This is a genomic window from Streptomyces sp. A1277, assembly GCF_004795015.1.
GTDB lineage: Bacteria > Actinomycetota > Actinomycetes > Streptomycetales > Streptomycetaceae > Streptomyces.
In genome coordinates this window covers 1-55,845 of the sequence record NZ_SSBI01000006.1, presented here as the reverse complement: position 1 = coordinate 55,845, position 55,845 = coordinate 1, and the positions used below count along the sequence as shown (strand labels likewise).

Sequence of the window (55,845 nt, the reverse complement as noted above, 5' to 3'; positions counted from 1 at the left end):
GTACGACCTCGACCTGGTCGAGGTGGCGGCTACCGCCCGTCCGCCCGTGTGCAAGCTCATGGACTACGGGAAGTTCAAGTACGAGTCGGCCATGAAGGCCCGTGAGGCGCGCAAGAACCAGGCGCACACGGTCATCAAGGAGATGAAGCTCCGGCCGAAGATCGACCCGCACGACTATGACACCAAGAAGGGTCACGTCGTTCGGTTCCTCAAGCAGGGCGACAAGGTCAAGATCACGATCATGTTCCGCGGTCGCGAGCAGTCCCGCCCCGAGCTGGGCTTCCGACTGCTCCAGCGTCTCGCTTCGGACGTGGAGGAACTCGGCTTCATCGAGTCCAACCCGAAGCAGGACGGCCGGAACATGATCATGGTCCTGGGCCCGCACAAGAAGAAGACCGAAGCCATGGCCGAGGCCCGCGAGGCCCAGGCCGCCCGCAAGGCGGAGCGCCAGGGGAACAACACCCCCGACGCCGAGCCCGAGGGTCAGGCGCCCGAGGCTCCGGCCGAGGCGCCCGAGGCCGAGACACCTTCCGAGGCGTGACCTTCGGGGGTCGCCATCCAGGCGCCCCCGGGTCCCCCCGGAATCCCATGAAGATCTGACGCCCCTGCGGTCCGGTGCCCGCACCGAGAGGGGCGCCACTGACGAGGAGAGAACGGCGCGATGCCGAAGAACAAGACGCACAGCGGTGCCAGCAAGCGCTTCAAGATCACCGGCTCCGGCAAGGTGCTCCGCGAGAGGGCCGGCAAGCGCCACCTTCTCGAGCACAAGTCGTCCAAGAAGACCCGCTCGCTGACCGGCACGGTCGTCGTGGCTCCGGCCGACGCCAAGAAGATCAAGAAGCTTCTCGGCAAGTGAGGCCGTCGTCCCCGCCGATGTTGGGGACGCGCCCTCGATCCGACCGGGACCAATTCGTTTCCGGGCCGTGTGAGTACGACCACGGCCCCGCTACAAGGAGTTAACAAGTGGCACGCGTCAAGCGGGCAGTCAACGCCCACAAGAAGCGCCGGGCGATCCTCGAGCAGGCCAGCGGTTACCGCGGTCAGCGTTCGCGCCTGTACCGCAAGGCCAAGGAGCAGGTCACCCACTCCCTGGTCTACAACTACAACGACCGCAAGAAGCGCAAGGGCGACTTCCGTCAGCTGTGGATCCAGCGCATCAACGCCGCTGCCCGCCAGAACGGCATGACGTACAACCGCCTCATCCAGGGTCTGAAGGCCGCCAACATCGAGGTGGACCGCAAGATCCTGGCCGAGCTCGCGGTCAACGACGCCAACGCGTTCGCCGCCCTCGTCGAGGTCGCCCAGAAGGCCCTCCCGAGCGACGTCAACGCCCCGAAGGCCGCCTGATCCAGGCCGCACTTCTTGGCTTTTGAGCCGGACCCGCAGGCGCTCGCCGTCTGCGGGTCCGGTGCGTTGCACGCCGTGTGTCCGCGAACCGCGCGGCGCACGACCCGGACCTACGTCACGCAGAGAGGCGCGCCGCCGACATGGGCACCCCCGAACTGATCTCCCCGCGATCGCCACGGGTCGCCGCCGCCCGGCGGCTGGCCAGGCGCAACTTCCGCGGCAAGGAGCGCAGGTTCATCGCCGAGGGGCCGCAGGCCGTGCGCGAGGCCGCCGGGCACCGGGGCGGCGACGGCGAGCCCACCCTCATCGAGCTCTTCGCCACCGTCGAGGCCGCCGAGCGCTACGCGCCCATCATCGACGCCGCCCACGACGCGGGCGCCCGTGTCCACCTCGCCGACAGCGACGTCCTGGCCGACGTCTCCCAGACCGTCACCCCGCAGGGCCTGATCGGCGTCTGCCGCTTCCTCGACTCGCCCTTCGAGTCGATCCTCGCCGCCCGGCCCAAGCTCGTCGCCGTCCTGGCCCACGTCCGCGACCCCGGCAACGCCGGCACGGTGCTGCGCTGCGCCGACGCCGCGGGCGCCGACGCGGTCGTCCTGACCGACGCATCCGTGGACCTGTACAACCCCAAGTCGGTCCGCGCCTCGGTCGGTTCGCTCTTCCACCTGCCGGTCGCCGTCGGCGTACCCGTCGAACAGGCCGTACGGGGGCTGCGCGAGGCGGGCGTGCGCATCCTGGCCGCCGACGGCGCCGGCGCGGACGACCTGGACGACGAACTCGACGCCGGCACGATGGGCGGTCCCACCGCCTGGGTCTTCGGCAACGAGGCATGGGGCCTGCCCGAGGAGACCCGCGCGCTGGCCGACGCCGTCGTGCGGGTGCCGATCCACGGCAAGGCCGAGAGCCTCAACCTCGCCACCGCCGCCGCGGTCTGCCTGTACGCCTCCGCGCGCGCCCAGCGCCCGCGCCGCACCGCCGGCTGACCCCGCCGCGCACCCCAGTCCTCGGCGGAGAGTCCCCGCAGGGTGTCGCTCCGTCACCGACGACTAGTAGGGTGACGGACTCGGGGGCCCACTGCACCGGTTCGAGACGTGGGGTACGGGATATGGCTGTCGGCATGAGCGGGCCGCGCGCGACACACGCGGCCGTCGTGCGCGCCGCCGGTGAGCCGGACGGAGTGACCGTCGCGGACATCGGCCCCGGCGGACAGGCGCTGGACCCCGACGACCTCCCCGACGGGCTGGTCGTCGCGGACGAGACCGGCCGGATCATCTGCTTCAACGCCGCCGCCGTCCGCATCACCGCCGTCCCCAGGGCCGCCGCCCTCGGCCGCCCGGTGGAGCACGCGCTGCCGCTGGAAGACCTCAAGGGCCGCCGCTGGTGGGAGCTGACCGACCCCTACGGCGGCCTCGCCACCCGCGTCGGCCAGCCCGAGCGCAACCTCCTGCTGCCCGGCGGCCGCGAGGTCCTCGTCTCCGCCCGCTACGTGCGCGAGAGCCCCACCGGACCGGTCAGCCGGCTCGTGATCAGCCTGCGCGGCACCGAGGCCCGCCGCCGCTCCGAGCGCAGCAACGCCGAGCTGATCGCGACCGTCGCCCACGAACTGCGCTCGCCGCTGACCTCGGTCAAAGGTTTCACCGCGACCCTGCTGGCCAAGTGGGAGCGTTTCACGGACGCCCAGAAGCGCCTGATGCTGGAGACCGTCTACGCGGACGCCAACCGGGTCACCCGGCTCATCACCGAGCTCCTCGATATCTCCCGGATCGACTCGGGCCGCCTGGAGCTGCGGCGCCAGCCCGTGGACCTGTCCGCCGCCGTCGAGCGCCACGTCCAGGCGCACACCGCGGCCGGCCAGGACCCCGGCCGCTTCCTCGTCCGCACCTGCCAGCCGCTGCCCGCCGTGTGGGCCGACCCCGACAAGGTCGACCAGGTGCTCGGCAACCTGTTGGAAAACGCGGTGCGCCACGGCGAGGGAACTGTCACCATCGATGTGGCACCCGCACCGGCGAAGAGCGACGAGAGGGGAGCGGCCGTCACCGTGAGCGACGAAGGTCCCGGCATCCCCGAGGAGTCCATGAGCCGCGTCTTCACCCGGTTCTGGCGGGGGAGCAAGCGCGGTGGTACGGGCCTCGGCCTCTACATCGTCAAGGGCATCGTCGAGGCCCACGGCGGCGCCATCACGGTCGGCCGCGGCCCCGGAGGCGGCGCCGAGTTCCGATTTATCCTGCCCGTGAGCACGCCGGCCTACATGCAGTAACGGGCCCGAGCGGCCCACGGGCGCCCCGCACATCTCCTGACCCTTAGACTCGACCCTTGGCACCTTTGTGCCCTTCTGGCGTCGAGCGGGGCCACGGGGTTCCGGGGGTATCCCCGGTCAGCGCAGTACCAGCCAATCGGAAGTACGGGAAGAGATGTCGGCACCGAACAAGTCGTACGACCCAGTCGAGGTCGAGGCACTGAAACCGGAAGAGATCGAGCGCATGCGGGACGAGGCGTTCGCCGCCTTCGCCGCCGCCGGCGACCTCGACGCGCTCGCCCAGGCGAAGACCGCGCACACCGGTGGCACCTCGCCCCTCTCGCTCGCCAACCGCGAGATCGGCGCGCTGCCCCCGCAGGCCAAGGCCGAGGCCGGCAAGCGCGTCGGCCAGGCCCGCGGCGCCGTGGGCAAGGCCCTCGCGGCCCGCCAGGCGGAGCTGGAGGCCGAGCGGGACGCCCGCGTCCTGGTCGAGGAGGCGGTGGACGTCACGCTGCCCTACGACCGCACCCCGGGCGGCGCCCGCCACCCGCTGACGACCTTCATGGAGCGCGTCGCCGACGTCTTCGTGGCCATGGGCTACGAGATCGCCGAGGGCCCCGAGGCCGAGGCCGAGTGGTTCAACTTCGACGCCCTGAACTTCGTGCCCGACCACCCGGCCCGGCAGATGCAGGACACCTTCTTCGTGGAGGGCGCCGACGGCGCGAAGAACGACGAGTCCGGTGTCGTCCTGCGCACGCACACCTCGCCGGTCCAGGCCCGCACCCTGCTCGACCGCGAGCCCCCCGTCTACGTCGTCTGCCCCGGCCGCGTCTACCGCACCGACGAGCTCGACGCCACGCACACCCCGGTCTTCCACCAGATCGAGCTGCTGGCCGTCGACGAGGGCCTCACCATGGCCGACCTGAAGGGCACCCTCGACCACATGGTCCAGGCGCTCTTCGGCCCGGACATGAAGACCCGGCTGCGCCCGAACTTCTTCCCGTTCACCGAGCCGTCCGCCGAAATGGACATGGTCTGCTACGTCTGCCGCGGCGCCTCCGTCGGCAACCCGGACCGCCCCTGCCGCACCTGCGGCAGCGAGGGCTGGATCGAGCTCGGCGGCTGCGGCATGGTCAACCCCAAGGTGCTCACGGCCTGCGGCGTCGACCCCCGGAAGTACAGCGGATTCGCCTTCGGGTTCGGCATCGAGCGGATGCTGATGTTCCGCCACAACGTCGAAGACATGCGAGACATGGTCGAGGGTGACGTCCGGTTCACCCGGCCCTTCGGGATGGAGATCTGATGCGCGTCCCGCTTTCCTGGCTGCGGGAGTACGTCGACCTGCCGGCCACCGAGACCGGCCGTGACGTACAGGCCAAGCTCGTCGCCGTCGGCCTTGAGGTCGAGACGGTCGAGCAGATCGGCGCCGGCCTCACGGGCCCGCTGGTCGTCGGACAGGTGCTGACCATCGAGGAGCTGGAGGGCTTCAAGAAGCCGATCCGCTTCTGCACGGTGGACGTCGGCACCGCCAACGGGACCGGCGAGCCGCAGGAGATCGTCTGCGGAGCCCGTAACTTCGCCGTCGGCGACAAGGTCGTCGTGGTCCTGCCCGGCGCCGTGCTGCCCGGCGACTTCGCGATCGCCGCCCGCAAGACGTACGGCAAGACCTCGCACGGCATGATCTGCTCCACCGACGAGCTCGGCATGGGCGACGACGGCACCCACGGCATCATCGTCCTGCCCCCGGAGCACGAGGCCGGCACCGACGCCATCGAGCTGCTCGAACTCGTCGACGAGGTCCTGGACATCGCCGTCACGCCCGACCGCGGCTACTGCCTGTCGATGCGCGGCGTCGCCCGCGAGACCGCCATCGCCTACGGCCTGCCGCTGCGCGACCCGGCCCTCCTGGACGTGCCCGCGCCCAACGCGTACGGCTACCCGGTCAAGGTCTCCGACCCGATCGGCTGCTCCCGCTTCACCGCGCGCACCGTCGTCGGACTCCAGCCCGAGGCCCGGACCCCGATCTGGATGCAGCGCCGGCTGCAGAAGGCCGGCATGCGGCCGATCTCGCTCGCCGTCGACGTCACCAACTACGTGATGCTCGAACTCGGCCAGCCGCTGCACGCCTACGACCGGACCCGCATCGACGGGCCGATCGGGGTGCGCCGCGCCGAGCAGGGCGAGAAGCTCACCACGCTCGACGGCGCGGTCCGCGTCCTGGACGCCGGCGACCTCGTCATCACGGACAACCGCGGCCCCATCGGGCTCGCGGGCGTCATGGGCGGCGCCGACACGGAGATCGCGGACGCCGCCGAGGGCGCGCACACCGCCGAGGTCGTCATCGAGGCCGCGCACTTCGACGCGATCTCGATCGCCCGCACCGCGCGCCGCCACAAGCTGCCCTCCGAGGCGTCCAAGCGCTTCGAGCGCGGCGTCGACCCGCAGGCCGCCGCCGCTGCCGCGCAGCGCACCGTCGACCTGCTGGTGCTCCTGGCCGGCGGCACCGCCGAGGCGGGCGTCACCGAGGTGTCGGCCCCCTCCGCGCCCCGCACCATCACGATGCCGGCCGACCACCCCGACCAGGTCGCCGGTGTCACCTACGGCCGCGAGACCGTCGTGCGCCGCCTCCAGGAGGTCGGCTGCGACGTCTACGGGCAGGACGAGCTCCTCGTCACCACCCCGTCCTGGCGGCCGGACCTGAACGAGCCGAACGACCTCGCCGAAGAGGTCATCCGGCTTGAGGGCTACGAGAACCTCCCCTCCACGCTCCCGACGCCGCCCTCAGGACGCGGCCTCACCGACCGCCAGCGGCTGCACCGCCGCGTCGGCCGGGCGCTCGCGGGCGCGGGCTACGTCGAGGCCCTGAACTACCCGTTCATCGGCGAGGCGGTCCTGGACCAGCTCGGCCTGGAGGCGGACGACGCCCGCCGCCGCACCGTCAAGCTCGTCAACCCGCTCTCCGACGAGGAGCCCTCACTGCGCACCACGCTGCTGCCGGGCCTCCTCGGCGCACTGCGGCGCAACGACGGCCGCGGCAGCCACGACCTCGCGCTCTTCGAGACCGGTCTCGTCTTCCTGCCCACCGGCCAGGAGACCGAGCCCGTCCGGCTGCCCGTCGACCGGCGCCCCTCGGACGAGGAGATCGCCTCGCTCGACGCCGCGCTGCCGCGCCAGCCGCGCCGCGCCGCCGTCGTCCTCGCGGGCGCCCGCGAGCAGGCCGGCTGGTGGGGCAAGGGCCGCCCCGCCGACTGGGCGGACTCCGTCGAGGCGGCGCGCACGATCGCCCGCGAGGCCGGTGTCGAGGTCGCCGTCCGCGCCGACCGGCACGCCCCCTGGCACCCGGGCCGCTGCGCCGCGCTGTACGTGACGGTGGCCGGCGAGGAGACCCTGTTCGGGCACGCCGGTGAGCTGCACCCGCGCGTCGTCAAGGAGCTCCACCTGCCCGAGCGCACCTGCGCCATGGAGGTCGACCTCGACGTCCTGGAGCAGACCGTCGACGGCGTCCTGCGGGCCCCGCGGATCTCCACCTTCCCGGTGGCCACCCAGGACGTCGCGCTGGTCGTCGGCCAGGACGTGCCGGCCGCCGACGTGGAGCGGGCGCTGCGCGACGGCGCGGGCGAACTGCTGGAGTCGCTGCGGCTGTTCGACGTCTTCACGGGCGAGCAGATCGGTGAGGGCCGCAAGTCCCTGGCGTACGCGCTGCGGTTCCGTGCCGCCGACCGCACCCTGACGGTCGACGAGGCGAGCGCCGCCCGTGACACGGCGGTGGCGCTGGCCGCCGAGCGCACGGGAGCGGTGCTGCGCGGCGCGTAGCCGCTCCGCACGCTGAGGAGGGGCGTATCCGGGAGACCGGGTACGCCCCTCCTGTGTCTCGCAGGTCCTCTCCGCCGCGGAGTGTCGGGCAGGTCGGCGGGGGACTGTGCGGGGGGCGGTCGCCGTGCTGTACGAGGGGGAGCAGGCGACCGGTCCGCGTCCTGCGAGGTATTCACCGCGCGACGGGCGCGCTGGTGGCCGTCGCCGGGATCTGCGCCTACGACTCCGACGCGCACGGCCTCGCCCAGCGCTACTTCCACCAGGCGCTGCGCCTGGCCAAGGCGAGCGGGGACCGCGGGCTCGGCGGCTATGTGATCGCCCTGCTGGTCAACCAGTCGCTGTTCCTGGCCGAGTACCGCCAGTCCGTGGCCTTCGCCGAGGCGGCCCTGCGCGCGGCGGGGCGCGAGATCACTCCCGCCCTCGCCGCCGACCTCCACGCGATGCAGGCCAAGGCGTACGCCCGGCTCGGGGACCGGGCGGGCGCGCTGACGTGCATCGGCCGCGCAGAGTCGGAGGCCGCCCGCATCCGGCCGGGGGAGCCGGACGAGACGGGGTACGTCCAGCCGGGCCTGGTCGACGTGCAGGCGGCGGAGGCACTGCTGAGCCTCGGGGACCTCGCGGGCGCGCGGGAGCACGCGGTGGCGGCGGTGGGCGCGCCCGCGCACGACCGGGGCATGGTCCACCGGCTCGCGATGCTGACCACGATCGAGCTGCGGCAGGGCGAGGCGGACCGGGCGGCGGTCACGGCCACCGAGATGGCGGACCGGGCCAGGGGCATGGAACCGCAGCGGCTGCGGGACCGGCTGCGCACGGTGCGCGAGGAACTGGTCGCCAGCCGGAGCGCCGACGCGGAGCGGGCCGCCGAACGTGTCGAGGGGGCACTGCGCGTACCGCTGTGACCCCGAGTCTGCTGCGATACGGCCACCTACGAGCAAGAGGGCGGCAGAACCGTGCAGTGGACGAATCTGAACGAACAGACTGTGTGCGGGAACCGTTGGTTCCGGGTCAATCTGGCCGATGTCGCGCTCCCGGACGGGGGCCGTCTCGACCACTTCGTGATCCGGCTCCGCCCGGTGGCGGCGGCGACCGTCGTCAACGAGGCGAATGAGGTGCTGCTGCTGTGGCGGCACCGGTTCATCACCGACAGCTGGGGCTGGGAGCTGGCCGCGGGCGTGGTGGAGGACGGCGAGCGGCCGGCCGATGCGGCCGCCCGTGAGATGGAGGAGGAGACCGGCTGGCGCCCCGGCCACCTGCGCCCGCTGCTGACCGTGGAGCCGTCCAACGGCCTCACCGACGCCCGGCACCACTTCTACTGGGGCGAGGAGGCGGCCTGGACCGGAGAGCCCCGCGACGCCTTCGAGTCCTCGCGCCGTGAGTGGGTACCGCTCAAGCTGGTGCCCGACATGATCGCCCGCGGCGAGGTCCCGGCGGCGGGCATGGCGGCCGGGCTGATGATGCTGCACCACTTACGGCTGGGCTGAGCCGCGTCCGGTACGGGCGAGGGGCGCGCCGCCCCTCCCCCGTACCGGCCCGCCGTGTCACGCGTACGGGTAGAACCCCGACCCCGACTTCCGGCCCAGCCGCCCCGCGTCCACCATCCGCTGGAGCAGCGGGGGAGCGGCGTACAGGGGCTCCTTGTACTCGGCGTACATCGAGTCGGCGACCGAGGCCACGGTGTCCAGGCCGATCAGGTCGGCGAGCTTGAGCGGGCCCATCGGGTGGGCGCAGCCCATCTCCATGCCGTTGTCGATGTCCTCGCGGCTGGCGATGCCGGACTCGAACATCCGGATCGCGGAGAGCAGGTACGGGATCAGCAGGGCGTTGACGACGAAGCCGGAGCGGTCCTGGGCGCGGATCGGGTGCTTGCCCAGTATGTCCTGCACCACGGCCTCGGAACGCGCGATCGTCTCGTCCGAGGTGGTGAGCGCGGGGATCAGCTCGACGAGCTTCTGCACGGGCGCCGGGTTGAAGAAGTGGATGCCGATGACCTGGTCCGGGCGGGAGGTCGCGACGGCCAGCTTCACCAGCGGGATCGAGGAGGTGTTGGAGGCGAGGATCGCGTCCGGGCGGGTCACCACCTGGTCGAGCACCTGGAAGATCTCGGTCTTGACCTGCTCGTTCTCCACGACGGCCTCGATGACCAGGTCACGGTCGGCGAACTCGCCCAGATCGGTGGTGAAGCTGAGGCGGTCCAGCGTCTCGTCGCGCTCCGCCGTGGTGATCTTGCCGCGCTCTGCCGCCTTCGACAGGGAGTTGTGCAGCCGGGTGCGGCCGATCTCCAGTGCCTCGCCGGTCGTCTCGGCCACCTTCACGTCGAGGCCGCTGCGGGCGCAGACCTCCGCGATGCCGGCGCCCATCTGGCCGCAGCCCACCACTCCGACGCGTGCAATGTCGGCCATAGAGTCCGTCACCTGTGCCTCTCGATGCTCTCCGTTCGGCGGCTTCCGTCTGATTCCGGGCTCCACCACGACTCCACGACGTTACTCCGTCGCTTACCGGGGATAGCGGGCCGGGGCGGGCATGCTCGGATCTGTGCCCGGATTGCGGGGATGTGAGCGAGTGCGGAGAAGGGGCAGGTGCGACGCGATGCGAGGAATGGCCCGAAGGGGTTTTGTGACCGGTGCGGCCGGGACGGTCGCCGGGGTGGTGGGGGCGGCCACCGTGGCGGGTGACGCCGCCGTCGCGGCGCCCCGCCGGGCGGACGCCCGCCCGGGACCGGCCGGCCGGCGGGACGTGGTGCGGCGAGAGCTGCGCGGCATGTGGGTGGCGACCATCGCCAATACCGACTGGCCGTCGCGGACCGGCCTGTCCGCCGCCGCGCAGCGGGCGGAGCTGATCGCATACCTCGACGAGGCCGTCGAGCGGAAGCTGAACGCGGTGATCCTCCAGGTCCGCCCGTCCGCCGACGCGCTGTGGCCCTCCCCGTACGAGCCGTGGGCCCAGTGCCTGACCGGGGTGCAGGGCAAGGACCCCGGCTGGGACCCGCTGGGCACCGCGGTCCAGGAGGCGCACAGCCGGGGGCTGGAGCTGCACGCCTGGTTCAACCCGTACCGGGTCGCCAACCACACCGACCCCTCGAAGCTGGCCGCCGCCCACCCGGCCCGCCGCCACCCCGACTGGGTCCTGCCCTACGGCGGCAAGCTCTACTACAACCCGGGCCTGCCCGAGGTCCGCACCTTCGTGCGGGACGCGATGCTCGACGCGGTCCGCCGCTACGACATCGACGCGGTGCACTGGGACGACTACTTCTACCCGTATCCGGTGGCCGGCCAGACCTTCGCGGACGGCGCCGCCTACGAGAAGTACGGTGCCGGCTTCCCCGACAAGGCGTCCTGGCGGCGCGACAACACCGACCAGCTGGTGCGCGAGACCTCCGAACGCATCAAGGCGCTCAAGCCCGGCGTCCGCTTCGGGATCAGCCCCTTCGGCGTCTGGCGCAACACCGGCACCGACCCGGCCGGCTCACGGACCAGCGCGGGCGTGCAGACGTACGACGACCTGTACGCCGACACCCGGGGCTGGATCAAGAAGGGCTGGCTGGACTACATCTGCCCGCAGGTCTACTGGAACATCGGCTACCCGGCGGCCGACTACGCCGTTCTCGTGCCCTGGTGGTCCGACGTCGTACGCGGCACGGGCGTGGACCTCTTCATCGGTGAGGCCCTGTACAAGTGCGGCGACTCGGCCCAGGGCGCCGCCTGGCAGGACCCGGCGGAGCTGTCCCGGCACATCGACCTCGCGGCCCGGCACGACCAGGTCCGCGGCCACGCCTACTTCTCGGCGAAGAGCGTGGCCGCGGACCGGATCGGCGCGATGGACCGGGTGGTCGCCGACCACTACCGGTCACGAGCGCGGCCGCCGCGCTGACGGTCAGGTGATGTCCGCGTCCCGGCCCGACGCGCAGCCGGTGTGCTGGACGACGCTGTCGGGGCCCGGTGCGAGCAGGTGTTCGTGTCCGTCGTCGAAGCGGACGCGGTACGGGGGAGTGCCCCCGTCACCGAGCACTTCGACGATCTCCGCGACCCGGTCGTGCTGACCCACCGTCCTGCCGTGGGTCAGCAGCCGGTCGCCCGTGTGTGCCTCCATCGGGAGTGACCTCCTCACGGGTGGCGTTCCGCTTCCGCCCAGTCTATGACCGGGTGCGCCCCGCCCGCTGGGTGAGCGCGATGCAGACCAGGACCGCGACGGCGGCCACCGGCGCCGCCGCCGCGACCTCTTCGCCCAGCAGGAAGAACGACCAGAACAGGGTCAGCAGCGGCTGGGCGAGCTGGAGCTGACTGGCCCGGGCCACCCCGATCTCGGCCATGCCCCGGTACCAGACGTACAGGCCGAGGAAGGTGGAGACGGCCGACACCCAGACCAGTCCGACGACCCCGTGCACCGTCAGCCGGACCGGCTCGTACGCCAGCGCGACGGCCGCCCCCGCCAGGGTGAGCGGCAGCGTGAGGATCAGCGCCCAGCCGGTGACCTGCCACCCCGGCATCACCTTCGCCAGCCTGCCGCCCTCGGTGTACCCGGCCGCGCACACCAGCAGCGCGCCGAACAGGTAGAGGTCGCCGGCCGACAGCGCCCCGCCGCTCTGCGCCACGGTGAAGGCGATCACCACGGCCGCCCCCGCCACCGCCGCCGCCCAGAACGCGCGGGGCGGGCGCGTCCCGGTCCGCAGCGAGGAGAACACCGCCGTGGTCAGCGGCAGCAGCCCGACGACCACCGCGGCGTGCGAGGTCGTGGACGTACGCAGCGCCAGCGTCGTCAGCAGCGGGAAGCCGACCACCACGCCGCCCGCCACCACGGCCAGGCCCGCCCAGTGCTCCCGGGCCGGCACCCGCGCCCGGGCCGCGAGCAGCAGCCCGCCGGAGAGCGCCGCCGCCAGCAGGCTGCGCAGGGCAACCAGGGACCAGGGGCCGAAGCTCTCCAGGCCCCACACCGTGGACGGGAAAGTCAGCGAGAACGTCACCACGCCCAGGAGGGCGAGCAGCGTCCCCCGCCGGGAACCCGTCTCGGCGGGCTGCCCAAGGCCGCCTTCGACGGGCGGCACCGCTATCGTGACGTGTGAAGTAGCGCTACTGTCTGCTCTCATGTATGAGCGTAGCAGTGTGGCAGAGCTGGCCACAGCCCTGCGGTCGGAACTGAACCGCTACTCTCCGGGCGAGAAGCTGCCCTCCAGTCGTGCCCTGGTCGAACGGTTCCGGGCGAGCCCGGTCACCGTGTCCCGGGCCGTCGCACAGCTCGCCGCCGAAGGGCTCGTCGTCACCCGCCCCGGCTCCGGCGCCTACCGGGCCCAGCCCCTCGCGGACGCGCCGCCCCCGGCCGGCGACACCTCCTGGCAGGAGGTCTCGCTCAGCGGCGACGGCGGCCCCGAGGCGGTGCCCCGTACCGTCGACGTGTCGGGCCTCCTGGTCAGCCTCGTCGCCCCGCCCACCGGCGTCATCGAGCTGAACGGGGGCTATCTGCACGCCTCGCTCCAGCCCGAACGCGCCCTCGCCGCCGCCCTGACCCGGGCCGGCCGCCGCCCGGGCGCCTGGAGCCGCCCGCCCATCGACGGACTGACCGAACTGCGCGCCTGGTTCGCCCGGGACATCGCCCCCGCGCTCGGCGCCGCCGACGTGCTGATCACCGCGGGCGGCCAGAGCGCCCTGGCCACCGCGCTGCGGGCGCTCGCCCCGCCCGGTGCGCCGGTGCTGGTGGAGTCACCCACCTACCCCGGCATGCTGGCCGCCGCCCGGGCCGCGGGGCTGCGGCCGGTGCCCGTCCCGGTGGACCGCGACGGCGTGCGCCCCGACCTGCTCGCCGCCGCCTTCCACGCCACCGGCGCCCGCGTCTTCGTCTGCCAGCCCCTCTTCCAGAACCCGACCGGCACCGTCCTGTCCGAGGCCCGCCGCCCCGAGGTCGTACGGATCGCCCGGGAGGCGGGGGCGTTCGTCATCGAGGACGACTTCGCCCGCCTGCTCGCGCACGACGACGCGGGCGCCCTGCCCCGGCCGCTCGCCGCCGACGACCCCGACGGAGTCGTCGTCCACACCCGCTCCCTCACCAAGGCCGCCTCGCCCAGCCTGCGCGTGGGAGCAATCGCCGCCCGGGGCCCGGCCCTGGAACGGCTGCGCGGCATCCAGATCGTCGACAGCTTCTTCGTCCCCCGGCCGCTCCAGGAGGCGGCGCTCGAACTGGTCGGCTCGCCCGCCTGGGGCCGCCACCTGCGTTCCGTGGCGGCGGAACTCCGGGCCCGGCGTACGGCGATGACGGCGGCGCTGCGCGAGACGCTGCCCGGGCTCGGACTGCCGCACATCCCGGTGGGCGGCGGCTTCCTGTGGCTGCGGCTGCCCGGCTCCGAGGCCGGAACGGACGAGTCCGCCATGGTCCAGGCGGCGCTGCGCGCGGGGGTGGCCGTGGCGCCGGGGCGGCCCTACTTCAGCGCCGAGCCCCCGTCGCCGCACATCCGGCTGAGCTTCGTCTCCGTCGCCGGGCCGGCCGAGATCGCCGAGGGCGTGCGCCGGCTGCGTACCGCCTGGGAGGGCACGCCGGCGATCGGTGTCTGACCGGAGGGCCGGGGCCCTGCCGTACGAGAGCCGGGGCCCCGCCGTACGAGAGCCGGGGCCCCGCCGTACGAGACCGGGCGGCACTCTTGACCGACGCGGCGATCGGCTCCACGATCCGCCCATGAGTGTTCGAGTCTCGCTCGTCGCCGCAGCGCGCAGTTCCTCCCTGCTCGCCGAGCGCTTCGACGACGACCGGCCGCTCGACGAGTCCGGCCGGCACGCGGTGCGGTTCGCCGCCCCTGCCCTGGCGCCCCTCGGCGCCGCCGAACTGCGCTACTGCTCACCGACCCCGCGCAGCCGCGCCACGGGCGAGGCGCTCGGCTTCCACCCGCTGCTCCAGCCGGCGCTGCGCGACTGCGACATGGGCCGGTGGCGGGGGTGTACGCTCACCGAAGTCGCCGCCCGCGAGCCGGCCGCCGTGGACGCCTGGCTCGCGGACCCGCGCTCCGCGCCGCACGGCGGTGAACCGCTGCTCGCGTTCATCACGCGGATAGGCGGCTGGCTGGACACCCGCCCGGTCTGCGACGGCGCCGTCGTCGCCGTCGCAGAACCGGCGGTCGTGCGGGCCGCCCTCGTCTACGCGCTGAAGGCCCCGCCGTCCTCGTACTGGAACGTCGACGTCGGCCCGCTCTCCACCGTCACGCTCACCGGACTGCCGCACCGCTGGTCCCTGCGCCTGGAGGCGGGGGCGGGCTGAGGCACGGATTTCACCCCTCCCGGCCCGGGGCCTTCGGGTCCTCGGGGGCGGGCGGCTCCTGGGCGGCGGTCAGGAGCGAGAGCGCCTCGGCGATGCCCCGCTCGGCGGTGGCCTTGTCGATGCCGAGGCCGCTGAGCACGCCGGAGCCGTCCTCGTGCTCCAGGAGGGCGAGCAGGATGTGCTCGGTGCCGATGTAGTTGTGCCCCATCCGCAGGGCCTCGCGGAAGGTGAGCTCCAGCGCCTTGCGGGCGTCGCCGTTGTACGGGATCAGCTCGGGGAGCTCGCCGTCCGCGGCCGGCGGCAGCGCCTCGGTGGCGGCCTGCCGGACGGAGTCCAGGACCACGCCCTGCGCCCTGATGAACGCCGCCGCGAGCCCTTCCGGCTCGCTGAGCAGGCCGAGGACCAGGTGCTCGGTGCCGATCTCGGCGTTGGAGGCGGCCCGCGCCTCGTTCTGCGCGGCCATGACCACGTTCTTGGCGCGCGGGGTGAAGCGGCCGAAGCCCTGGCTCGGGTTGAGGTCGGAACCCTCGCCGGGGTCCTTGGCGACGAAGCGCTTCTGGGCCGCCTGCCGCGTCACCCCCATGCTCTTGCCGATCTCGGTCCAGGAGGCGCCGGAGCGGCGGGCCTGGTCCACGAAGTGGCCGATCAGGTGGTCGGCGACGTCACCGAGGTGGTCGGCGGCGATGACGGCGTCCTGGAGCTGGTCGAGGGCGTCGGGGTGGACCTTCTTGATGGCTGCGATGAGGTCGTCGAGACGGACGGGATGCGTCGGACCTACGGGATTCGTCATGCGTCAACCGTAAGTTGACAGTCCTGTCACTGTCAACTGTCGGTTGACAGTGCATCGGTGTCTTCGGCTCCGCTGTCCGCGAATGACGGACGCGCCGGTCGACGGGGTACGTCGTCCGGCGCGTCCGGTCAGCTGTCGGCTGGGTGTGCGGGGTCCTGAATCAGAGGATCCCGGAGTCGGCGATGGTGACCTTCGCCTTGGTGCGGCCGCTCTGCGAGCCGAGCGCCTCGATCCGCTTGACCAGGACCATGCTGTCCTCGTCGGCGACCTCGCCGAAGACGACGTGCTTGCCGTCCAGCCAGGACGTCACGATGGTCGTGATGAAGAACTGCGAACCGTTCGAGTTCGGGCCGGCGTTGGCCATGGAGAGCAGACCCGGCTTGGTGTGCGCCAGCTTGAAGTTCTCGTCCTCGAACTTGGCACCGTAGATGCTCTTGCCGCCCGTGCCGTCGCCGCGGGTGAAGTCGCCGCCCTGGAGCATGAACTCGGGGATGACGCGGTGGAAGGAGGAACCCTTGTAGCCGAAGCCGTTCTGCCCGGTCGCCAGCTGGCGGAAGTTCTCAGCGGTACGGGGAACGACGTCGTCGAACAGATTGAAGACGATCCGCCCGGCGGGCTCGTCGTTGATGGTGATGTCGAAGAAAACCTGACTCGTCATGGAACCATCCTGACATCTCTTCGGACCGGCCCGGAGCCCCGCCCCCTCACACCCCGGTGCTCCCGTCGATCCGCTCGCGCAGCAGATCGGCGTGACCGCTGTGGCGGGCGTACTCGCCGATCATGTGGTGGTAGATCCAGCGGAGCTTCACCTCGCCGCCCATGAAGGGCGCCGAGTCCTCCGGCGACCGCTCGGCGCACACCGCGCGGGACACGGCGATCTCCTCCTGCCAGGCCGCGCACGCGCCGGCGAAGGTGGCGCCCCCGGAGAGCTCGAACCCCCCGTCGTGGCCCTCGGGACCGGCCGGCCCGCCGTGCACCGGAGGGACGTCCTCACCGGTCAGGACCCGGCGGAACCAGTTCCGCTCGACCTCCGCGAGGTGCTGGACGAGCCCCATCAGCGTCAGCGACGACGGCGGTACGGAGGCGAGCCGCACCTGCTCGTCGGTCAGGCCCTCGCATTTCGCGGCCACGGTGGCCCGGTAGAAGTCGAGCCAGCTCTCCAGGCCGGTGCGTTCGTCGGCGTCCAGGGGCGGCATCGGGCGTGCGGTGTGCGTCATGGTCACCGATGCTGCCAGCAGGGTCTGACAACCGCGCCCCGGACCGCCTGGCTACGGCCGCCGGCGGGGCTTGCCGCGCCCCGCCGCCGCACCGCCCTTGGCCCCACGAGCACCCTTGGCGCCCTTGCCTCCCGCCGCACCGCCCGCGCGGCCGGCCTTCCCCGCAGCCGACTTCTGCCGCGCCCCGCCGCTCTCGGCGCGCTTCGCCTTCGGCTGGGCCGCGGGCGCCGTGCTGCGGCCCCGCGAGCTGTTCACGGTCCGGCCGCGCACGATGCCGATGAAGTCCTCCACCTGGTCGGTGGTCTTCTCCTGCGGCCACGACAGCGCGATGCGCGACTCGGGCGCGTCCGACAGCGGGCGGTACGTCAGGTCCTTGCGGTGGTGCAGCCGGGCGAGCGACTGGGGGACGACGAGGACGCCCACCCCCGCCGCCACCAGCTCGATGGCGTCCGCCGTGGTCGCCGGGCGCTCGATCGCCGGACGGCCGGGCAGCCGCTCCCAGGCCAGGGTGTCGTCCTGCGGGTGCAGCACGATCTCGTCGGCCAGCTCGGCGAGGGACAGCTCCTCGACCGCCGCGGCCACGTGGTCCTTCGGGACCACCACGACGGTCGTCTCGGTGTAGAGCGGGATCGCGCTGAGGTCCGTACCGTCGACCGGCAGCCGGACGAACCCGGCGTCGGCGCCGCCGGCGCGCAGCAGGTCCTGCGCCTCGGAGGCGGGCACCGGGACGAGGTTCAGGGGGGTGCCGGGCAGGCGCTCGTTCCAGATCCGCACCCACTTGGTGGGCGTCACTCCGGGGACGTACGCCAGCCGGAACGAAGGGGATGCTTCCGAGCGTGTCACCCCGCCAGGTTACCGGCCGTGGTCGGATCCACCGCACGCGCTGGATACCCTTGACACCATGAAGTCCCACCAGACCGCCCAGACCATGAAGCCCGCCACCGCGGCGAAGAAGCTGGGTGTGTACCTCGAGGCCACCCCCGCCGAATTCCAGGAGGGTGTCGTCTCGCGCGCCGAGCTGGCGGCCCTCCAGGCCGATCCGCCCCAGTGGCTGCGCGACCTGCGGAGCAACGGCCCGCACCCCCGCCCGGTCGTCGCGTCCAAGCTGGGCATCTCCATCTCGGGCCTCGCCCGCGGCGGGGTCACCGAGCCCCTGACCACGGAGCAGATCGACGCGCTGAAGCAGGACGACCCGGAGTGGCTGCAGAACGAGCGCACCACCCAGGCGGACGTCCGCAAGGAGAACGTCCGCATCAAGGAGCGCAACGCCGAACGCGAGGCGAAGGCGCGCGACGCGCGTTCCTGACGCCCGGAGAAGCGGGCGAGGGGCGCGTTCCGCAGTCTGCGGAACGGGCCCCTCCCGGCTCAGAGGCTGTAGAGCCCGGCCCCGTCGTCGCCGCCCAGGTTCGAGCCGAACCGGGCCTTCTTCACGGGGGCGCCCAGGTCGACCGGGTTGAACGCGAAGACGCCGGTCGTGGTCAGCCCCGAGGACGTGCCGCGCAGCGACCACACCGCACCGCCGTCCGCGACCGCCTCCAGGTTCTCGTCGGGGGCGCCGGCCGTCAGATCCGCCTTCCCGTCCCCGTTGACGTCGAGCAGCCGCACCGAACCGCCGAAGTGGTCACCCGTCTCCGCCACGCCGGGCATGCCCGCCGTGTCCTGGTGGAAGGACTTCGCGCCGGTGCCGCTCAGACCGCCGGGGCCGCCCTTCAGCAGCACCACGGCGCCCGCCGCCCTGGTCGTCCCGATGCCTTCGAACGGCACACCCACCGCGAGGTCGTCGTAGCCGTCGCCGTCGACGTCACCCGCGTTGAGCCGGGCGCCGAACTGGTCGCCCTTCTCGCTGACCCCGGGCACGCCCGCGGTGTCCTGGGTGATCGTCTTCGTCCGCGTCGTGCTGGGACCGGACGCGGAGCCGTAGTAGATCCTGACGGTGCCCGGGTCCGTGGGGAAGTCCTCCACGATGTCGCCCGGTACCACGCGGGTGGCGAGGTCGTCCTTGCCGTCCTTGTCGAAGTCACCCACCGCGAGGGACGAGGCGCCGGGGAGCGGGGTGGAGACCGGCGACAGACCTCCGGGGGTACCCAGCCACAGCTTGGCGCCCTCGGAGTGCTCCTCGTACACGTAGGTGGTGCACAGGTCGTCGATGCCGTCGCCGTTGAAGTCGCCCACGGCCGTGGTGCCCATGTAGTTGTCCGTGTCGAACATCGTCACCAGCTGCTCGCGGGCGGGTGCCCCGGACCGGTCGAACGGCCCGTACAGCACGCTGCGTTCCTCGTACTCCCCGCCGTGGTCCAGCATCAGGTCCGTGTCGCCGTCGCCGTCGAAGTCACCGGCGGTGAGGTTGGACCCCACCTCGGTGTCGGGCGGGGCGGCCAGCCGCACCGCGCCCTGTCCCGTGAGGCCGCCGGTGCGGCCCCACAGGACGATCACCGAGCCGAAGTTGTTCGGGGACGTCAGCCATTCGTTGGCGTACAGCGCCAGGTCGGTCAGGCCGTCGTGGTCGAGGTCCTCGGCGACCATCCGGGAACCGAAGCTGTTGCCGTTCTCGGGTTCGCCCGGCACACCGGCCGTGTTCTGGTCGATGACGGTCGTGTGCGCGGTGCTCAGGCCCTGTGCGGAGCCGTAGGCGACGGTGACGTACCCCGCCCACTCGTGGCCGTCGACAGCGGCGGCGGGGGCCGCGACGACGACGTCCTGGTAGCCGTCCCCGTTGAAGTCCTCCCGCACGGTGGTGGTTGCCGTTCCCCCGGCCGTACCCGCGTGCCCGCCGCCGGGCGCTGCAACGGCCGTGCCGCAGGACAGCGCCGTCGCGGCACAGACGGCCACGGTCAGCATGGTGCGAATGCCCACAGAACTCTCCTTGGTCGCGTACGCGGAGCCAATGGCGTACGAGGTGTGAGGGCTCACATGGGAGACAGCCGCGAACCGGAGAAGGTTGCCCGGCGAACGGGACGTGAACTCGGCGCGCGGGAAAAGGAGTCGGGGCCGGGTGCGGGGGCGGTCCGTGGCCGCCCCCGCACCTGCTCAGCTGCCGGCCAGCAGGGTGAGCGTGTCGATCACCCGGTTCGAGAAGCCCCACTCGTTGTCGTACCAGGCGGACACCTTGATGTGGCTGCCGTCGACCCGGGTGAGCGCCGAGTCGAAGATCGAGGAGGCCGGGTTGCCGGTGATGTCGGCCGACACGAGCGGGTCCTCCGAGTATTCGAGTACGCCCGCCAGCGGGCCCTGCGCCGCGGCCCGGTACGCCTCCAGCACCTGGTCACGGGTCACCTCCCGCGCCACCGTCGTGTTCAGCTCGACGATCGAACCGACCGGGACCGGCACGCGGATCGAGTCGCCCGACAGCTTGCCGTCCAGGCCGGGCAGCACGAGCCCGATCGCCTTGGCGGCGCCGGTCGTGGTCGGCACGATGTTGACCCCGGCGGCACGGGCGCGGCGGGCGTCGCGGTGCGGACCGTCCTGGAGGTTCTGCTCCTGCGTGTAGGCGTGCACGGTCGTCATGAAGCCGTGCTCGATGCCCGCGAGGTCGTCCAGCACCGAGGCCAGCGGGGCGAGCGCGTTGGTGGTGCAGGAGGCGTTCGACACGATCGTGTGCAGCTCGGGGTCGTACGCGTCGCTGTTGACCCCGTACGCGAGCGTCACGTCGGCCCCGTCCGACGGCGCGGCGACGAGCACCCGCCGCGCACCGGCGTCGAGGTGGGCGCGGGCGGCCTTCGCGGAGGTGAAGCGGCCGGTCGCCTCCACGGCGATCTCGACGCCGAGCTCCGCCCAGGGCAGCCGCGCCGGCTCCCGCTCGGCGAGCACCTTGATGCGGCGGCCGTCCACCACGAGGGTGTCGCCGTCCACGGTGACGGGGCGGCCCAGCCGGCCGGCCGTCGTGTCGAACGCGAGCAGCCGGGCGAGGGTGGCGGGCTCCGTGAGGTCGTTGACGGCGACCACGTCGAGGCCGCTGTCGCGTTCGAGGAGCGCGCGCAGCACGTTGCGCCCGATGCGGCCGAATCCGTTGATGGCGATGCGAGTCATGTGGGATGTCCCTTCTCTCTTCCCCACCACCATCGCGCCGCGCGGCCACCCGAGACAGCGGCGTGATCGCCACGGTCCGTAAGGATCTCGCCAGGCGCACCGAAGAGCTGTACGTCCCCTTATTCGCCCCGGGCGAAGGTGCGCCGGTACTCGCTCGGCGTGGTGCCGAGGATGCGCTGGAAGTGCAGGCGCAGATTGGCGCCGGTGCCGAGGCCGACGTCGGCGGCGATCTGCTCGACGCCCCGCTCGGAGCGTTCGAGCAGCTCGCGGGCCAGGTCGACGCGGGCGCGCATGACCCACTGCATCGGCGTGTAGCCGGTGTCCTCGGCGAAGCGCCGCGAGAAGGTCCGGGGCGACACCGCCGCGTGCCGGGCGAGCGCGTCGAGGGTCAACGGCTCGCCGAGCCGGTGCAGCGCCCACTCGCGGGTGGCGGCGAACCGCTCACCCAGCGGCTCGGGCACGCTGCGCGGCACGTACTGCGCCTGGCCGCCACTGCGGTAGGGGGCCGCGACCAGCCGCCGGGCCGCGTAGTTGGAGGCCGCCACTCCGAGGTCGCCGCGCAGCACGTGCAGGCACAGGTCGATCCCGGAGGCGGCGCCGGCCGAGGTGAGCACGCTGCCCTCGTCGACGAACAGCACGTTCTCGTCGACCCGGACCAGCGGGTACTTCGCGGCGAGCGCCCGCGTGTAGTGCCAGTGCGTCGTGGCCCGCCGGCCGTCGAGCAGCCCGGTCGCGGCCAGCGCGAACGCCCCGGTCGAGATGGCGGCCAGCCGGGCTCCCCGCGCATGGGCGGTCACCAGCGCGTCGATCACCGCCCGGGGCGGGTCGTCCCGGTCGGGCAGCCGGTACCCGGGCACGAACACGATGTCCGCCCAGCCGAGCGCGTCGAGCCCGTGCGTGACGTGGTACGCCAGCCCGTCACCCCCGGCGACGAGCCCGGGCGCCGCCCCGCACACCCGCACCTCGTACGGCATGCTCGCCCGGGTCGTGAACACCTGGGCCGGAATCCCGACGTCGAGCGGCTTCGCACCGGCGAGCACGAGGACGGCGACGCGAAGCAGACGGGGACCGGGGGCAGACGCTGACATGGGCGGCAGGCGGGGACCGGGGGCAGACGCTGACATGGGCGTGAGGGTACGCGGCCGGGTGGACGCCGCCGGTGGACGCTCCGGTACCCTTCCTCAGCCCGGCCACTGCTCCGGCTCGCCGAACCCCGGAGCCGGCGCTTCCGGCGCCCGGGGCGTCCCGCCGAGCGCCACCGGCCCCAGGCCCGGCGGCAGTTGGGCGACGGCCACGGCCACCGCCTCCTCGGCACTGGTGAATTCGCCGAGATCGCTGGTGAGGGGCCCGCGCCCCACCCGGAACACACCGTCGCCGCCCGCGACCAGGCACGGGCCGACCGCCTTCAGGGCGGGGCGGGTCGTGGCGGAGAAGCGCAGCGCCCAATGGCTGGTGAACGGGTAGAGCGCGCGGAGCGCCGGCTCGGCGTACGCCGTCTCGATCAGGGACCGGTACGCCGGGGCCCACACGTACTCCAGCTCGGCCGCCTCCCGGCGCTTGCCCTGCCACTCCGACTCCGTCAGGCGTACGGGGTCGAGGCCGGGCACCTCGAACCGGCCGGTGGGGTGCGCGAAGGGGGCCGCCTCGCGGATGTCCGCCAGGGACGCCCCGTCGTGCCAGGCCCGCGCCGCCCTCGCGACCTGTGCCAGGTCGTCCGTCTCGCCGCCGACCAGGGGCAGGGACTGGAAGGCGTCCGTTCCGCTGATACGCCACTTCCGTTCGAACCGCCAGGCGCTGATCCCCAGCGGCTCGCGGTGCGGCAGCGTCGTGCCGGCCGCCGCGTGGAGCAGCGGCTCGGAGCCGGAGGACGTGACGGGGACGGCATCGAGGCGGCCCGCCGCCACGGCCCGGAGCGTGGCGGCGAGGCTGCCGTGCGCCGCGACGTCGGGGTAGAGGGCGGCGGGGACGGGGGCGTGGTCATGGTGCCGATCCTGCCCGAGGCGGGGCGAGCGAGGAACGGGCATCAGCCGTCAGTCGAGGCAGAACTCGTTGCCCTCGACGTCCTGCATCACCAGGCACGACTCGTTCTCCTCGTCGGCGACCAGCAGCCGGACCCGCGTCGCGCCCAGCGGGAGCAGCCGCGCGCATTCCGCCTCCAGCGCGGCGACCCGCTCCTCGCCGACGAGCCCCGTGCCCACCCGCACATCGAGGTGGACCCGGTTCTTGACGACCTTGCCCTCGGGGACGCGCTGGAAGTACATCCGCGGACCCGCCCCGGTGGGGTCGGAGCACGCGAAGCCGGCGTTGCGGCGCTCGGGCGGCAGCGAGTCGTTGTAGTCGTCCCACGAGGCGAACCCCTCCGGGGGCGGCGGTGCGACGTACCCCAGCACCTCGCACCAGAAACGCGCGACACGCTCCGGGTCCGCGCAGTCGAAAGTCACCTGGACCTGCCTGATCGTAGCCATGGGGCCACCCTAGGGGGAGAGTTCTCGCACGCGTGTCCGAAAGTGCGCCGGCGGCCGGCGGCACGCGGAGCTCCCGTCGGCCGACGGGCCCGCCGCCGATCCGCTGCCCGACCCCTCGCCGAACAGGCCCGTCCCGGCTTCCTATGCTCCCGGCATGAAATTCTTCCGGTCGCGTGCCAGACGTACGAAGCCGTCCCCCGTGTCCCGGGCCAGGGCTCTGTATCAGGACGGGCGTTACGCCGAGGCGGAGGCCGAGGCGGGCGCCGCGGCCCGGTCGCGGCCGCATGACGACGCGGACCTAACGCTGGCGCTGAACATCGCCGCGCTCTCGATCGGCGCCCAGGGCCGCCATGCCGAGGCTCTCGCCGCGTACGACGCGGCCCTGCCGGTCTTCGGCAGGACCTTCGGGGCCGATCACTGGCCGACGCTGAAGTTGCGTTCCGACCGCGCCCAGCAGCTGGCCGCGCTCGGTCGGCACGCGGAGTGCGAGGCGGAGTGCGAGGCCGTTGTCCGGGCCGCGGCCTGCGGCACGGGTCCCGAGATGCGGCTCGTGGCGGCGGCCGCGAGCAACGGACGGGTCTTCGCCCTCAATGCGCAAGGGCGCCACGCGGAGGCCGAGGCGCTTGCCCGCGAAGCGCTGGCCCCGCTCGGCGAACCGGACCGGCTCTGCCTGGTGCTGCGGCTCGGCCTGGCCCGCAGCCTCAACGGACAGGCCCGCTACGAGGAGGCTCTCGCCGAGGCGGCGGGCGCCGACGCGCTGCAACACGGTCTGCCCCCGGAGCAGCGCGGCCAGGAGGCCGGCGCCGTGGAGCTTGTCGCGGCCACCGCCCTCCTGGGGCTGGGCCGTGATGCCGAGGCCCGGGTCCGGGCCGTGAGCGCTCACGATGCCTGCCTGGCCTCCTTCGGCCCGACCCATCGCCGCACCACCGAGGCCCGGGCCCTGCTCAACCGTTGCGACGGTGCCTGAGGTGACCGAGCACGGCAGTATGCGCATGCGAGGACGGCCGGCGACGCCCGCGCGGTGCGCAGAGCACGCCCGGGCGAAGCCGCCCCCTCCGCCGGCCGACGCCGACCGTGCCCCTTACCAGGGCACTACGCCCGCGTCCTCGAAGAACTGGCCGGTCGGGCCGTCGTCGGGCAGGGTCGCGAGTGTGATGGCGATCGCCGCACCCTGTTCGGGGGTGCGCACGCCGCGGAAGCCGTTGAGGTCGGTCGCGACGTAGCCGGGGCAGCCGGCGTTGATCAGGATGTTCGTACCGCTCAGCTCCCTGGCGTACTGGAGGGTGACGGCGTTCAGGAACGTCTTTGACGGCGCGTACGCCACGGCCACCGGACCCGTCGTCTGCTCAGTCCCGGTTCCCGACTGCCGGGTGAGGGAGCCGACACTGCTGGACATGTTCACGATCCGGGGTGAGGCGGAGCGGCGCAGCAGCGGCAGCATCGCGTTGGTCACGCGGATGACGCCGATCACGTTGGTCTCCACGACCGTCCGGATGACGTCGGGATCGACCCGGGTGGGCTCCTGCGGCATGCCGCCGGTGATGCCCGCGTTGTTGACGAGCACGTCGAGGCGCCCGGCCTGCTCCTCGATCAGCCGTGCGGCGGCGGCCGCACTCGCATCGTCGGTCACGTCCAGTGGCACGCCGAACGCGTCGACGCCGGCCGCGCGCAGTTTCTCCACCGCGGCCCCGCGGCGCTCATCGTCGCGGGCGCCGACGCCGACGCTCCAGCCGAGGGCACCCAGGCCCGCGGCGATCTCGTAGCCGATTCCCTTGTTCGCGCCGGTGACCAGCGCAATCGTTCGTTCGCTCATGAGGACCATGCTGCCCTCGGAGCCCGATGGGGGTCCAAGACCAATAGGGTGGCAATCGATACCGGCAGGGTATTGATCCGGGTACCGTGGCGCTTATGGAGACCCGGGAACTGCGCTATTTCGTCGCTGTCGCTGAAGAGTTGCACTTCGGGCGCGCCGCGCAGCGGCTCGGGATCTCCCAGCCGCCCTTGTCACGTGCGATCCAGCAGCTCGAACGCCGGCTCGGGGCGGCGCTGCTGGACCGGACCAGCCGCGCCGTTGCGCTCACCGAGGCCGGCGGGGTGCTGTTGGTCGAGGGCCGGGCGGCCCTCGCCGCGGTCGACGCCGCCGAACGCCGCGCCCGCCGCGCCGCCCTTTCCGCGACCGGCCGCCCCGACCTGGTCCTGGTCACGAAGGCCAGTGCGTCCAGAGAGCTGCTGGCGAAACTGCTCGACGCGTATGCCGCCGAACCCGGCGCGGCCCCCGTCGACGTCATCCTGTGCGGCCCGGCCGAGCAGGGGCGACTCCTGCGCGACGGCCGGGCCGACGTGGCGCTGCTGCACCGGCCGTTCGACTCGACGGCCGGGTTCGACACGGAGGAGCTCGGCACGGAGGGCCAGGTGGTGATCCTGCCGTCCGGGCATCCGCTCACCGCCCGGGCCCATGTGCACACGGCCGATATCGCCGCGCTGCCGGGCCTGCCCCTGCCGCGCTGGCCCGATCCCGACGGCGGCTACCCGCCCGGCCCCGGCCCACAGGTCCGCGACCACGCGCAGCTGCTGCAGCTCGTCTCGCTCGGCCGCGCCTGCGCGGTCGCACCGGAGTCGTGCCGAGCCCAACTGCCCGGTGATCTCGCGGCCGTTCCGGTGCTGGACGCGCCGGCGGTCACCACCGTGATCGCCTGGCCGTCGCACAGCCGGTCCAGGGCCGTCGCCGACCTCGTCCGGACGGCGGCACGTCTTCAGCCGGAGGCGCTCGGCCACCCCTGAGCGGGCATAGAACGCACGGATTCTTTGCATAAAAGTGCATCGCTGCGTATAGTCATGCCGTCGATGAGGAGGCTTTTGATGGCGGTACGTGCAGCAGTGGCAGGAGCGAGCGGTTACGCGGGCGGGGAACTGCTCCGCCTGCTGCTCGTCCACCCCGAGGTGGAGATCGGCGCCCTCACCGCGAACTCCAACGCGGGCCAGCCCCTCGGCGCCCTGCAACCGCACCTGCGCCCCCTGGCCGACCGGGTCCTCCAGCCGACCACCGCCGACGTGCTCGCCGGGCACGACGTGGTCTTCCTCGCGCTGCCGCACGGGCAGTCCGCCGCCGTGGCCGAGCAGCTGGGTGACGGGGTCCTCGTGGTGGACATGGGGGCCGACTTCCGCCTCCGCGACGCCGCCGACTGGGAGGAATTCTACGGCTCGCCGCACGCCGGGACCTGGCCCTACGGGCTGCCCGAACTGCCCGGCGGGCGGGCCGCCCTGGCCGGGAGCAAGCGCATCGCGGTGCCCGGCTGCTACCCGACCGCCGTCTCGCTCGCGCTCTTCCCGGCGTACGCGGCGCGGCTCGCCGAGCCGGAGGCCGTGATCGTCGCAGCGTCCGGGACCTCCGGCGCCGGCAAGGCGGCCAAGCCGCACCTGCTCGGCTCCGAGGTGATGGGCAACATGACGCCGTACGGCGTCGGCGGCGTCCACCGTCACACGCCCGAGATGATCCAGAACCTCAGCGCCGCCGCCGGCGAGCCGGTCACCGTCTCCTTCACGCCGACCCTCGCGCCCATGCCCCGCGGCATCCTCGCCACGTGCAGCGCGAAGGCGAAGCCGGGGTCGAGCGCCGAGACCGTACGCGCCGTTTACGAGAAGGCGTACGCGGACGAGCCGTTCGTCGATCTGCTGCCCGAGGGGCAGTGGCCCGCCACCGCCGCGGTGTACGGCTCCAACGCCGTCCAGATCCAGGTCGCGTACGACGAGGCGGCCGGCCGGATCGTCGTCGTCAGCGCCATCGACAACCTCGCCAAGGGCACCGCGGGCGGCGCCCTGCAGTCCATGAACATCGCCCTCGGACTGCCCGAGGACACAGGTCTTTCCACGATCGGAGTCGCACCGTGAGCGTCACGGCAGCACAAGGGTTCTCGGCGGCGGGCATCGCCGCCGGAATCAAGGAGAACGGCAACCCGGACCTGGCCCTCGTGGTCAACAACGGTCCGCGCCGCGCCGCCGCCGGCGTCTTCACCTCCAACCGCGTCAAGGCCGCCCCGGTGCTGTGGTCGGAGCAGGTCCTCAAGGGCGGCGAGGTCACCGCCGTCGTCCTCAACTCCGGCGGAGCCAACGCCTGTACGGGCCCGCAGGGCTTCCAGGACACCCACGCCACCGCCGAGAAGGCCGCCGAGGTGCTGGACGGCCACAGCGCGGGCGAGATCGCCGTCGCCTCCACCGGGCTCATCGGCATCCTGCTCCCCATGGACAAGCTGCTCCCCGGCATCGAGAAGGCCGCGGCCGCCCTCAGCGAGCACGGCGGCGAGAAGGCCGCCATCGCCATCAAGACCACCGACACCGTGCACAAGACCGCCGTCGCCGGCGGCGAGGGCTGGACCGTCGGCGGCATGGCCAAGGGCGCCGGCATGCTCGCCCCCGGCCTGGCCACCATGCTCGTCGTGCTCACCACCGACGCCGACGTGGACGCCCCCGGACTCGACGCCGCCCTGCGCGACGCGACCCGCACCACCTTCGACCGGGTCGACTCGGACGGCTGCATGTCCACCAACGACACCGTGCTGCTGCTGGCCTCCGGGGCCAGCGGGATCAGCCCGGAGCAGAAGGACTTCGCCGAGGCCGTGCGTACCGTCTGCGACGACCTGGCCCGGCAGCTCATCGGGGACGCCGAGGGCGCCTCCAAGGACATCCGGATCGAGGTCGTGAACGCCGCGACCGAGGACGACGCCGTCGAGGTGGGCCGCTCCATCGCCCGTAACAACCTCCTCAAGTGCGCCATCCACGGCGAGGACCCCAACTGGGGCCGGGTGCTCTCCGCCATCGGCACGACGAAGGCCGCCTTCGAGCCGGACGAGCTGAACGTCGCGATCAACGGCGTGTGGGTCTGCCGCAACGGCGCCGTCGGCGAGGACCGCGACCTCGTCGACATGCGCTTCCGGGAGGTCCGGATCACCGCCGACCTCGCCGCGGGCACCGAGTCGGCCGTCATCTGGGCCAACGACCTCACCGCGGACTACGTCCACGAGAACAGCGCGTACAGCTCATGAGCGCCGCGCGGAAGCACACCGCACTCCCGAAGGCGCAGACCCTCATCGAGGCCCTGCCCTGGCTGACCCGGCACAACGGCAAGACCGTCGTCATCAAGTTCGGCGGCAACGCCATGATCGACGAGGAGCTGAAGGCGGCCTTCGCCCAGGACGTCGTCTTCCTGCGGCACGCCGGCCTCAAGCCCGTCGTCGTGCACGGCGGCGGCCCGCAGATCAGCGCCCAGCTCGACAAGCAGGGCCTGGTCAGCGAGTTCAAGGCCGGCCTGCGCGTCACCACGCCCGAGGCGATGGACGTCGTACGGATGGTGCTCGCCGGGCAGGTCCAGCGGGAGCTGGTCGGCCTGCTCAACCAGCACGGGCCGCTCGCCGTCGGCATGACCGGCGAGGACGCCCACACCATCACCGCCGTACAGCACCGCCCCACCATCGACGGCGAGCTCGTCGACATCGGCCGGGTCGGCGAGATCACCGCCATCGACACCGGCGCCATCCAGGCCCTGCTGGACGACGGCCGCATCCCGGTCATCTCCTCCATCGCCCGCTCCGCCGACGACAACCACGTCTACAACGTCAACGCCGACACCGCGGCCGCCGCACTCGCCGCCGCGCTGGACGCCGAGACGCTGATGGTCCTCACGGACGTGGAGGGGCTGTACGAGGACTGGCCCAACAGCGACGACGTGATCAGCCGGCTCACCGCCACCGAGCTGGAGAAGCTCCTGCCGGAACTCTCCAGCGGCATGGTGCCCAAGATGCAGGGCTGCCTGCACGCCGTACGCAACGGGGTGGAGACGGCCCGCGTCATCGACGGCCGGGTGCAGCACTCGATCCTGTTGGAGATCTTCACCGACGAGGGAATCGGCACGATGGTCGTGCCCGACGCGCAGGGGGAATCATGACCAACGCGGAACTGTCGCAGCGGTGGCAGCACGCGCTGATGGACAACTACGGCACCCCGAAGCTGTCCCTGGTCCGCGGCGAGGGCGCCCGCGTCTGGGACGCGGACGGCACCGAGTACCTGGACTTCGTCGGCGGCATCGCGGTCAACGCCCTGGGCCACGCCCACCCCGCCGTCGTCGAGGCGGTCACCCACCAGATCTCCACCCTCGGCCACGTCTCCAACCTGTTCATCGCCGAGCCGCCCGTCGCGCTCGCCGAACGGCTCCTGACGCTCTTCGGCCGCACCGGCAAGGTCTACTTCTGCAACTCGGGCGCCGAGGCCAACGAGGCCGCGTTCAAGATCGGCCGGCTGACCGGGCGCACCCACATGGTCGCCACCGACGGCGGCTTCCACGGCCGGACGATGGGCGCGCTCGCGCTCACCGGACAGCCCAAGAAGCGCGAGGCGTTCACCCCGCTGCCCGGAGACGTCACGCACGTCCCGTACGGCGACGCGGACGCGCTGCGGGCCGCCGTGACCACCGACACCGCACTGGTGATCATCGAGCCGGTCCAGGGTGAGAACGGCGTCGTCGTCCCGCCCGGGGGCTACCTGGAGGCCGCCCGGGAGATCACCCGGGCCACCGGCACCCTCCTGGTCCTGGACGAGGTGCAGACCGGGATCGGCCGGTGCGGCACCTGGTTCGAGCACCAGGCCCACCAGGGCGTCGAGCCCGATGTCGTCACCCTCGCCAAGGGGCTCGGCGGCGGACTGCCGATCGGTGCGACGGTCGCGTTCGGTGCTGCCGCCGACCTGCTGGCACCCGGACAGCACGGCACGACGTTCGGCGGCAACCCCGTCGCCTGCGCCGCCGGTCTCGCGGTCCTGGACACCCTCGCCGCCGACGGCGCGCTGGACCGGGTGAAGCGGATCGGCGAACGCCTGCGCAACGGTGTGGAGGCGCTGAACCACCCGCTGGTCTCCCACGTCAGGGGCTCCGGCCTCCTGCTGGGTATCGTGCTCACCGAGCCCCTCGCGCCCCAGGTGCAACAGGCGGCTCAGGGAGCCGGCCTCCTGGTGAACGCACCCGCACCCGATGTCGTGCGGCTGATGCCGCCGCTGACCATCGGGGACGCGGAGGCGGACGCGTTCCTCGGGGCGCTGCCCGGCGCCCTCGACGCGGCATACGGGGACGGACGATCCGGAGAGAAGCGCTCCTGAGAATGAGGCGACGACGATGACCGAGGCGCAGGGATCCGAGTTCGGCGGGCCGTCCGTGCCGCAGACCCGCACGGCGCGCCACCGCCGGATCGTGGACATCCTCAACCGGCAGCCGGTGCGCTCGCAGAGCCAGCTGGCCAAGCTCCTCAGCGACGACGGACTGAGCGTCACCCAGGCGACGCTCTCCCGCGACCTGGACGAGCTGGGCGCGGTGAAGATCCGCAACACCGGGGGCGAGCTGATCTACGCGGTGCCGAGCGAGGGCGGCTTCCGCACCCCGCAGGCGCCGCTGGGCGGCTCCGCCAAGGAGGAGCGGATGCGCCGGCTCTCCGCCGAACTCCTCATCTCGGCGGAGGCGTCGGCCAACCTGGTGGTGCTGCGCACACCGCCGGGCGCCGCGCAGTTCCTCGCCTCGGCCATCGACCAGGCCGAACTGCACGACATCCTCGGCACCATCGCGGGCGACGACACGCTGATGCTGATCAGCCGCGACCCGGCCGGCGGGCAGGCGCTCGCCGACCACCTGCTGCGGCTCGCGCAGAACGAGCGCTGACGGCGGGCGACGGCCGTCAGTAGTTGGTGATCGCGGTCGTGCCGGAGACGGTGCCGATCGCGATGTGGGGGCTGCGGGCCGGATCGGCCCAGGCCAGGATGCGGTCCATCGCGTCCGCCGGTACGGAGACGCAACCGGCGGTCGCCCCGCTGCCGTTGACGTGCAGGAAGATCCCGGCGCCCCGGCCGCGTACCGGCTTGTCGTAGTTGAAGCCGACGACGAGCGCCCGGGCGTACTGCGTGGGGTACGCGGTGATCTGCTCGGACTCCGAGGCCCGGCAGTCCGAGGGCAGCGGCTCCACCCAGCGGTTGTAGTCGCGCGCCTCGTTGTCCTCGCACCACCACGAGGCGCTGCTCGCCTGCCGGTACGGGTAGCGCGTGCCGGCCGGCGCGGCCTTGACCCCGAAGGCGTACGGCAGGTCGTACAGCCCGGTCGGTGTCGTATAGGTGCTCTGCCGGCGGGTGCTGCCCTCGGTGAGCCCCTTCGAGCCGAACCGCGCGGCGGCGGTCCCGGCGGCGGTCCACTTCCCGTCGCGCAGGTCCCACCAGGTGAGCGTGCCGGTGGTGGACGAGGTGCCGTCCGCCATGGCGGTGATCAGCTGGGTGCCGCCGCCCGTGTCGGCGAGCCGTACCGGCAGCGGGGCGGTGGCCAGCGGAGGCCGGCCGGCCCCGACCACGGTGCCGAGGGCCAGTAGGACGGCGGCGGTTGTCATGAGTCTTCGCATGCCATGGACTTTAGGACGCTCGCCGCCCGCGCGCCCCGAGAACGGCTTCGATCGTGCGCCCCACTGACAGCCAGCTTTGACAAAGCATGCATAGCTCTGCATAGTTATGCCTATCAGTGATCGTGGCACTTCCGAGGAGCACGCAGTGAGCAACGGCAACGGCAACGGCGACGTACGTCTCTGGGGCGCCCGCTTCGCCGATGGCCCGGCCGAGGCGCTGGCCCGGCTGTCCGCGTCCGTCCACTTCGACTGGCGGCTCGCGCCGTACGACATCGCCGGCTCCCGTGCCCACGCCCGCGTCCTCAACAAGGCGGGCCTCCTCACCGAGGACGAGCTGACGCGGATGATCGCGGGCCTGGACCAGCTGGAGGCGGACGTCGCCGACGGCTCCTTCAGCGGCACCATCGCCGACGAGGACGTCCACACCGCCCTGGAGCGCGGCCTGCTGGAGCGGCTCGGCCCCGACCTCGGCGGCAAGCTGCGCGCCGGCCGGTCCCGGAACGACCAGATCGCCACGCTCTTCCGGATGTACCTGCGCGACCACGCCCGCACCATCGGCTCCCTGATCGCCGACCTCCAGGACGTCCTGGTCGGCCTCGCCGAGGCGCACCCGGACGTGGCCATGCCCGGCCGTACGCACCTCCAGCACGCGCAGCCGGTGCTCTTCGCCCACCACGTCCTGGCCCACGCCCAGTCCCTGTCCCGGGACGCGGAGCGGCTGCGGCAGTGGGACGAGCGGACCGCCGTCTCCCCGTACGGCTCCGGCGCGCTCGCCGGCTCCTCGCTCGGCCTGGACCCGGAGGCGGTCGCCGCCGACCTCGGCTTCGAGCGCGGTTCGGTGGGCAACTCCATCGACGGCACGGCGTCCCGGGACTTCGTCGCCGAGTTCGCGTTCGTCACCGCGATGATCGGCGTCAACCTCTCCCGGATCGCCGAGGAGATCATCATCTGGAACACGAAGGAGTTCTCCTTCGTCACCCTGCACGACGCCTTCTCCACCGGCTCCTCGATCATGCCGCAGAAGAAGAACCCCGACATCGCCGAACTGGCCCGGGGCAAGTCGGGGCGGCTCATCGGCAACCTGACCGGCCTCATGGCCACGCTCAAGGCCCTGCCGCTCGCGTACAACCGAGACCTCCAGGAGGACAAGGAGCCGGTCTTCGACTCCTGCGACCAGCTGGAGGTCCTGCTCCCCGCCTTCACCGGCATGATGGCCACGCTCACCGTCAACCGCGCGCGCATGGAGGAGCTGGCCCCGGCCGGCTTCTCGCTCGCCACCGACATCGCCGAGTGGCTGGTCAAGAAGGGCGTGCCCTTCCGCGTCGCGCACGAGGTCGCCGGCGAGTGCGTCAAGGAGTGCGAGCACCACGGCATCGAGCTGGACGAGCTGACCGACGAGCAGTTCGCCAAGATCTCCGATCACCTGACCCCGGAGGTCCGCTCCGTCCTCAACGTGGCCGGTGCGCTCGCCTCCCGCAGCGGCCGCGGCGGCACCGCCCCCTCGGCCGTCGCCGTCCAGCTCGCCGAGGTCAAGGCGGACCTCGCCGTCCAGCACGCCTGGGCGGACGCGCGCAAGTAGCCGGCCGCGCATCGCGGGCTACGTTGGAGGGTAGGCGCGTGTCCTGCCGACGACGAGGAGCCCGCGATGCCGTTCGCCCGACTTTCCGCAGCGACCACCCCGACCGCCCACATCGGGCTCGGCCTGGCCGCCGTCGGCAGGCCCGGCTACATCAACCTCCACCGCGACCGCGACCTGCCCGGCGACCGCTCGCCCGGCGCCCTGCGCGACCGTACGCACGAACTCCTCGACGCCGCCTACGCGCAGGGCGTCCGCTACTTCGACGCGGCCCGCTCCTACGGCCGCGCCGAGGAGTTCCTCGCCGAGTGGCTGACGGCGCGTCCGGAGGCGGACGACGTCGTCGTCGGGAGCAAGTGGGGCTACACCTACACCGCCGACTGGAGCGCCGACGCCGAGGCGCACGAGGTCAAGGACCACTCCCTCGCCGCGTTCGAACGCCAGCGCGCCGAGAGCGCCGCGCTGCTCGGCGACCGGCTCGACCTCTACCAGATCCACTCGGTGACCCCCGACAGCCCGGCGCTCACCGACAAGGAACTGCACGCCCGCCTCGCCGAGCTGGCCGCCCAGGGCGTCAGTGTGGGCCTGTCCACCAGCGGCCCCGCCCAGGCCGACGCGATCCTGGCCGCCCTCGCCGTCACGGTCGACGGCGCACCCCTCTTCCGTACCGTCCAGGCCACCTACAACGCGCTGGAGACCTCGGCGGGCACCGCGCTCGCCGAGGCCCACGCGGCCGGTCTCACCGTCATCGTCAAGGAGGCCATGGCCAACGGCCGGCTCGCAGGCACCCAGGCGCCCGCCGTGGTGCGGGAGATCGCCGGCGAGGAGGGGCTCGGCAGCGACGCGGTCGCGCTGGCCCTGGTGCTGCACCAGCCCTGGGCCGGTGTCGTGCTGTCCGGGGCGGCCACCGTGGGCCAGCTCTCCGGCAACCTCCACGCGGCCGTCCTCGGTCTGGACGAGGAGCGGCGCGCCCAGCTGGACGCCCTGGTGGAGGAGCCGGAGGCGTACTGGCGCCACCGCGCGTCGCTCCCGTGGAGCTGACGCTTCCCGGGGCAGGCGTTCAGGCGTTGTCCTCCCGGCCGTCCGCCCAGGCGGCCAGGGCGTCGAAGTCGGTGGGCGCCAGTCCGACGGCGGGGTCGATCCACCGCAGCAGGCTGTCCCCGGCGGGCGGCCGTCCGGCGACCCACTCCCGGTCCCGGTCGCTGATCTCGTCGCCGATCGACGCGAACGGCGGCCCGGCCGCGTACGCGACCACGTACCGCGTCTTCCGGTAAGTCCCCTCCGGCGCGGGGCCGTGCATCTGCGGCCAGTCGATGAACGGCAGCCGGGGCAGCCCGATCCGCGGGCCGATCCACTCGTTCGCCTCGTCCTTCCAGGTCGTCGCCCGGACCAGCTCGTAGCGCCCGACCAGGGCCAGGAGCCGTGCGCCGTGCGCGGGGTCGAGCAGGACGGGCAGGGCGGGGCCCGCGGTCCACCCGGTCGGCCGCATGCGGTGGCGGGTGTATCCCGGCGGAGGCCGGTGGCCGGAGAGCGCCGCGTATGGATTGAGCGGACCGTCAACGTCGATCAGCAGCGGCTTCATGACGCCATGGTCCCCGGACGCGACGGCAGGGGCGAGCACATTTCCGGTGAGACGATTATGTCTCAAATGGGTTAGGGTCGTCTCATGACTCTTGATCGTGAGCAGGTGCTGCGCAGTGCCGCGGCCCTGCTGACCCGCAAATCCACCGCCACCATGGACGAGGTCGCCAAGGCTGCCGGTATCGGCCGCGCCACCCTGCACCGGCACTTCGCCGGCCGGGACGCCCTGGTCAGGGCCCTGGAAGAGCTCGGCATCCAGGAGTTCGGCGCCGCGCTCGACGCCGCCGCGATGGACGAGGGTACGTCGGAGGAGGCGCTGCGCCGGTTCGTCGTCGCCGTCGAGCCGAGCGCCGGGCTGCTGTCCTTCCTCGTGACCGAGAATCAGCTCTTCGAGGGCGACGACCAGAACGCCGGCTGGGACCGGCTGGACGCCCGCGTCGCCGCCTTCTTCCGGCGCGGCCAGGAGCGCGGCGAGTTCCGCATCGACCTGACCCCGGCCTGGCTGACCGAAGCCCTCTACGGGCTCATCGGCAGCGGGGCGTGGGCCGTTCAGGCGGGCCGGGTGGCCGCGCGGGACTTCCCGTACATGATCGCCGAGTTGCTGCTCGGCGGCGCACGCCGGAGCGTGGAGCAATGAGCAGCGCCGAACAGCACCCGGAGCCCGCCCCCGAGACGCACCGCCCCGGGCGATGGATCGCGCTGGCCGTCCTGGTCCTCGCCGTCCTGCTGGTGGCCGTCGACGCCACCGTGCTGGGCCTGGCGACCCCGTTCCTCAGCGAGGACCTCGAACCGACCGGCACCCAGCTGCTCTGGATCGGTGACGTCTACTCCTTCGTCATCGCCGGACTCCTGGTCTCCATGGGCAGCCTCGGCGACCGCATCGGCCGCAAGAAGCTGCTGCTGTGCGGCGCCACCGCCTTCGGCGCGGTCTCGGTGCTCAACGCCTACGCGCACACGCCCGAGATGATGATCGTGGCGCGGGCCCTGCTCGGCGTCGCCGGCGCCACCCTGATGCCCTCCACCCTCGCCCTGATCCGCAACCTCTTCCACGACCCCCGCGAGCGGAGCCTCGCCATCGGCATCTGGGGCGCGATGGCCTCGGCCGGCGCCGCCGTCGGGCCCGTGGTCGGCGGCTTCCTCCTGGAGCACTTCTGGTGGGGCTCGGTCTTCCTGATCAACCTGCCGGTGATGGCGGTGCTGGTGGTCGTCGGGATCAAGATGATCCCCGAGTCGAAGAACCCGGCGCCCGGCCCCTGGGACCTGCCGAGCGTCGGGCTCTCCCTGGTCGGCATGTTCGCGGTCGTCTACGCCGTCAAGGAGCTGGCCGCGCACGGCGGCGGCTGGAAGGTCGCGCTCGTGGGCGTCGCCGGGCTGCTGGCGCTCGTCTGGTTCGTACGCCGGCAGTTCCGGCTCCCCGCGCCCCTGCTCGACATGCGCCTCTTCCACCACCGGGGCTTCTCCGGCGCGGTCCTCGCCGACCTGCTGACCATCCTCGGCCTGTCCGGCCTGGTCTTCTTCCTCTCCCAGTTCCTGCAACTGGTCCAGGGGCGCGGGCCGCTGGAGGCGGGGCTCGCCGAACTGCCCGCGGCCGTCGGCGCGGTCACCGCGGGCCTGCTGGCCGGCACGGTCGCCCGCCGGTTCACCGTACGGGTGGTGGTGGCCGGCGGGCTCGGCGCGATCGGCGTGGCGCTGGCCGCGGTCGCAGCCGTGCACCGGGACACGGCCTACCCGCTGATCGGCGCGCTGCTCCTGATCGTCGGCGTGGGCGCGGGCTTCGCGTTCACCGTGACCTCCGACGTGATCCTCTCCAGCGTCCCCAAGGAGCACGCGGGCTCGGCCTCCGCGGTCTCCGAGACGGCGTACGAACTCGGCGCCGCCCTCGGCATCGCCCTGCTCGGCTCCATCGTGACCGGCGCCTACCAGAGCTTCACCGACCCGCCCGGCACCCCGCCCGCCGTCTCATCGGCCGCCCACGAATCGCTCGGCGGCGCGGTCGAGTCCTCGCACCTGCTGCCGCCGCACGAGGCGGCCGGGCTGGTCTCCTCCGCCCAGGACGCCTTCGTCGACGGGCTGCACCTCGCCTCGGTCGTCGGAGCCGTCGTCCTCCTGGCCACGGCGGCCGCCGCCTGGTTCCTGCTGCGCGGGCAGGAGCTGGAGGAGGGCATCGTGCACGAGTAGCGCCCGGATCACCCGACCGGTCAGCGGCCGGTCGGGTGATCCGGAAAGACGACAGGGCCCGTCCCCCAGCCGGGGGACGGGCCCTGTCGTGCGGCGGGCGGATCAGGCCGCCTTCGCCTTCGTCGCATACATGTCGACGTACTCCTGGCCGGACAGCCGCATCACCTCGGCCATCACGGAGTCGGTCACCGCCCGCAGCACATAGCGGTCGCGGTCCATGCCCTCGTAGCGCGAGAACTCCATCGGCTCACCGAAGCGCACCGTGACCTTGCCCGGCCGGGGCAGACCCGAGCCGCCCGGCTGGAGCTTGTCCGTGCCGATCATCGCGAACGGCACCACCGGCGCACCCGTCATCAGCGTCAGCCGCGCGATGCCCGTACGGCCCCGGTAGAGCCGGCCGTCGGGGGAGCGGGTGCCCTCCGGGTAGATCGCGAAGGCCCTGCCCTCCTCCAGGATCCGGCGGCCCGTCATCAGCGCCGCGACCCCGCCGCGCCCGCCGTCGCGGTCCACCGGGATCATGCCCACGCCCGTGAAGAACCAGGCCATCAGCCGGCCCTTGAGCCCCTTGCCCGTGACGTACTCGTCCTTGCCGATGAAGAACACCGGACGGTCGCAGCAGATCGGCATGATCATCGAGTCGATGAACGTCAGGTGGTTGCCCGCCAGGATCACCGGCCCGGTCCCCGGGATGTTCTCGATGCCTTCCATCCGCGGACGGAACATCAGGCGCAGGATCGGTCCGAGCACTGCCTTGATGAGTGCGAGTCGGGACAACGCTTCCTCCGGTGTAGTGGCCGGGCCGGCCGAGGCGACGGATGGAGAGGCTCCATGCAGGTGAGGACGATACTCGCGGGTACTCGCCGAGCGCACATCGGGTTCACACGGCGGATACACCGTGTCGACACGTGTTTGCGTCATGTTCGCCCAGGTGCCGCCCCCACGACCGTACCGCTGCCTACGCTCGGTCCTCGCCCGACAGGTGCCGTACATCACATGCGAGGAGCATTCAATGGCAGAGCGCGCGCAGGCCGCACCGGGACGACGGACCGTCATCGGAGCGGGGGCGGCGGTACTCACGACCGCCGCCCTGGGCGTCACCACAACGGCGCAGGCGGCCGACAAGTCCGGCCGGCCCGGCGGCGGCCACCGCCTCGACCTGCCGGTCCCGACGGTCATCGGCCACCGGGGCACCAGCGGCTACCGCCCCGAACACACGCTGGGCTCCTACCAGCTCGCGCTCGACATGGGCGCGCACATCATCGAGCAGGACCTCGTGCCCACCCGTGACGGCCACCTCGTCTGCCGTCACGAGAACGACATCACCGCCACCACCGATGTCTCCGCGCACCCCGAGTTCGCGAACCGCAGGACGGTGAAGACGGTCGACGGCGTCTCCCTCACCGGCTGGTTCACCGAGGACTTCACCCTCGCCGAACTGAAGACGCTGCGCGCCAAGGAGCGCATCCCGGCCAACCGCCAGAAGAACACCCTCTACGACGGCCGCTGGGAGATCCCCACCTTCGAGGAGGTCCTGCGCTGGGCCGACCGCGAGGGCCGGCGCCGCTCCAAGCCGGTCTGGCTGTACGTCGAGACCAAGCACCCCACCTACTTCCGCGGCCTCGGCCTCGGCCTGGAGGAGCCGCTCGCCAAACTGCTGCGCCGCTACGGCCGGCACCGCGCGCAGTCGCCGCTGATCCTCCAGTCCTTCGAGCCCGGCAGCATCCAGCGCCTGGCGAAGCTCGTCGCGAGCCCGCGCATCGTCCTGCTCTCCGGCACGGGCACACGCCCCTGGGACTTCGAGGTCTCCGGCGACCCGCGCACCACCGACGACCTGGTGAAGCCGGCCGGCCTGAAGTGGATGGCGTCCTTCGCGCAGGGCATCGGCCCCACCCTGGACCTGATCATCCCCAAGGACGCCTCGGGCCGGCTCGCCGCACCCACCACCCTGGTGCGCGACGCCCACGCCCAGGGCCTCATCCTGCACCCGTACACCATGCGCAACGAGAACACCTTCCTGCCCGCCGACTTCCGGCGCGGTACGGACCCCAACGCGTACGGCGACGCGTTCGGCGCCTTCGCCGCGTACTTCGCGACCGGGATCGACGGGATCTTCTCCGACAACCCGGACACCGCTCTGCTCGCGGCGGCGGATTTCGCCAGGCAGTAGCGGCAGGCCCCGACCCGGCGTCAGCACCCGTCCGGTGCGGCCCCGGTCGGGTGGTGACCGCTCCGTTCACCGGCCGGCGGCCCGCCCAGGGCGTCGGCTGGGCCATGAACCGTGTCGATCTTCGCCAGGCACCTCCCGTCCACGGCCGCCTCGTCCTCGTCCGCGCCCTGCACCCGCTGGTCAGGGCCGAGGCGAGGGCGGAGGCCGCCTCGTCCGCGACCGGGGCCGCCATCGATCCCGCCGACCTCGAACAGGCCGTCTGTGTACGGCTCCTGGAGGGGTCGGCGCGCCAGGGACCGCCCGCCGACCCCGCCCGCCGGGTGCGCGACACCGTACGGGCCGAGGCGCGCAGGGCCCGCCGCACCGCCCAGCGCGAGCGCCCCTACCGCGACGACCGCGCCCCCGACCCGGCCGGCGGTCCGGAACGCGCCGCCCTCGGCGCCGACCAGCGCCGGATGCTGCGCACCGCGATGGAGCGCCTGCCCGCCGGTTGTGCCCGCTTACTGGTCGCGATGTTCGCGTCCACCGATCGCAGCTACCGTCACATCGCAGGGGAGTTGGGTATGTCACAGGGGAGTTTGGGCCCCATGCGTTCCCGATGCCTTGGATGTCTGCGCAGAATGCTCGCGGCGGAGGTTGTAGCTCCTGAACTGCGGGGAAAGGAGCGGTAGACAACCGGCGGATCAGGTGAGCGGGAGGCATGCGCACATGGGCATGAGCGTGATCATCTCTGCGGCGGGCGCACAGGACGCCGAAGAGATTCTGAAGCTTCAGTACCTCTGTTTCCAGAGCGAGGCGGAGCTGTACGGGAATTACCGCATCGACCCGCTCGTCCAGACCCTCGACTCGGTGCGCGCCGAGATCGCGGAGAACCTGGTGTACGTGGCGCGGCTCGGCGACGAGGTCGTCGGCTCGGTGCGGGGATCGACGGACCCGGAGGGCACGGGCCGGATCGGCAAGCTCTGCGTCCATCCCCGGCTGCGCGGCCACGGCCTCGGCGCCCGGCTACTGCGCGCGGCGGAGGCGGGCCTCGCCGACGAGCACGCGGCCACCCGCTTCCGGCTGCACACCGGCCACCGCAGCGAGAGCAACCTGCGGCTCTACCGGCGTGCGGGATACGCCGCCGTGGGCAACACGACCGGCGACGACGGGGTCATGATGATCCTGCTGGAGAAGGAGGCACCGGCGCCGACCGCCTACGTGGCCAGCGCGTAGCCGTACAGGTGCCGCGCCCCGCCGTTACGCGGTCCGGGCGCGGCGCAGCCACATCATCCCGGTCACCGGCAGGATGACCGGGATGAACAGGTAGTCCCGGCCGCAGTAGGACCAGACGGTGGCGTCGGCGAACGCGGACGGCTCCACCAGCGTCCAGATCCCCACGATGAGCACCCCGGCCAACTCCGCCGCACAGCACACCAGGGCCGTGCGGCGCGCCCGCTCGCCGCCGCGCACCAGCGAGTACGTGATGAAGCCGTAGACGACCGCGGCGACGGCCGAGAGCAGATAGGCGAGGGGGGCGCGGCCGAAGTCCAGGATGATCTGGACGATCGAGCGGGAGGCCGCCGCCACGGTGAACACGCCGTAGAACCAGACCAGGACGCGCCCCGGTCCGGTGCCGAGGTCGAAGGGCCGCTTCTCGCCGTCGGCCGTCGCTGGGGTGCGGTCGGTGTCGGTGTCGGTCACGGTCAGCTTCCCCAGATGTCGTAGAGCCGTACTTCGAGGACGGCCAGGACGACCGCGCCCGCCGCCACCGTCACCGAACCCCACCGGGTCCGCTCGCTCAGCGACAGGAACCCCGCCGCCGGCACGGCGAGGAAGGCCCCGGCCAGATACGCGATGAAGATGGTCATGCCCTGCTCCGGCCGCTCGCCGCGGGCCAGCTGCACGATCCCCACCACCAGCTGCGCCAGGGCCAGCAGCGAGACCACGGCCATGCCCATGAAGTGCCAGTCCTTGGTGGGCTGGTCCCGGTAGGCGGCGAATCCGCACCAGGCGGCAAGGGCGAGGGCGGCCACGCCGACCGCGATCGTCAGGGCGTCAAGCATGAGCCGAGGGTATTACGGGACGCCCGGCCCGCCGCGTGCGCCCCCGCGCAGGAAGGACCCGCGACCCGGGGCAGGCAGGACCCGCGACCCGGTGGCCCTGCCGTGGGCGGGTACGGACGGGCGACCGTGGCCTTGACCACAGCGTGCGGCGCGCCCGGGCATCCCGGAAGCGGCATCACCGGCCACTCGTAGGGCACATCCGTGCAGGTCAGAGCGGTTTGGCCGGAATTCGCCGACCAATACCGGCCACCCGTACCGCACCGTCCACGCCTGTCCGCTATCCGGACAACCGGTCCGGGCGGAGCGTTACGTCTGTTTTACTGGGGCCCATGACCACGACGAGCAGCCGCACCCTTGCGACCGAGGCGATCACGACGCCCGGTGCTCGTTGTATGTGTCGAATGCGCGCCTTCTGAGGGCCCACGACCGAGCCTCGCGCCCCGAAGCGAGACCCACTCCCGGCCGCCGTCCGCACCCAGCGGAACGAGCCCGTACGGGCACCCGGCCCCGCGGCCACCGCCGCGCCCGGCCGCCCCGGGAACCCGCTCGGAACGTCCGATCGAAACGTCCGGATCAGTCTTCCCGGACGCATGCCCCGTGCCCGGCGGACACCGCGCCGCGCACTCGACAGTGACGGAAAACCCCTGTGATCACCACGACGGGCCTCACGAAGGTCTACCAGTCGCGCGACCGCGAGGTCACCGCCCTGGACGGCGTCGACCTGCACGTCCGCGAGGGCGAGGTGTACGGCGTCGTCGGCCGCAGCGGCGCCGGCAAGTCCTCCCTGATCCGCTGCGTCAACCTCCTGGAGCGCCCCACCTCCGGCACCGTGACCGTGGCCGGCCGGGACCTCACCGCCCTCGCGGGCCGGGGCCGCCGCGCCGGCAGGGAACTGCGCGAGGCGCGCAGCCGCATCGGCATGGTCTTCCAGCACTTCAACCTGCTGGCCTCCCGCACCGTCCAGCGCAACATCGAACTCCCGCTGGAGATCCTCGGCGTCACCGGACGCGAACGGTCCCGCAAGGCCCTCGAACTCCTCGACCTGGTCGGCCTCGCCGACAAGGCCAAGTCCTACCCGGGCCAGCTCTCCGGCGGCCAGAAGCAGCGCGTCGGCATCGCCCGCGCCCTCGCCGGCGACCCCAAGGTGCTCCTCTCCGACGAGGCGACCTCCGCCCTGGACCCCGAGACCACCCGCTCCATCCTCCAGCTGCTGCGCGACCTCAACCAGCAGCTCGGCCTCACCGTCCTGCTCATCACCCACGAGATGGACGTCGTCAAGACCATCTGCGACTCCGCAGCCCTGATGCAGAAGGGCCGCATCGTCGAGTCCGGCACCGTCGGCGAACTCCTCGCCACCCCCGGCTCCGAGCTGGCCCACGAGCTGTTCCCGGTGGGCGGCACCGCCTCCGGACCCGACCGCACGGTGGTCGACGTCACCTTCCACGGCGACGCCGCCGCCCGCCCGGTGATCTCGCAGCTCTCCCGTACGTACAACATCGACATCTCGATCCTGGGCGCCGCGATGGACACCGTCGGCGGCAAGCAGATCGGCCGCATGCGCATCGAACTGCCCGGCCGGTTCGAGGAGAACGTCGTCCCGATCGGCTTCCTGCGCGAGCAGGGCCTCCAGGCCGAGCCGGTGGACGCCGCGACCGTGCCCGTGCCCGCCCCCGCACCGCTCACCGAGGAGGTGGCGAAGTGACCTGGTCCGAAATGCAGCCGCTGCTCACGCAGGGAACCGTCGACACCCTCTACATGGTGCTGTGGTCGGCCCTCGTCACCGTCCTGGTCGGGCTGCCGCTCGGCGTCCTGCTGGTCCTCACCGACAAGGGCGGGCTCCTGCAGAACACCCCGGTGAACAAGATCGTCGGCGTGATCGTGAACATCGGGCGCTCGCTGCCCTTCATCATCCTGCTGATCGCCCTGATCCCGTTCACCACCTGGGTCGTCGGCACCTTCATCGGCCCCACCGCGATGATCGTGCCGCTCGCCGTCGGCGCCATCCCGTTCTTCGCCCGGCTGGTCGAGACGGCGGTGCGCGAGGTCGACCACGGACTCGTGGAAGCCGTCCAGTCCATGGGCGGCTCCATCCCGACGATCGTCCGCAAGGTCCTGCTCCCGCAGGCCCTGCCGTCCCTGGTCTCCGGCATCACCACCACCGTCATCGTGCTCATCGGCTACTCCGCGATGGCCGGCGCGGTCGGCGGCGAAGGGCTCGGCTCCAAGGCCGTCACCTACGGATTCCAGCGCTTCGACAACCGGTTCATGCTCATCACCGTCGCGCTGCTCATCGTCATCGTGACCGCCGTCCAGCTGATCGGCGACGTGGCCGTCCGCCTGCTGGCCCGCCGCGGCCGCACCACCTGAGACCTCCCGTCACCACGAGCCCGCACTCCTTGTCCGGGCGCACCACCATCACCACCTGAAAGAGGCACTTTTCGTGCGTACCGCCATCAAGTACACCGCCACCGCCGCCGCGACCGCCGCCCTCGCCCTCGGCCTCACCGCCTGCGGCACGGACTCCGACCCGGCGTCCAAGAGCGGCACCGCCGACAGCTCCAAGGCCCTCGTCGTCGCCGCGTCCCCGACGCCGCACGCCGACATCCTCGGCTTCGTCAAGAAGAACCTCGCCGACAAGGCCGGCCTCAAGCTGGAGGTCAAGGAGTTCACGGACTACGTCCTGCCGAACACCGCCACCGAGACCGGCCAGGTCGACGCCAACTTCTTCCAGCACCAGCCCTACCTGGACGACTTCAACCAGAAGAACGACACCCACCTGGTCTCCGTCGGCACCGTCCACCTGGAACCCCTCGGCCTCTACTCCAAGAAGGTCAAGGGCCTCGACGGCATCAAGTCCGGCCAGACCATCGCCGTCCCCAACGACACCACCAACGAGGGCCGCGCGCTCCAGCTGCTCGCCGAGAACAACCTCATCACCCTCAAGGACGGCGTCGGCACCAGCGCCAAGCTGAGCGACATCACCGACAAGAAGGGCCTGAAGTTCAAGGAGCTGGAGGCCGCCACGGTCCCGCGTGCCCTGAACGACGTGGACGCCGCCGTCATCAACGGCAACTACGCCATCGAGGCCAAGCTCAAGCCGGCCGACGACGCCCTCGTCCTGGAGAAGGCCGACGGCAACCCGTACGCCAACATCATCGCCGTGAAGAAGGGCAACGAGAAGGACGCCCGCGTCCTCAAGCTCGTGAAGCTCCTCCACTCCGACGAGGTCAAGAAGTTCATCGAGGACACCTACCAGGGCTCGGTCATCCCGGCCTTCGGTGACACCAAGTCCTGATCCGCACACGGCACTTGCCCGACGAGCCCCGCACACCCCGCCCCGGGGGTGCGGGGCTCCGCCGTACCGACCCGGCCATGCAAGCCCTCCCGGTGATGCTGCATGCTGTGCATTCACACGGTCTTCGGCATGGAGCTGCGCATGACTTCCACCTTCCCGGACATCTCCATCAGCACGGACCGGTTGGTGCTGCGCCCATTCGACATGGCGGACATCCCCGCGTACATCGAGATGATGAACGACGAACTCGTCACCGCCTGGACCGACGCCCCCCACCCCTACACCCAGGTCGACGCCGAACGCTGGGTGCGCAGGATCGCTCCTGCACACCGCACCAAGGGCGACGGAATCGCCCTGGCCGTCACCGAGTTCCTCACCCAGCGCCTCGTCGGCTCGGTACGGCTGCACCACACCGACTGGCGCACCCTGGCCACCGAAGCCGACTACATCACCGCGCCCTGGGCCCGCGGCGAGGGATACGCCACCGAATCCGTCCTCGCCCTCGCCCAGTGGCTCTTCGGCGACCAGGGCTTCGAGCGCATCGAACTGCGCACCGCCGCCGACAACACCGCCTCCCAGCAGGTCGCGCAGAAGCTCGGCTGCATCAGCGAGGGCGTCCTGCGCAACGCCCGCATAGCGCGCTCACAGACCGAGGACGGAGGATGGACCGACATCAGGACCGACCTGATCGTCTGGGGCCTGCTCCCCGAAGACCTCGAAGGCGTCGCCGAGCAGCTCGCCGACGCCGGCGGGTACGGCACCTACAACGACTGGCACTGACCGGCCCCGGGGCTCCGGCCCAGCACCGGCGGGGACCGGGTAACCTCACCCTGCCGCCCCGGGCAACCCGCCCCCCGCCCGCGACGAATCCAGGAGACTGACACCAAGATGGCCGACCGGGTCACAGTGATCGGCTGGGACGGCTCACCGCTGACCAGAGCGGCCACCGCCGCACTCTCGGCCGCCACCCTGGTGGCCGGCGCCGCCCACCACCTCGCACTGCCGGAAGTGCCCCGGGACGCGGAACACATCCGCCTCGGCTCGATCGACCTCGCCGCCCGCCGGATCGCCGGCCACCGCGGCAGCGCCGTCGTCCTCGCCGACGGCGACCCCGGCTTCTTCGGCGTCGTCCGCACCCTGCGCGCCCGCGAACACGGCCTGGAGGTCGAGGTGGTCCCGGCCGTCTCCTCCGTCGCCACCGCCTTCGCCCGGGCCGGCATGCCGTGGGAGGACGCCCAGACGGTCGTCGCCCACCCCCGCACCCTGCGCCGCGCCGTGAACGTCTGCCGCGCCCACCACAAAGTCGCCGTCCTCACCTCGCCCGGCGCCGGACCCGCCGAACTCGCCCTGCTCCTCGAAGGCGTCCACCGCACCTTCGTCATCTGCGAGCAGCTGGGCACCGACCGCGAACAGGTCACCGTCGTCACCTCCGACACGGCAGCCGACCACGTCTGGCGCGACCCCAACGTCGTCATCGTCATCGGCGGCGGCCCCGAGCAGCAGGCCGAGGGCACCTGGATCGCCGGCCGCCACCCCGCCCGCCCCCGGGGCGTACGCGGCTGGGCCCTGCCCGTCGGCGCCTACCCGGACCCGGACGCCCGCCCGGCGGGGGAGAGCGGCGAGGGCGAGGGCCCGGTCCTGCGCGCCGCCCAGCTCGCCCACCTCGGCCCCCGCACCGGCGACCTGCTCTGGGACATCGGCTCCGGCGGCGGCGCCCTGTCCGTGGAGGCGGCCCGGTTCGGCGCGGCGGTCCTGGCCGTCGACAGCGACCCCGCCGCCTGCGCCCGCACCACCGCGGCCGCCCGCGCCTTCGGCGTCCAGCTCCAGGTCGTCGAGGGCCGCGCCCCGCACGTGCTGGAGCGGCTGCCCGAACCCGACGTCGTACGCATCGGTGGCGGCGGCGTCCCCGTCGCCACCGCCGTCGCCGACCGCCGCCCGGAGCGGATCGTCACCCACGCCTCGACCCGCGACGAGGCCGAGGCCCTGGGCGCCGCCCTGGCCGAGAACGGCTATACGGTCGCCTGCTCGCTCCTCCAGTCCGTCGAACTCGACACGGCCGCATGGGCGGAGCGCGAACGCACGGTCGTGTTTCTGCTCTCCGCACTGCGTTCGGACCTTGCCCCCTGACCCGTCCGCACACGGTGCGGGGTAGGCTGGCCGATCGTCGCACCGCTCCGGGACGTTCGTCGTTTCGTTCGTCAATGTCCGGAAAAGGGGACCGTTTTGGCCCTCGCTGTGGTACGGCAGAACCCTGGGACGCGCAACGTGGCGCAGTCCACAGCGAGCCGTGGCGAAATGACCTGCCGCGGCAACGAACGACCGCGAGAATGCAGGATGTCCGCGACCGATTCGTGCCGCGCGGCGCGCCCGCTCGTTCCACTGGACGAGCACCGGCGTGCCGTGTTCGGGCGTCCCGGGCGAAGGGCCGAAGGAGCACTGACGATGGGCGAGGGGAACGCATGAGTGACACCGGCCGGATCCCGGGCGAGGGACTGCCGGAGAACGCAGGCATGGTGGAGCAGCCGGGAGCCCCCGCCCCCGACTCCTACACCTACCTCGAACCCTCCGCGCACACGCCCGAGGACGACGACCTCCTGCTGATGCCGAGCGCGCAGGGCGCCTGGGGCGAGCCCCAGCCCGCCCCGGCCCCCGGCCCCTACACGGACGGTACGGGCGCGCAGGGCGGCTACCAGCCGGCGCAGGCCCCGCAGCAGCACGCCCAGGGCCCCGTCCAGCTCCAGGATCAGGTCCCGGCGTACGCGATGCAGCAGGCCGCCGCCGAGCCGCTGCCGGAGACCGGCCAGGGCGCCCACGAGTCCGGTGGCCGCGATTCCGGCTCCGTCGACCTCGGCGCCGTACGCATCCCCTCGCCCGCCCCCGCAGCCGCCCCGCAGCCCCAGGCGCCCGCGCGCCGCCCGCTGCACCGCGGCCCGGCCTCGCCCGAGCCGTCCTACGGCGGTACGTCGGGCGCCGGCGTGGTCCGCTCGCTCGCCGACCGGGGTCCGGCCGGAGCCCCTCAGGCCCCGTCCCAGGCTCCCGCCCCGTCCGCCGCCCGCCACGCGGGCCCGGCGACCGCTGAACCCGAGTACTTCGAGCCCCCGCTCCCGGGCCCCCAGCTCGGCGAGATCCCCCCGCAGGACACGCACCAGTGGACCGCCCAGCCGGCGGCTCCCGAGCCCGTGGCCCAGGCCCCCGCAGCAGAAACGGTCGTCCCGGAGCCGGTGGCCGCCGAAGCGGCGGAGCCGGCCGCGGTGGCGGAGGCCCCCGCGGCGGTGGCCCCGCCGGTGGACCGGCCGGCCGTGGCCGAGGCGCCGGTGGTCGTGGAGCCGGCCCCCGTGCAGGAGGAAGCCGTACCCGTGGTCCCCGCGCCGGCGGCCGAGCAGTCGATACAGCCCGAGGCCGTGGCCCCGGCGCCGGTCGCCGAGCCCACGGCCACGGAGCTGGAGCCCGAGCAGGAGCCGGAGGTCATCGAGACCCCGGACCTCGGCGGTGAGGCGGAGCCGGAGACCCTGCCCGTGGCGGAGCCGGTCCAGCCGGAGCCGGAAGCGCCGCCCACGGCCGTTGCGCCGGAGCCGGTGGCCGAAACCCCGGCCGCAGAGGCGCCGGAGGCAGCGGTGGCCCCGGAGACGGCTGAGGCCATTGAGGTTCCTGTGACCTCTGTGACCCCTGTGACCCCTGTGACCCCTGAGGTCCCTGAGGTCCCGGAGGCCGCTGTGGTCATCGGGTCTCCCGAGGCTGAGGCTGCCGAGACCGCCGAGGCCACGGCGGCTCCCGAGGTCGAGGCCGTCGCCAGCCCTGAGGCTGCCGCAGCTCCTGAGGCCGCAGAGACCGCCGAAGCGCCTGAGACCCTGGTTGCCGCCGAGGCTGCCGAAACACCTGAGCCCGCCGAGGCCATGGCGCCCGCCGAGGCGCCCCAGCCCGCAGAAGCAGAGGTTCCGGAAGCGGCTACCGAGGTTTCCGAGACCCCCGCCGTGCCGGAGGCACCGGCAGCAGCCGAGGCCCCGGAGAGCCCCCGGACAGACGAGACCGGCCCCGAGCCCGCGTCCGTGCCCGACCCCGGACCCGAGCCCGTATCCGCACCCGAGCCCGTATCCGCACCCGAGTCCGTATCCGAGCCCGTATCCGCACCCGAGTCCGCGCCCCGGCCTGAGGCGGCGGAGCAGGAGGAGACGCCTGCCGCCGCGCCGCCCGCGCCCGGGTACGACGACGCGGAGCGGGAGGCGGTCCTGCGGGTCATGCGGGAGCGCCGCGACATCCGCAACGGCTTCCGCGGCGACCCCATCCCGCACGAGGTGCTGCTGCGCGTCCTGGAAGCGGCACACACCGCGCCCAGCGTGGGGCACTCGCAGCCGTGGGACTTCGTGGTGATCCGGTCGGCGGAGACGCGCCGCTCGATGCACGAGCTGGCGCAGCAGCAGCGGGAGGCGTACGCCAAATCGCTGCCGAAGGCCCGGGCGAAGCAGTTCAAGGAACTGAAGATCGAGGCGATCCTCGACACACCGGTCAACATCGTCGTGACCGCGGACCCGACGCGGGGCGGCCGCCACACGCTGGGCCGGCACACGCAGCCGCAGATGGCCCCGTACTCCTCGGCGCTGGCCGTGGAGAACCTGTGGCTGGCGGCGCGAGCCGAGGGCCTGGGCGTCGGCTGGGTGAGCTTCTTCGACGAGCGCGAGATGGTGCGGGCGCTGGGACTGCCGGAACACCTGGAGGTCGTGGCGTACCTGTGTGTGGGGTACGTGGACGAGTTCCCGGAGGACCCCGAGCTGATGCAGACGGGCTGGTCGAAGAGGCGGCCGCTGTCGTGGGTCGTGCACGAGGAGACGTACGGCCGCCGTGCGCTGCCCGGCGAGGCGCCGCACGACCTGCTGCAGGAGACGATCTCCAACATCCGGCCCCTGGACGCCAAGGCGCTGGGCGAGGCGTGGGAGCGCCAGAAGCGGATGACCAAACCGGCCGGCGCGCTCGGCATGCTGGAGATCATCTCGGCGCAGCTGTCCGGGCTGTCCCGGATGTGCCCGCCGCCGATCCCCGAGCCCGCGGCCGTCGCGGTCTTCGCGGGTGACCACGGGGTGCACGCGCAGGGCGTCACGGCGTGGCCGCAGGAGGTCACGGGCCAGATGATCGCGAACATGCTCGGCGGCGGGGCGGTCTGCAACGCCTTCGCGGCGCAGGTCGGCGCCGAGGTGTGCGTGGTGGACGTCGGCGCGGTCGCGGAACTGCCCGCGATGCCCGGCCTGCTGCCCCGCAAGGTGCGGGCCGGTACGGCGGACTTCACGACGGGCCCCGCGCTCACCCGCGAGGAGGTCCACGCGGCGATCGAGGTCGGCATCGAGACCGCGCGCGATCTGGTCGCGGCGGGCAACAAAGCCCTGCTGACCGGTGAGATGGGCATCGCCAACACGACGGCGTCGGCGGCCCTGATCTGCGTGTACACGGGGATGGACGCGGCCGAGGTGACGGGCCGGGGCACGGGCATCAACGACGAGATGCACGCCCGCAAGATCGACGTGGTGCGCCGCGCCCTCGAACTGCACCAGCCGGACCCGGCGGACCCGATCGGCGTCCTGTCGGCGGTCGGTGGCCTGGAGCACGCGGCGATGGCCGGGTTCCTGCTGGGCGGGGCGTCGCTCCGCACGCCGGTGATCCTCGACGGCGTGAGCGCGGGTGCGGCCGCCCTGGTGGCCCGTGCGATCGCCCCGGAGGCCCTGGCGGCCTGCATCGCGGGCCACCGCAGCGCCGAGCCGGGCCACGTGGCAGCCCTCAACAAGCTGGGCCTGCGCCCCCTGGTCGACCTCGACCTCCGCCTCGGCGAGGGGACCGGCGCCCTGCTGGCCCTCCCGATCGTGCAGAGCGCGGCCCGTGCGATGCACGAGGTGGCGACGTTCGACTCGGCAGGCGTAACGGAGAAGTAGCCGCGGCCGTGGGGGTTCGGGGGCGCTGCCCCCGAACCCCCGCGCCTCAATCGCCGGAGAGGCTCGGAGATCCAGCCCCGCCGGCGTTTGAGGCGCGGGGTCCGGGGCGGAGCCCCGAAACCCCAGCCCCTCCGGCGCTTGAGGCGCGGGGTCCGGGGCGGAGCCCCGAAACCCAGCCCCGCCGGCGCTTGAGGCGCGGGGCCCGGGGCAGCGCCCCGGTTACGGGAAGGGGCGGGGAGGGGAACGCCCGCCGCAGGCGTCCCACCCCCACCCACCCACCCACCGCACCCGCACCCCCCACCGCACCCGCACCCCCCACCGCACCCGCACCCCCCACCGCACCCGCACCCCCCACCGCACCCGCGCCCCCCACGCACCCGCACCCCACCCCGTATCGTGAACCCCGCACATCACAGCCGCTCCACCGCCGCAGCGGCCGCGCACCCCGCATCGCACGAGGAGCCCGCACCGCCATGGCCGAGCACGCCGATCGCCCCGCTTACCCCGTCGGACTGCGCCTGAGCGGGCGCCGCGTAGTCGTCGTCGGCGGCGGCCAGGTCGCGCAGCGCCGCCTCCCCGCCCTCATCGCGGCCGGAGCCGACATCGTCCTCGTGTCCCCGTCCGCCACCGCGTCCGTCGAGGCGATGGCCGACGCCGGCGAGATCCGCTGGGAGCGCCGCCCGTACGCCGAAGGCGACCTGACCGACACCTGGTACGCGCTCATCGCGACCGACGACCCGGTCGCCAACGACGCCGCGTCCGCCGAGGCCGAGCGCACCCGCACCTGGTGCGTCCGCAGCGACGACGCGGAAGCCGCCACCGCCTGGACCCCGGCCACCGGCCGCAGCGAGGGCGTGACCGTCGCCGTGCTCACCGCGGGTGCGCACGGCCGCGACCCGCGCCACTCGGCCGCCGTCCGCGACGCGATCGTCGAGGGCCTGCGCGACGGCAGCATCGCCGCCCCGCACCACCGCACCCGGACCGCCGGCGTCGCCCTGGTCGGCGGCGGCCCCGGCGACCCCGACCTGATCACCGTCCGCGGCCGCCGCCTCCTCGCCGAGGCGGACGTCGTCATCGCCGACCGGCTCGGCCCGCGCGACCTGCTGGACGAACTCCCGCCGCACGTCGAGGTGATCGACGCCGCGAAGATCCCGTACGGCCGCTACATGGCGCAGGAGGCCATCAACAACGCCCTGATCGAGCACGCCAAGGCGGGCAAGGCGGTCGTCCGGCTCAAGGGCGGCGACCCGTTCGTCTTCGGCCGGGGCATGGAGGAGGCTCAGGCGCTCGCCGCCGAGGGCATCCCGTGCACGGTCGTCCCCGGCATCTCCAGCTCGATCTCGGTGCCCGGCGCGGCCGGCATCCCCGTCACCCACCGCGGCGTCGCCCACGAGTTCACCGTGGTCAGCGGCCATGTCGCCCCCGACGACGAGCGTTCGCTGGTCGACTGGGCGGCCGTCGCCCGGCTGCGCGGCACCCTGGTGCTCCTGATGGCCGTCGACAAGATCGGTGCCATCGCCCGCGCACTCGTCGAGCACGGCAGGTCCCCCGAGACCCCGGTCGCGCTCGTCCAGGAAGGGACGACGGCCGCCCAGCGCCGCGTCGACGCGACGCTCGCGACCGTCGCCGAGCGCGTGGTCGCCGAGGATGTACGCCCGCCCGCCGTCATCGTCATCGGCGATGTCGTCGCGGTAGGCCCGGCCACCGCACCGACCGCCAGGTAACCAGCGGTAACGGATCTCCTCCAGACCGTTGGCAGCACACACCGGACAAGGCAGTATCAAAACCGTGGCTGATCTCATCACCGTCGACGACCCCGACGACCCCCGCCTGAGCGACTACACCGGCCTGACCGATGTGGAACTGCGGCGCAGAAGGGAGCCCGCCGAGGGCCTCTTCATCGCCGAGGGGGAGAAGGTGATCAGACGCGCCCGGCACGCCGGGTACGAGATGCGCTCCATGCTGCTCTCGGCGAAGTGGGTCGACCTGATGCGCGACGTCATCGACGAGGTCCCGGCCCCCGTGTACGCGGTAAGCCCGGAGCTCGCCGAACGCGTCACCGGCTACCACGTGCACCGCGGCGCCCTCGCCTCCATGCAGCGCAAGCCCCTGCCGACCGCCGACGAACTGCTGCGCACCGCCCGCCGGGTGGTCGTCATGGAGGCCGTCAACGACCACACCAACATCGGCGCGATGTTGCCTTTGGGTCTACAAGAGCGTGCTGGTCAACGTCGTATCGCGATCTTCGAGGATATCGTTGATCATGCCAATCTGGGTGCCGCTTTCCGCAACGCGGCGGCTCTGGGAGTGGAGGCCGTGTTCCTCACTCCGCGCTGTGCCGACCCCCTCTATAGGCGGGCTGTAAAGGTGTCCATGGGGGCTGTCCTGTCGGTTCCGTATGCCAGGTTCGAGTCATGGCCACATGACGCCGAAGTCGTCCGGCAAGAAGGCTTCGTGCTCGCGGCTCTCGCCCTCTCGCCGAACTCCATCACGCTCGACGAGCTCGCCGGTCGCCGCTACGAGAAGCTCGCCCTGATGCTGGGTACGGAGGGGGAGGGGCTGTCGGCCGGAGCGCTACAGGCCGCCGACGAGCATGTACGCATCCCGATGGATGCCGGTGTCGACTCATTGAACGTAGCCGCTGCCTCAGCTGTCGCCTTCTACGCCACCCGGCCCACCGAGGTATGAACCGCCCTGGACCTCCTAGCGGTCCATCCCACGGCGACCCCGCCCACGTATGACACGGTTCCGAACCGCAGGCGGCCGCCGCTCCCGCCAAGGTAGGCGGCAGCGGCGGCATCCACCTCAGACGCTCAGATCAGCGCAGCGCCAGTATGGCAAGCGTCAGAAGGGCCGTGGCCCCGGACCAGCTGAGTGTCCGCACAATGACCCCACCGCCAGAGATGCGGCCCACACCTGTCCCATCCCTGCGTAGCAGCGAGGACGGCTCTGACCAAAGGTAGGCCAGTACGCCCATGCCGAGAAGCACACCTAGGCCAAGCCAGTAGCCGGCGCTGACAGCTCGTAGGGAATGCCGCAGGCAGATGTCCGCGAGCACCGCAAGAAACGCTGCCAGGACCGCCCACTTGAGCCACGTCGGTTCGATCAACCGCCAATAGAGGACAGGGATTGCCACGGACAGGCCGCCGAGGCGCGCCAGTGGATCGACCGAGTCGAAGGAGATTTCTTTTCCCGGGGTCCCGAGAGAGGACCGAACCAGGTCCGCGAAATCCTGCTCATCACCCAGCCCGTCGAACCGGTGGCTGAGTTCCTTTTCACCCAGCAACCCTGTGGACCATCGTGCCCGAACTTCTGTGGGGGACACATAGACCACATGCATCGACGTCGCACGCCCGTTGCTAAAGTCACGCGACAGCTCAGACATGCCAACTTCTTGAGGGAAGACAGAGGACATCGCAGCCAGAAATCCCAACAAGAGCACCAGAATGGTGCTTATGCGAAGGGCTCTGAGCAACGGAAATTTATGCACGGTATACTTCACCACCGCCTTCACTCCGTCACCGTAACAGTCCAGTAGTACGTCTGGTGCAGATTAGCCATCTGTCGACCCTGTGCAACGTCAGGCCAGAAGTGGGTCAAAGAATGCATCCCTGTTGCATTGTATGCAGCAAAGGCAACTGTGAAGCTCCTGTTTTGCTTATCTACGTTAATCACCTGGTGCACCTGGTCGTAAGATCCAAAGAATGCTTCTGGCGTCGAGGCGCCGTGCTGTCCGTCTGTAAGCATCCCCGTAATATCTCGGAGGATATTCGACTTCGGGTCCTTACGTTTCGATACGCCGCCCAGTTTGGCATCCGGATCATTCGGGCTGATGTCATACCCAGCACCAGAGATTTTCTTCTGCAGCTCGGCGAGCAACTCCGTTGAGTACTTATTGCCAGCCAACTGCTGCGTGAGGAGACTCCCGGCACCGAAAGTTCGAACCCCACCCTTCCCGTTAAGCCACTCGTTGAGCAAGTCATTCCAGGTTGCGGTCGACCCAGTTTTCGCCATGTCTGCACAGCCTGCAGCAGCCCCGGAGGTCACCATCGCGCCTTCGACGCACTTCGAGTTACCAGCCACTGTCAAAACATATTTCCGAAGCTCTTTCGCGAGACTTTGATAAAGCGATCCCTGATGCCCCTTCATCAGTTTCCCTAGAGCTGAAAGCGCATCTTGACACGTCTTATCGCACCCCCCGGACTCACTGTTGGTGGTGCCGCTGACATCTCCTGAGTCGCCACTGTCGGAGCCACCCTTGTCCCCGGAGGTGTCTCCCTCGGTGGAGCCCCCGCCACAGTCACACATGGGCAGGAGCATCAGGCCGGTGGGGTCGCTGTAGGTGGTGGGGTTGTTGTTGCTGTAGGTGTATCCGTTGATTGGGGTTTGCCCGCGTTTGTGGACATCTCTTGAGGGTCAGATCGTGGGATCTGGCATGGAGGTGTCGTGGTGGGTACAGCCCGGTATTCGGAAGAGTTCAAGCAGGACGCGATCAAGCTGGTGGCCTCCACCGGCCGGTCCATCAACTCGGTGGCCAAGGACCTTGGTGTCAACACCGAGTCCCTGCGGAAATGGGTACGTACGGCCGAAGCCGCCCAGGTCGGCGGGGGTGGTGAGCCGATGACTCCGGCGGAGCGTGAGGAGCTGAAGCGGCTGCGTAAGCAGGTGCGTGAGCTGGAGCTCGAGAAGGAGATCCTGAAGAAGGCGGCGCAGTATTTTGCGAAGGAGATGGGTCGATGACCGGCCGCTGGCGGTTCATCTCCGACCACCACATGGAGTACGGCATACAGCGGCTGTGCAGAATCTTCGGGGTCTCTCGGTCCGGCTTCTACCGCTGGCGGGCCGCCGGGCCTGACCGGGCGGCCAGGGCGGCGGCGGAGGAGGCGCTGACCGAACGGATCCGCGGCATTCACACCGGGACCAACGGCGCCTACGGTGTTCCCCGGATCACGCGTGAGCTGCGGGAATCAGGTCCGGTGGTGAACCACAAGCGGGTCGCCAGGCTGATGCGCGCCGCCGGAATCGCCGGCCGCCACCTACGTAAGGGAAAACGCACCACGGTGCAGGACGCGCGAGCGCCCAAAGCACCCGATCTGGTGAAACGCGACTTCACCGCATCCAGAACAGACGTGCGCTGGTGCGGCGACATTACCTACCTGCCGGTCGGGAACGCCTGGGTGTATCTGGCGACCGTCATCGACATGCACTCGCGGCGGGTGGTCGGCTGGTCCATGGCCGAGCACATGCGGGCCGATCTGGTCATCAATGCGATCGAGGCAGCTGTCGCCACCCGTGGCGGATCTGTCGATGGCGTGGTATTTCACTCGGATCGCGGCACGCAATATACATCGGACGCCTTCGCCGCTGCATGTCGCAGACACGGAATTCGCCGCTCCATGGGCCGAGTTGGGTCCAGCTACGACTGTCAGTCTGTTCGTACCGGATCCCGCAAGGATCGGGTAGTCCCGGCCGTGACGGTCTGACTCTTGCTTACGACCGACCCCACGGGTGTCCTGGCGTTGATCTGTCGACCGTCCGGCCGGG

Annotated in this window: 56 protein-coding genes and 1 pseudogene (1 of these 57 only partly in view); 37 read left to right on the top strand and 20 right to left on the bottom strand. The window is 72.1% G+C overall.

Annotated elements, in window-relative coordinates; genetic code table 11:
- The 9 genes and pseudogenes from infC to E6R18_RS05985 form a co-directional block, all read left to right on the top strand.
- Positions 1-541, top strand: partial view of a translation initiation factor IF-3 gene (infC, locus tag E6R18_RS06025; RefSeq protein WP_136315799.1) — the 3' portion only. 119 nt of this gene lie to the left of the window's left edge; 541 of the gene's 660 nt are visible here — the last part of the coding sequence; its start codon lies off the left edge, out of view; the stop codon is at positions 539-541.
- 120 nt (positions 542-661) lie between these two features.
- Positions 662-856 carry a 50S ribosomal protein L35 gene (gene rpmI, locus E6R18_RS06020; RefSeq protein ID WP_003970213.1) on the top strand — a complete coding sequence of 65 codons (195 nt, stop codon included), beginning with the start codon at positions 662-664 and terminating at the stop codon, positions 854-856.
- Positions 857-963: 107 nt separating this feature from the next.
- Complete coding sequence (rplT, locus tag E6R18_RS06015; protein ID WP_018103794.1) at positions 964-1,347, top strand: 50S ribosomal protein L20; 384 nt, start codon at positions 964-966, stop codon at positions 1,345-1,347.
- Positions 1,348-1,487: 140 nt separating this feature from the next.
- Positions 1,488-2,330, top strand: a complete 843-nt coding sequence (locus tag E6R18_RS06010; RefSeq protein WP_136315798.1) for an RNA methyltransferase — start codon at positions 1,488-1,490, stop codon at positions 2,328-2,330.
- A gap of 122 nt (positions 2,331-2,452) precedes the next feature.
- Complete coding sequence (locus E6R18_RS06005; RefSeq protein ID WP_136315797.1) at positions 2,453-3,604, top strand: PAS domain-containing sensor histidine kinase; 1,152 nt, start codon at positions 2,453-2,455, stop codon at positions 3,602-3,604.
- Between the two features lie 154 nt (positions 3,605-3,758).
- Complete coding sequence (gene pheS, locus E6R18_RS06000) at positions 3,759-4,886, top strand: phenylalanine--tRNA ligase subunit alpha (RefSeq protein ID WP_136315796.1); 1,128 nt, start codon at positions 3,759-3,761, stop codon at positions 4,884-4,886.
- Positions 4,886-7,396: a phenylalanine--tRNA ligase subunit beta gene (gene pheT, locus E6R18_RS05995; RefSeq protein ID WP_136315795.1), complete on the top strand. Its 2,511-nt coding sequence runs from the start codon at positions 4,886-4,888 to the stop codon at positions 7,394-7,396. The genes pheS and pheT overlap by 1 nt, the downstream gene beginning before the upstream one ends.
- 170 nt (positions 7,397-7,566) lie before the next feature.
- Positions 7,567-8,295: pseudogene (locus E6R18_RS05990) on the top strand (transcriptional regulator); the annotation flags it as partial.
- A gap of 51 nt (positions 8,296-8,346) precedes the next feature.
- Positions 8,347-8,877, top strand: coding sequence for an NUDIX hydrolase (locus E6R18_RS05985; protein ID WP_136315794.1), 531 nt, complete (start codon positions 8,347-8,349; stop codon positions 8,875-8,877).
- Positions 8,878-8,934: 57 nt separating this feature from the next.
- On the opposite strand, the gene E6R18_RS05980 is transcribed toward E6R18_RS05985, so the two are convergent.
- Positions 8,935-9,795 carry a 3-hydroxybutyryl-CoA dehydrogenase gene (locus E6R18_RS05980; RefSeq protein WP_136315793.1) on the bottom strand — a complete coding sequence of 287 codons (861 nt, stop codon included), beginning with the start codon at positions 9,793-9,795 and terminating at the stop codon, positions 8,935-8,937.
- Between the two features lie 214 nt (positions 9,796-10,009).
- Between E6R18_RS05980 and E6R18_RS05975 the strand changes: the two genes are divergently transcribed.
- Positions 10,010-11,263, top strand: coding sequence for a family 10 glycosylhydrolase (locus tag E6R18_RS05975; RefSeq protein ID WP_136315792.1), 1,254 nt, complete (start codon positions 10,010-10,012; stop codon positions 11,261-11,263).
- Between the two features lie 3 nt (positions 11,264-11,266).
- On the opposite strand, the gene E6R18_RS05970 is transcribed toward E6R18_RS05975, so the two are convergent.
- Both E6R18_RS05970 and E6R18_RS05965 read right to left on the bottom strand, forming a co-directional pair.
- On the bottom strand, positions 11,267-11,482 hold the full coding sequence (locus E6R18_RS05970; RefSeq protein ID WP_136315791.1) for a DUF1918 domain-containing protein: 216 nt from the start codon (positions 11,480-11,482) through the stop codon (positions 11,267-11,269).
- 43 nt (positions 11,483-11,525) lie between these two features.
- Positions 11,526-12,476 (bottom strand): DMT family transporter, encoded by a 951-nt coding sequence (locus E6R18_RS05965; protein ID WP_136315790.1) that lies wholly within the window; start codon positions 12,474-12,476, stop codon positions 11,526-11,528.
- Here E6R18_RS05965 and E6R18_RS05960 point away from each other — a divergent pair.
- Both E6R18_RS05960 and E6R18_RS05955 read left to right on the top strand, forming a co-directional pair.
- Positions 12,475-13,932: a PLP-dependent aminotransferase family protein gene (locus tag E6R18_RS05960; RefSeq protein ID WP_136315789.1), complete on the top strand. Its 1,458-nt coding sequence runs from the start codon at positions 12,475-12,477 to the stop codon at positions 13,930-13,932. The two genes, E6R18_RS05965 and E6R18_RS05960, sit on opposite strands and share 2 nt — an antisense overlap.
- Positions 13,933-14,053: 121 nt before the next feature.
- A complete protein-coding gene (locus E6R18_RS05955; protein WP_136315788.1) occupies positions 14,054-14,629 on the top strand; it encodes a phosphoglycerate mutase family protein in 576 nt (191 codons plus the stop codon).
- A gap of 10 nt (positions 14,630-14,639) precedes the next feature.
- Here E6R18_RS05955 and E6R18_RS05950 read toward each other — a convergent pair whose 3' ends face one another.
- The 4 genes from E6R18_RS05950 to E6R18_RS05935 all read right to left on the bottom strand — a co-directional run bounded on the left by E6R18_RS05950 (position 14,640) and on the right by E6R18_RS05935 (position 17,479).
- The gene (locus E6R18_RS05950; RefSeq protein ID WP_136315787.1) at positions 14,640-15,419 is read right to left on the bottom strand and encodes a Clp protease N-terminal domain-containing protein; all 780 of its coding nucleotides are present in this window, start codon (positions 15,417-15,419) and stop codon (positions 14,640-14,642) included.
- Between the two features lie 160 nt (positions 15,420-15,579).
- Positions 15,580-16,077: a peptidylprolyl isomerase gene (locus E6R18_RS05945; protein WP_136315786.1), complete on the bottom strand. Its 498-nt coding sequence runs from the start codon at positions 16,075-16,077 to the stop codon at positions 15,580-15,582.
- 46 nt (positions 16,078-16,123) lie between these two features.
- Positions 16,124-16,636, bottom strand: a complete 513-nt coding sequence (locus E6R18_RS05940) for a DinB family protein (protein ID WP_136315785.1) — start codon at positions 16,634-16,636, stop codon at positions 16,124-16,126.
- Between the two features lie 51 nt (positions 16,637-16,687).
- Positions 16,688-17,479 carry a LysR substrate-binding domain-containing protein gene (locus E6R18_RS05935; RefSeq protein WP_136315784.1) on the bottom strand — a complete coding sequence of 264 codons (792 nt, stop codon included), beginning with the start codon at positions 17,477-17,479 and terminating at the stop codon, positions 16,688-16,690.
- Positions 17,480-17,537: 58 nt separating this feature from the next.
- Between E6R18_RS05935 and E6R18_RS05930 the strand changes: the two genes are divergently transcribed.
- Positions 17,538-17,942 carry a DUF5997 family protein gene (locus tag E6R18_RS05930; protein WP_136315783.1) on the top strand — a complete coding sequence of 135 codons (405 nt, stop codon included), beginning with the start codon at positions 17,538-17,540 and terminating at the stop codon, positions 17,940-17,942.
- A gap of 59 nt (positions 17,943-18,001) precedes the next feature.
- On the opposite strand, the gene E6R18_RS05925 is transcribed toward E6R18_RS05930, so the two are convergent.
- From E6R18_RS05925 to E6R18_RS05905, 5 genes are all read right to left on the bottom strand, one after another.
- Complete coding sequence (locus E6R18_RS05925; protein WP_240799603.1) at positions 18,002-19,489, bottom strand: integrin alpha; 1,488 nt, start codon at positions 19,487-19,489, stop codon at positions 18,002-18,004.
- A 174-nt stretch (positions 19,490-19,663) separates the two neighbouring features.
- The gene (gene gap / locus E6R18_RS05920) at positions 19,664-20,662 is read right to left on the bottom strand and encodes a type I glyceraldehyde-3-phosphate dehydrogenase (RefSeq protein WP_136315782.1); all 999 of its coding nucleotides are present in this window, start codon (positions 20,660-20,662) and stop codon (positions 19,664-19,666) included.
- A gap of 119 nt (positions 20,663-20,781) precedes the next feature.
- Complete coding sequence (locus E6R18_RS05915; protein WP_136315781.1) at positions 20,782-21,750, bottom strand: helix-turn-helix domain-containing protein; 969 nt, start codon at positions 21,748-21,750, stop codon at positions 20,782-20,784.
- A gap of 93 nt (positions 21,751-21,843) precedes the next feature.
- Positions 21,844-22,686, bottom strand: a complete 843-nt coding sequence (locus E6R18_RS05910) for a DUF6193 family natural product biosynthesis protein (RefSeq protein WP_136315780.1) — start codon at positions 22,684-22,686, stop codon at positions 21,844-21,846.
- Between the two features lie 6 nt (positions 22,687-22,692).
- Positions 22,693-23,127 carry a VOC family protein gene (locus E6R18_RS05905; protein ID WP_136315779.1) on the bottom strand — a complete coding sequence of 145 codons (435 nt, stop codon included), beginning with the start codon at positions 23,125-23,127 and terminating at the stop codon, positions 22,693-22,695.
- A 154-nt stretch (positions 23,128-23,281) separates the two neighbouring features.
- On the opposite strand from E6R18_RS05905, the gene E6R18_RS05900 reads away from it, so the two are divergent.
- Positions 23,282-24,094, top strand: a complete 813-nt coding sequence (locus tag E6R18_RS05900) for a tetratricopeptide repeat protein (RefSeq protein WP_136315778.1) — start codon at positions 23,282-23,284, stop codon at positions 24,092-24,094.
- A 114-nt stretch (positions 24,095-24,208) separates the two neighbouring features.
- Here E6R18_RS05900 and E6R18_RS05895 read toward each other — a convergent pair whose 3' ends face one another.
- A complete protein-coding gene (locus E6R18_RS05895) occupies positions 24,209-24,940 on the bottom strand; it encodes an SDR family oxidoreductase (RefSeq protein WP_136315777.1) in 732 nt (243 codons plus the stop codon).
- A gap of 95 nt (positions 24,941-25,035) precedes the next feature.
- On the opposite strand from E6R18_RS05895, the gene E6R18_RS05890 reads away from it, so the two are divergent.
- From E6R18_RS05890 to E6R18_RS05865, 6 genes are all read left to right on the top strand, one after another.
- Complete coding sequence (locus E6R18_RS05890) at positions 25,036-25,908, top strand: LysR family transcriptional regulator (RefSeq protein WP_136315776.1); 873 nt, start codon at positions 25,036-25,038, stop codon at positions 25,906-25,908.
- A gap of 78 nt (positions 25,909-25,986) precedes the next feature.
- A complete protein-coding gene (gene argC / locus E6R18_RS05885) occupies positions 25,987-27,015 on the top strand; it encodes an N-acetyl-gamma-glutamyl-phosphate reductase (RefSeq protein ID WP_136315775.1) in 1,029 nt (342 codons plus the stop codon).
- Positions 27,012-28,166, top strand: a complete 1,155-nt coding sequence (gene argJ / locus E6R18_RS05880) for a bifunctional glutamate N-acetyltransferase/amino-acid acetyltransferase ArgJ (protein WP_136315774.1) — start codon at positions 27,012-27,014, stop codon at positions 28,164-28,166. The genes argC and argJ overlap by 4 nt, the downstream gene beginning before the upstream one ends.
- Positions 28,163-29,065 (top strand): acetylglutamate kinase, encoded by a 903-nt coding sequence (argB, locus tag E6R18_RS05875; RefSeq protein ID WP_136204399.1) that lies wholly within the window; start codon positions 28,163-28,165, stop codon positions 29,063-29,065. The genes argJ and argB overlap by 4 nt, the downstream gene beginning before the upstream one ends.
- Entirely contained in the window at positions 29,062-30,267 is a 1,206-nt protein-coding gene (locus E6R18_RS05870) for an acetylornithine transaminase (protein WP_136315773.1), read from the top strand. The genes argB and E6R18_RS05870 overlap by 4 nt, the downstream gene beginning before the upstream one ends.
- A gap of 16 nt (positions 30,268-30,283) precedes the next feature.
- Positions 30,284-30,820, top strand: coding sequence for an arginine repressor (locus E6R18_RS05865; protein WP_136315772.1), 537 nt, complete (start codon positions 30,284-30,286; stop codon positions 30,818-30,820).
- Between the two features lie 16 nt (positions 30,821-30,836).
- On the opposite strand, the gene E6R18_RS05860 is transcribed toward E6R18_RS05865, so the two are convergent.
- A complete protein-coding gene (locus E6R18_RS05860; RefSeq protein ID WP_206308223.1) occupies positions 30,837-31,544 on the bottom strand; it encodes a L,D-transpeptidase family protein in 708 nt (235 codons plus the stop codon).
- A 145-nt stretch (positions 31,545-31,689) separates the two neighbouring features.
- On the opposite strand from E6R18_RS05860, the gene argH reads away from it, so the two are divergent.
- The gene (gene argH, locus E6R18_RS05855; RefSeq protein ID WP_240799602.1) at positions 31,690-33,123 is read left to right on the top strand and encodes an argininosuccinate lyase; all 1,434 of its coding nucleotides are present in this window, start codon (positions 31,690-31,692) and stop codon (positions 33,121-33,123) included.
- A gap of 66 nt (positions 33,124-33,189) precedes the next feature.
- The gene (locus tag E6R18_RS05850) at positions 33,190-34,161 is read left to right on the top strand and encodes an aldo/keto reductase (protein WP_136315770.1); all 972 of its coding nucleotides are present in this window, start codon (positions 33,190-33,192) and stop codon (positions 34,159-34,161) included.
- A 19-nt stretch (positions 34,162-34,180) separates the two neighbouring features.
- On the opposite strand, the gene E6R18_RS05845 is transcribed toward E6R18_RS05850, so the two are convergent.
- Complete coding sequence (locus tag E6R18_RS05845; RefSeq protein WP_136315769.1) at positions 34,181-34,702, bottom strand: hypothetical protein; 522 nt, start codon at positions 34,700-34,702, stop codon at positions 34,181-34,183.
- Between the two features lie 84 nt (positions 34,703-34,786).
- Here E6R18_RS05845 and E6R18_RS05840 point away from each other — a divergent pair, with 84 nt between their 5' ends.
- Together E6R18_RS05840 and E6R18_RS05835 are read left to right on the top strand one after the other, a co-directional pair.
- Positions 34,787-35,338: a TetR/AcrR family transcriptional regulator gene (locus E6R18_RS05840; RefSeq protein WP_136315768.1), complete on the top strand. Its 552-nt coding sequence runs from the start codon at positions 34,787-34,789 to the stop codon at positions 35,336-35,338.
- Positions 35,335-36,879: an MFS transporter gene (locus tag E6R18_RS05835; RefSeq protein WP_136315767.1), complete on the top strand. Its 1,545-nt coding sequence runs from the start codon at positions 35,335-35,337 to the stop codon at positions 36,877-36,879. The genes E6R18_RS05840 and E6R18_RS05835 overlap by 4 nt, the downstream gene beginning before the upstream one ends.
- A gap of 102 nt (positions 36,880-36,981) precedes the next feature.
- On the opposite strand, the gene E6R18_RS05830 is transcribed toward E6R18_RS05835, so the two are convergent.
- Positions 36,982-37,653 carry a lysophospholipid acyltransferase family protein gene (locus tag E6R18_RS05830; protein WP_136315766.1) on the bottom strand — a complete coding sequence of 224 codons (672 nt, stop codon included), beginning with the start codon at positions 37,651-37,653 and terminating at the stop codon, positions 36,982-36,984.
- Between the two features lie 235 nt (positions 37,654-37,888).
- Here E6R18_RS05830 and E6R18_RS05825 point away from each other — a divergent pair, with 235 nt between their 5' ends.
- The 3 genes from E6R18_RS05825 (at position 37,889) to E6R18_RS05815 (ending at position 40,261) form a co-directional block, all read left to right on the top strand.
- Complete coding sequence (locus E6R18_RS05825; protein ID WP_136315765.1) at positions 37,889-39,046, top strand: glycerophosphodiester phosphodiesterase; 1,158 nt, start codon at positions 37,889-37,891, stop codon at positions 39,044-39,046.
- 104 nt (positions 39,047-39,150) lie between these two features.
- A complete protein-coding gene (locus E6R18_RS05820; protein WP_136315905.1) occupies positions 39,151-39,717 on the top strand; it encodes a sigma-70 family RNA polymerase sigma factor in 567 nt (188 codons plus the stop codon).
- Between the two features lie 37 nt (positions 39,718-39,754).
- Positions 39,755-40,261 (top strand): GNAT family N-acetyltransferase, encoded by a 507-nt coding sequence (locus tag E6R18_RS05815; RefSeq protein ID WP_136315764.1) that lies wholly within the window; start codon positions 39,755-39,757, stop codon positions 40,259-40,261.
- 24 nt (positions 40,262-40,285) lie between these two features.
- Here the strand turns inward: E6R18_RS05815 and E6R18_RS05810 are convergent, their stop codons facing one another.
- Together E6R18_RS05810 and E6R18_RS05805 are read right to left on the bottom strand one after the other, a co-directional pair.
- Positions 40,286-40,729 (bottom strand): hypothetical protein, encoded by a 444-nt coding sequence (locus E6R18_RS05810; RefSeq protein WP_136315763.1) that lies wholly within the window; start codon positions 40,727-40,729, stop codon positions 40,286-40,288.
- Positions 40,730-40,731: 2 nt separating this feature from the next.
- Positions 40,732-41,091, bottom strand: coding sequence for a hypothetical protein (locus tag E6R18_RS05805; protein ID WP_018556231.1), 360 nt, complete (start codon positions 41,089-41,091; stop codon positions 40,732-40,734).
- 646 nt (positions 41,092-41,737) lie between these two features.
- Between E6R18_RS05805 and E6R18_RS05800 the strand changes: the two genes are divergently transcribed.
- The 8 genes from E6R18_RS05800 (at position 41,738) to E6R18_RS05765 (ending at position 52,989) form a co-directional block, all read left to right on the top strand.
- Positions 41,738-42,793 (top strand): ATP-binding cassette domain-containing protein, encoded by a 1,056-nt coding sequence (locus E6R18_RS05800; RefSeq protein ID WP_136315762.1) that lies wholly within the window; start codon positions 41,738-41,740, stop codon positions 42,791-42,793.
- A complete protein-coding gene (locus E6R18_RS05795) occupies positions 42,790-43,458 on the top strand; it encodes a methionine ABC transporter permease (protein WP_136315761.1) in 669 nt (222 codons plus the stop codon). The genes E6R18_RS05800 and E6R18_RS05795 overlap by 4 nt, the downstream gene beginning before the upstream one ends.
- Before the next feature lie 73 nt (positions 43,459-43,531).
- Positions 43,532-44,386 (top strand): MetQ/NlpA family ABC transporter substrate-binding protein, encoded by an 855-nt coding sequence (locus E6R18_RS05790; protein ID WP_136315760.1) that lies wholly within the window; start codon positions 43,532-43,534, stop codon positions 44,384-44,386.
- Positions 44,387-44,488: 102 nt separating this feature from the next.
- Positions 44,489-45,166 carry a GNAT family N-acetyltransferase gene (locus E6R18_RS05785; protein WP_136315759.1) on the top strand — a complete coding sequence of 226 codons (678 nt, stop codon included), beginning with the start codon at positions 44,489-44,491 and terminating at the stop codon, positions 45,164-45,166.
- A 108-nt stretch (positions 45,167-45,274) separates the two neighbouring features.
- The gene (gene cbiE, locus E6R18_RS05780) at positions 45,275-46,513 is read left to right on the top strand and encodes a precorrin-6y C5,15-methyltransferase (decarboxylating) subunit CbiE (RefSeq protein WP_136315758.1); all 1,239 of its coding nucleotides are present in this window, start codon (positions 45,275-45,277) and stop codon (positions 46,511-46,513) included.
- Between the two features lie 332 nt (positions 46,514-46,845).
- The gene (gene cobT, locus E6R18_RS05775; RefSeq protein WP_136315757.1) at positions 46,846-50,301 is read left to right on the top strand and encodes a nicotinate-nucleotide--dimethylbenzimidazole phosphoribosyltransferase; all 3,456 of its coding nucleotides are present in this window, start codon (positions 46,846-46,848) and stop codon (positions 50,299-50,301) included.
- A gap of 473 nt (positions 50,302-50,774) precedes the next feature.
- Positions 50,775-52,025, top strand: coding sequence for a uroporphyrinogen-III C-methyltransferase (gene cobA, locus E6R18_RS05770; protein WP_136315904.1), 1,251 nt, complete (start codon positions 50,775-50,777; stop codon positions 52,023-52,025).
- Positions 52,026-52,089: 64 nt separating this feature from the next.
- Positions 52,090-52,989 (top strand): RNA methyltransferase, encoded by a 900-nt coding sequence (locus E6R18_RS05765; RefSeq protein WP_136315756.1) that lies wholly within the window; start codon positions 52,090-52,092, stop codon positions 52,987-52,989.
- Positions 52,990-53,119: 130 nt separating this feature from the next.
- On the opposite strand, the gene E6R18_RS05760 is transcribed toward E6R18_RS05765, so the two are convergent.
- Positions 53,120-53,815: a hypothetical protein gene (locus E6R18_RS05760; protein ID WP_136315755.1), complete on the bottom strand. Its 696-nt coding sequence runs from the start codon at positions 53,813-53,815 to the stop codon at positions 53,120-53,122.
- Positions 53,812-54,450 (bottom strand): hypothetical protein, encoded by a 639-nt coding sequence (locus tag E6R18_RS05755; RefSeq protein WP_136315754.1) that lies wholly within the window; start codon positions 54,448-54,450, stop codon positions 53,812-53,814. The genes E6R18_RS05760 and E6R18_RS05755 overlap by 4 nt, the downstream gene beginning before the upstream one ends.
- 297 nt (positions 54,451-54,747) lie before the next feature.
- Here E6R18_RS05755 and E6R18_RS05750 point away from each other — a divergent pair, with 297 nt between their 5' ends.
- Both E6R18_RS05750 and E6R18_RS05745 read left to right on the top strand, forming a co-directional pair.
- Complete coding sequence (locus tag E6R18_RS05750) at positions 54,748-55,041, top strand: transposase (RefSeq protein ID WP_168712284.1); 294 nt, start codon at positions 54,748-54,750, stop codon at positions 55,039-55,041.
- Positions 55,038-55,784, top strand: coding sequence for an IS3 family transposase (locus E6R18_RS05745; protein ID WP_136315752.1), 747 nt, complete (start codon positions 55,038-55,040; stop codon positions 55,782-55,784). Before E6R18_RS05750 ends, E6R18_RS05745 begins: the two co-directional genes overlap by 4 nt.
- Positions 55,785-55,845 lie beyond the last annotated feature (61 nt).

Coding starts and splice junctions, on each gene's coding strand:
- rpmI (WP_003970213.1), top strand. CDS start 662: ATGCCGAAGAACAAGACGCACAGCGGTGCCAGCAAGCGCTTCAAGATC.
- E6R18_RS05865 (WP_136315772.1), top strand. CDS start 30,284: ATGACCGAGGCGCAGGGATCCGAGTTCGGCGGGCCGTCCGTGCCGCAG.
- E6R18_RS05755 (WP_136315754.1), bottom strand. CDS start 54,450: ATGAAGGGGCATCAGGGATCGCTTTATCAAAGTCTCGCGAAAGAGCTT.
- E6R18_RS05955 (WP_136315788.1), top strand. CDS start 14,054: ATGAGTGTTCGAGTCTCGCTCGTCGCCGCAGCGCGCAGTTCCTCCCTG.
- E6R18_RS05895 (WP_136315777.1), bottom strand. CDS start 24,940: ATGAGCGAACGAACGATTGCGCTGGTCACCGGCGCGAACAAGGGAATC.
- E6R18_RS05960 (WP_136315789.1), top strand. CDS start 12,475: ATGTATGAGCGTAGCAGTGTGGCAGAGCTGGCCACAGCCCTGCGGTCG.
- E6R18_RS05840 (WP_136315768.1), top strand. CDS start 34,787: ATGACTCTTGATCGTGAGCAGGTGCTGCGCAGTGCCGCGGCCCTGCTG.
- E6R18_RS05860 (WP_206308223.1), bottom strand. CDS start 31,544: ATGCGAAGACTCATGACAACCGCCGCCGTCCTACTGGCCCTCGGCACC.
- E6R18_RS05940 (WP_136315785.1), bottom strand. CDS start 16,636: ATGACGCACACCGCACGCCCGATGCCGCCCCTGGACGCCGACGAACGC.
- argB (WP_136204399.1), top strand. CDS start 28,163: ATGAGCGCCGCGCGGAAGCACACCGCACTCCCGAAGGCGCAGACCCTC.
- E6R18_RS06010 (WP_136315798.1), top strand. CDS start 1,488: ATGGGCACCCCCGAACTGATCTCCCCGCGATCGCCACGGGTCGCCGCC.
- E6R18_RS05910 (WP_136315780.1), bottom strand. CDS start 22,686: ATGCCCGTTCCTCGCTCGCCCCGCCTCGGGCAGGATCGGCACCATGAC.
- E6R18_RS05915 (WP_136315781.1), bottom strand. CDS start 21,750: ATGTCAGCGTCTGCCCCCGGTCCCCGTCTGCTTCGCGTCGCCGTCCTC.
- pheT (WP_136315795.1), top strand. CDS start 4,886: ATGCGCGTCCCGCTTTCCTGGCTGCGGGAGTACGTCGACCTGCCGGCC.
- E6R18_RS05805 (WP_018556231.1), bottom strand. CDS start 41,091: ATGCTTGACGCCCTGACGATCGCGGTCGGCGTGGCCGCCCTCGCCCTT.
- E6R18_RS05745 (WP_136315752.1), top strand. CDS start 55,038: ATGACCGGCCGCTGGCGGTTCATCTCCGACCACCACATGGAGTACGGC.
- E6R18_RS05950 (WP_136315787.1), bottom strand. CDS start 15,419: ATGACGAATCCCGTAGGTCCGACGCATCCCGTCCGTCTCGACGACCTC.
- E6R18_RS05945 (WP_136315786.1), bottom strand. CDS start 16,077: ATGACGAGTCAGGTTTTCTTCGACATCACCATCAACGACGAGCCCGCC.
- E6R18_RS05845 (WP_136315769.1), bottom strand. CDS start 34,702: ATGAAGCCGCTGCTGATCGACGTTGACGGTCCGCTCAATCCATACGCG.
- E6R18_RS06005 (WP_136315797.1), top strand. CDS start 2,453: ATGGCTGTCGGCATGAGCGGGCCGCGCGCGACACACGCGGCCGTCGTG.
- cobT (WP_136315757.1), top strand. CDS start 46,846: ATGAGTGACACCGGCCGGATCCCGGGCGAGGGACTGCCGGAGAACGCA.
- argC (WP_136315775.1), top strand. CDS start 25,987: ATGGCGGTACGTGCAGCAGTGGCAGGAGCGAGCGGTTACGCGGGCGGG.
- E6R18_RS05825 (WP_136315765.1), top strand. CDS start 37,889: ATGGCAGAGCGCGCGCAGGCCGCACCGGGACGACGGACCGTCATCGGA.
- E6R18_RS05930 (WP_136315783.1), top strand. CDS start 17,538: ATGAAGTCCCACCAGACCGCCCAGACCATGAAGCCCGCCACCGCGGCG.
- cobA (WP_136315904.1), top strand. CDS start 50,775: ATGGCCGAGCACGCCGATCGCCCCGCTTACCCCGTCGGACTGCGCCTG.
- E6R18_RS05820 (WP_136315905.1), top strand. CDS start 39,151: ATGAACCGTGTCGATCTTCGCCAGGCACCTCCCGTCCACGGCCGCCTC.
- E6R18_RS05850 (WP_136315770.1), top strand. CDS start 33,190: ATGCCGTTCGCCCGACTTTCCGCAGCGACCACCCCGACCGCCCACATC.
- E6R18_RS05970 (WP_136315791.1), bottom strand. CDS start 11,482: ATGGAGGCACACACGGGCGACCGGCTGCTGACCCACGGCAGGACGGTG.
- E6R18_RS05980 (WP_136315793.1), bottom strand. CDS start 9,795: ATGGCCGACATTGCACGCGTCGGAGTGGTGGGCTGCGGCCAGATGGGC.
- E6R18_RS05890 (WP_136315776.1), top strand. CDS start 25,036: ATGGAGACCCGGGAACTGCGCTATTTCGTCGCTGTCGCTGAAGAGTTG.
- E6R18_RS05785 (WP_136315759.1), top strand. CDS start 44,489: ATGCTGTGCATTCACACGGTCTTCGGCATGGAGCTGCGCATGACTTCC.
- pheS (WP_136315796.1), top strand. CDS start 3,759: ATGTCGGCACCGAACAAGTCGTACGACCCAGTCGAGGTCGAGGCACTG.
- E6R18_RS05905 (WP_136315779.1), bottom strand. CDS start 23,127: ATGGCTACGATCAGGCAGGTCCAGGTGACTTTCGACTGCGCGGACCCG.
- E6R18_RS05835 (WP_136315767.1), top strand. CDS start 35,335: ATGAGCAGCGCCGAACAGCACCCGGAGCCCGCCCCCGAGACGCACCGC.
- cbiE (WP_136315758.1), top strand. CDS start 45,275: ATGGCCGACCGGGTCACAGTGATCGGCTGGGACGGCTCACCGCTGACC.
- E6R18_RS05815 (WP_136315764.1), top strand. CDS start 39,755: ATGGGCATGAGCGTGATCATCTCTGCGGCGGGCGCACAGGACGCCGAA.
- E6R18_RS05870 (WP_136315773.1), top strand. CDS start 29,062: ATGACCAACGCGGAACTGTCGCAGCGGTGGCAGCACGCGCTGATGGAC.
- E6R18_RS05965 (WP_136315790.1), bottom strand. CDS start 12,476: ATGAGAGCAGACAGTAGCGCTACTTCACACGTCACGATAGCGGTGCCG.
- gap (WP_136315782.1), bottom strand. CDS start 20,662: ATGACTCGCATCGCCATCAACGGATTCGGCCGCATCGGGCGCAACGTG.
- E6R18_RS05900 (WP_136315778.1), top strand. CDS start 23,282: ATGAAATTCTTCCGGTCGCGTGCCAGACGTACGAAGCCGTCCCCCGTG.